Annotated in this window: 49 protein-coding genes and 1 tRNA gene (2 of these 50 cut by a window edge); 22 read left to right on the top strand and 28 right to left on the bottom strand. The window is 41.9% G+C overall.

The window, feature by feature from the left end; genetic code table 11:
* A protein-coding gene (locus C5745_RS09345; RefSeq protein ID WP_105716735.1) for a 2-C-methyl-D-erythritol 4-phosphate cytidylyltransferase crosses the window boundary here: on the top strand, nt 1-605 show its 3' portion. 88 nt of this gene lie to the left of the window's left edge; only the last 605 of its 693 coding nucleotides appear in the window; its start codon lies off the left edge, out of view; it ends in the stop codon at nt 603-605.
* 4 nt (nt 606-609) lie between these two features.
* Here C5745_RS09345 and C5745_RS09340 read toward each other — a convergent pair whose 3' ends face one another.
* The 9 genes from C5745_RS09340 to C5745_RS09300 form a co-directional block, all read right to left on the bottom strand.
* Complete coding sequence (locus tag C5745_RS09340) at nt 610-762, bottom strand: lmo0937 family membrane protein (protein ID WP_105716734.1); 153 nt, start codon at nt 760-762, stop codon at nt 610-612.
* Between the two features lie 82 nt (nt 763-844).
* Entirely contained in the window at nt 845-1615 is a 771-nt protein-coding gene (locus C5745_RS09335; RefSeq protein WP_105716733.1) for an MBL fold metallo-hydrolase, read from the bottom strand.
* Complete coding sequence (locus C5745_RS09330; RefSeq protein ID WP_105716732.1) at nt 1612-1884, bottom strand: hypothetical protein; 273 nt, start codon at nt 1882-1884, stop codon at nt 1612-1614. The genes C5745_RS09335 and C5745_RS09330 overlap by 4 nt, the downstream gene beginning before the upstream one ends.
* 59 nt (nt 1885-1943) lie before the next feature.
* Nucleotides 1944-2939, bottom strand: coding sequence for a glycosyltransferase (locus C5745_RS09325; RefSeq protein WP_105716731.1), 996 nt, complete (start codon nt 2937-2939; stop codon nt 1944-1946).
* A gap of 3 nt (nt 2940-2942) precedes the next feature.
* Entirely contained in the window at nt 2943-3893 is a 951-nt protein-coding gene (locus C5745_RS09320; protein ID WP_105716919.1) for a glycosyltransferase family 2 protein, read from the bottom strand.
* Nucleotide 3894: 1 nt separating this feature from the next.
* Nucleotides 3895-4533, bottom strand: a complete 639-nt coding sequence (locus tag C5745_RS09315; protein ID WP_105716730.1) for a DUF4199 domain-containing protein — start codon at nt 4531-4533, stop codon at nt 3895-3897.
* Between the two features lie 3 nt (nt 4534-4536).
* Complete coding sequence (locus tag C5745_RS09310) at nt 4537-5205, bottom strand: hypothetical protein (RefSeq protein WP_105716729.1); 669 nt, start codon at nt 5203-5205, stop codon at nt 4537-4539.
* Between the two features lie 3 nt (nt 5206-5208).
* The gene (locus C5745_RS09305; protein WP_105716728.1) at nt 5209-6477 is read right to left on the bottom strand and encodes a dihydroorotase; all 1269 of its coding nucleotides are present in this window, start codon (nt 6475-6477) and stop codon (nt 5209-5211) included.
* 201 nt (nt 6478-6678) lie between these two features.
* Nucleotides 6679-7251 carry a UbiX family flavin prenyltransferase gene (locus tag C5745_RS09300; protein ID WP_105716727.1) on the bottom strand — a complete coding sequence of 191 codons (573 nt, stop codon included), beginning with the start codon at nt 7249-7251 and terminating at the stop codon, nt 6679-6681.
* 303 nt (nt 7252-7554) lie between these two features.
* On the opposite strand from C5745_RS09300, the gene C5745_RS09295 reads away from it, so the two are divergent.
* From C5745_RS09295 to C5745_RS09255, 9 genes are all read left to right on the top strand, one after another.
* Nucleotides 7555-8049 (top strand): DNA-deoxyinosine glycosylase, encoded by a 495-nt coding sequence (locus C5745_RS09295; protein WP_105716726.1) that lies wholly within the window; start codon nt 7555-7557, stop codon nt 8047-8049.
* Nucleotides 8050-8192: 143 nt separating this feature from the next.
* Nucleotides 8193-9371 carry an AIR synthase related protein gene (locus C5745_RS09290; RefSeq protein ID WP_105716918.1) on the top strand — a complete coding sequence of 393 codons (1179 nt, stop codon included), beginning with the start codon at nt 8193-8195 and terminating at the stop codon, nt 9369-9371.
* Between the two features lie 38 nt (nt 9372-9409).
* Complete coding sequence (locus tag C5745_RS09285) at nt 9410-9820, top strand: ATP-dependent zinc protease family protein (protein ID WP_105716725.1); 411 nt, start codon at nt 9410-9412, stop codon at nt 9818-9820.
* 56 nt (nt 9821-9876) lie between these two features.
* A complete protein-coding gene (rimK, locus tag C5745_RS09280; RefSeq protein ID WP_105716724.1) occupies nt 9877-10812 on the top strand; it encodes a 30S ribosomal protein S6--L-glutamate ligase in 936 nt (311 codons plus the stop codon).
* Between the two features lie 94 nt (nt 10813-10906).
* Nucleotides 10907-12199 carry a (Fe-S)-binding protein gene (locus C5745_RS09275; RefSeq protein WP_105716723.1) on the top strand — a complete coding sequence of 431 codons (1293 nt, stop codon included), beginning with the start codon at nt 10907-10909 and terminating at the stop codon, nt 12197-12199.
* Nucleotides 12200-12209: 10 nt separating this feature from the next.
* Entirely contained in the window at nt 12210-13004 is a 795-nt protein-coding gene (locus C5745_RS09270) for a (Fe-S)-binding protein (RefSeq protein ID WP_105716722.1), read from the top strand.
* 152 nt (nt 13005-13156) lie between these two features.
* Nucleotides 13157-14116, top strand: a complete 960-nt coding sequence (locus C5745_RS09265; RefSeq protein WP_105716721.1) for a hypothetical protein — start codon at nt 13157-13159, stop codon at nt 14114-14116.
* A 50-nt stretch (nt 14117-14166) separates the two neighbouring features.
* Nucleotides 14167-15018, top strand: a complete 852-nt coding sequence (locus C5745_RS09260; RefSeq protein WP_105716720.1) for a universal stress protein — start codon at nt 14167-14169, stop codon at nt 15016-15018.
* A gap of 171 nt (nt 15019-15189) precedes the next feature.
* Nucleotides 15190-16602, top strand: coding sequence for an alkaline phosphatase (locus C5745_RS09255; RefSeq protein ID WP_105716719.1), 1413 nt, complete (start codon nt 15190-15192; stop codon nt 16600-16602).
* 57 nt (nt 16603-16659) lie between these two features.
* Here C5745_RS09255 and C5745_RS09250 read toward each other — a convergent pair.
* Together C5745_RS09250 and C5745_RS09245 are read right to left on the bottom strand one after the other, a co-directional pair.
* Nucleotides 16660-16743: transfer RNA gene (locus tag C5745_RS09250), tRNA-Leu, on the bottom strand.
* Nucleotides 16744-16807: 64 nt separating this feature from the next.
* Nucleotides 16808-17686, bottom strand: a complete 879-nt coding sequence (locus C5745_RS09245) for a Ppx/GppA phosphatase family protein (protein WP_105716718.1) — start codon at nt 17684-17686, stop codon at nt 16808-16810.
* A 181-nt stretch (nt 17687-17867) separates the two neighbouring features.
* Here C5745_RS09245 and C5745_RS09240 point away from each other — a divergent pair, with 181 nt between their 5' ends.
* The 4 genes from C5745_RS09240 (at nt 17868) to C5745_RS09225 (ending at nt 20606) form a co-directional block, all read left to right on the top strand.
* Nucleotides 17868-18947, top strand: coding sequence for an agmatinase family protein (locus tag C5745_RS09240; RefSeq protein ID WP_105716717.1), 1080 nt, complete (start codon nt 17868-17870; stop codon nt 18945-18947).
* A gap of 175 nt (nt 18948-19122) precedes the next feature.
* Nucleotides 19123-19563, top strand: a complete 441-nt coding sequence (locus tag C5745_RS09235; protein WP_105716716.1) for a VOC family protein — start codon at nt 19123-19125, stop codon at nt 19561-19563.
* A gap of 19 nt (nt 19564-19582) precedes the next feature.
* Nucleotides 19583-20035, top strand: coding sequence for an SRPBCC domain-containing protein (locus C5745_RS09230; protein WP_105716715.1), 453 nt, complete (start codon nt 19583-19585; stop codon nt 20033-20035).
* A gap of 274 nt (nt 20036-20309) precedes the next feature.
* Nucleotides 20310-20606, top strand: coding sequence for an HU family DNA-binding protein (locus C5745_RS09225; protein WP_105716714.1), 297 nt, complete (start codon nt 20310-20312; stop codon nt 20604-20606).
* A 255-nt stretch (nt 20607-20861) separates the two neighbouring features.
* On the opposite strand, the gene C5745_RS09220 is transcribed toward C5745_RS09225, so the two are convergent.
* Together C5745_RS09220 and C5745_RS09215 are read right to left on the bottom strand one after the other, a co-directional pair.
* Entirely contained in the window at nt 20862-22547 is a 1686-nt protein-coding gene (locus tag C5745_RS09220) for a RagB/SusD family nutrient uptake outer membrane protein (protein ID WP_165793057.1), read from the bottom strand.
* Between the two features lie 16 nt (nt 22548-22563).
* Nucleotides 22564-25650 (bottom strand): SusC/RagA family TonB-linked outer membrane protein, encoded by a 3087-nt coding sequence (locus C5745_RS09215; RefSeq protein WP_105716712.1) that lies wholly within the window; start codon nt 25648-25650, stop codon nt 22564-22566.
* 492 nt (nt 25651-26142) lie between these two features.
* Between C5745_RS09215 and C5745_RS09210 the strand changes: the two genes are divergently transcribed.
* On the top strand, nt 26143-29256 hold the full coding sequence (locus C5745_RS09210; protein WP_105716711.1) for a SusC/RagA family TonB-linked outer membrane protein: 3114 nt from the start codon (nt 26143-26145) through the stop codon (nt 29254-29256).
* 30 nt (nt 29257-29286) lie between these two features.
* Nucleotides 29287-30777: a RagB/SusD family nutrient uptake outer membrane protein gene (locus C5745_RS09205; protein ID WP_105716710.1), complete on the top strand. Its 1491-nt coding sequence runs from the start codon at nt 29287-29289 to the stop codon at nt 30775-30777.
* A 50-nt stretch (nt 30778-30827) separates the two neighbouring features.
* Here the strand turns inward: C5745_RS09205 and C5745_RS09200 are convergent, their stop codons facing one another.
* Nucleotides 30828-31499, bottom strand: coding sequence for a tetratricopeptide repeat protein (locus tag C5745_RS09200; RefSeq protein WP_105716709.1), 672 nt, complete (start codon nt 31497-31499; stop codon nt 30828-30830).
* A 293-nt stretch (nt 31500-31792) separates the two neighbouring features.
* On the opposite strand from C5745_RS09200, the gene lon reads away from it, so the two are divergent.
* Entirely contained in the window at nt 31793-34252 is a 2460-nt protein-coding gene (gene lon, locus C5745_RS09195; RefSeq protein ID WP_105716708.1) for an endopeptidase La, read from the top strand.
* Between the two features lie 67 nt (nt 34253-34319).
* Nucleotides 34320-34820, top strand: a complete 501-nt coding sequence (gene rnhA, locus C5745_RS09190; protein ID WP_105716707.1) for a ribonuclease HI — start codon at nt 34320-34322, stop codon at nt 34818-34820.
* A gap of 20 nt (nt 34821-34840) precedes the next feature.
* On the opposite strand, the gene C5745_RS09185 is transcribed toward rnhA, so the two are convergent.
* Entirely contained in the window at nt 34841-35575 is a 735-nt protein-coding gene (locus C5745_RS09185; RefSeq protein WP_105716706.1) for an SIMPL domain-containing protein, read from the bottom strand.
* 179 nt (nt 35576-35754) lie between these two features.
* Here C5745_RS09185 and C5745_RS09180 point away from each other — a divergent pair, with 179 nt between their 5' ends.
* Both C5745_RS09180 and C5745_RS09175 read left to right on the top strand, forming a co-directional pair.
* Nucleotides 35755-38493, top strand: coding sequence for a S9 family peptidase (locus C5745_RS09180; protein ID WP_105716705.1), 2739 nt, complete (start codon nt 35755-35757; stop codon nt 38491-38493).
* Nucleotides 38494-38664: 171 nt separating this feature from the next.
* Nucleotides 38665-40854, top strand: a complete 2190-nt coding sequence (locus C5745_RS09175) for a glutamine synthetase III family protein (RefSeq protein WP_105716917.1) — start codon at nt 38665-38667, stop codon at nt 40852-40854.
* Nucleotides 40855-40873: 19 nt separating this feature from the next.
* Here the strand turns inward: C5745_RS09175 and C5745_RS09170 are convergent, their stop codons facing one another.
* The gene (locus C5745_RS09170; RefSeq protein ID WP_105716704.1) at nt 40874-41932 is read right to left on the bottom strand and encodes a DUF6807 domain-containing protein; all 1059 of its coding nucleotides are present in this window, start codon (nt 41930-41932) and stop codon (nt 40874-40876) included.
* 131 nt (nt 41933-42063) lie between these two features.
* Between C5745_RS09170 and C5745_RS09165 the strand changes: the two genes are divergently transcribed.
* A complete protein-coding gene (locus C5745_RS09165) occupies nt 42064-42624 on the top strand; it encodes an NADPH-dependent FMN reductase (RefSeq protein ID WP_105716703.1) in 561 nt (186 codons plus the stop codon).
* 26 nt (nt 42625-42650) lie between these two features.
* Nucleotides 42651-43031 carry a hypothetical protein gene (locus tag C5745_RS09160; protein ID WP_105716702.1) on the top strand — a complete coding sequence of 127 codons (381 nt, stop codon included), beginning with the start codon at nt 42651-42653 and terminating at the stop codon, nt 43029-43031.
* 4 nt (nt 43032-43035) lie between these two features.
* On the opposite strand, the gene C5745_RS09155 is transcribed toward C5745_RS09160, so the two are convergent.
* The 12 genes from C5745_RS09155 to pheT all read right to left on the bottom strand — a co-directional run.
* On the bottom strand, nt 43036-43926 hold the full coding sequence (locus C5745_RS09155; protein WP_105716701.1) for a helix-turn-helix domain-containing protein: 891 nt from the start codon (nt 43924-43926) through the stop codon (nt 43036-43038).
* A gap of 41 nt (nt 43927-43967) precedes the next feature.
* Nucleotides 43968-45596 carry an L-glutamate gamma-semialdehyde dehydrogenase gene (gene pruA / locus C5745_RS09150; RefSeq protein ID WP_105716700.1) on the bottom strand — a complete coding sequence of 543 codons (1629 nt, stop codon included), beginning with the start codon at nt 45594-45596 and terminating at the stop codon, nt 43968-43970.
* Between the two features lie 133 nt (nt 45597-45729).
* Nucleotides 45730-46260, bottom strand: a complete 531-nt coding sequence (locus tag C5745_RS09145) for a DUF962 domain-containing protein (RefSeq protein WP_105716699.1) — start codon at nt 46258-46260, stop codon at nt 45730-45732.
* A gap of 24 nt (nt 46261-46284) precedes the next feature.
* Nucleotides 46285-49386, bottom strand: coding sequence for an efflux RND transporter permease subunit (locus tag C5745_RS09140; protein WP_105716698.1), 3102 nt, complete (start codon nt 49384-49386; stop codon nt 46285-46287).
* A gap of 10 nt (nt 49387-49396) precedes the next feature.
* A complete protein-coding gene (locus C5745_RS09135) occupies nt 49397-50488 on the bottom strand; it encodes an efflux RND transporter periplasmic adaptor subunit (RefSeq protein ID WP_105716697.1) in 1092 nt (363 codons plus the stop codon).
* Nucleotides 50489-50495: 7 nt separating this feature from the next.
* Nucleotides 50496-51740: a TolC family protein gene (locus tag C5745_RS09130; protein ID WP_105716696.1), complete on the bottom strand. Its 1245-nt coding sequence runs from the start codon at nt 51738-51740 to the stop codon at nt 50496-50498.
* A gap of 69 nt (nt 51741-51809) precedes the next feature.
* On the bottom strand, nt 51810-53144 hold the full coding sequence (locus C5745_RS09125; RefSeq protein WP_207795760.1) for a sensor histidine kinase: 1335 nt from the start codon (nt 53142-53144) through the stop codon (nt 51810-51812).
* Nucleotides 53145-53147: 3 nt separating this feature from the next.
* On the bottom strand, nt 53148-53825 hold the full coding sequence (locus tag C5745_RS09120) for a response regulator transcription factor (RefSeq protein WP_105716695.1): 678 nt from the start codon (nt 53823-53825) through the stop codon (nt 53148-53150).
* Nucleotides 53826-54127: 302 nt separating this feature from the next.
* On the bottom strand, nt 54128-55687 hold the full coding sequence (gene rny / locus C5745_RS09115) for a ribonuclease Y (RefSeq protein ID WP_105716694.1): 1560 nt from the start codon (nt 55685-55687) through the stop codon (nt 54128-54130).
* A gap of 246 nt (nt 55688-55933) precedes the next feature.
* Nucleotides 55934-56224, bottom strand: coding sequence for a cell division protein ZapA (locus C5745_RS09110; RefSeq protein ID WP_105716693.1), 291 nt, complete (start codon nt 56222-56224; stop codon nt 55934-55936).
* A 49-nt stretch (nt 56225-56273) separates the two neighbouring features.
* Nucleotides 56274-56582 carry a hypothetical protein gene (locus tag C5745_RS09105; RefSeq protein ID WP_105716692.1) on the bottom strand — a complete coding sequence of 103 codons (309 nt, stop codon included), beginning with the start codon at nt 56580-56582 and terminating at the stop codon, nt 56274-56276.
* Between the two features lie 35 nt (nt 56583-56617).
* Nucleotides 56618-57671 carry the 3' portion of a phenylalanine--tRNA ligase subunit beta gene (gene pheT, locus C5745_RS09100; RefSeq protein ID WP_105716691.1) on the bottom strand. It continues 1340 nt past the right edge of the window, so the window shows 1054 of its 2394 coding nt (coding positions 1341-2394); the start codon falls outside the window, past its right edge; the stop codon is at nt 56618-56620.

The raw sequence follows: 57671 nt of genomic DNA, 5'->3' as shown, positions 1-57671 counted from the left end.
ACAAACCAATAGCTATGCATACGCTGAAAAGGTTTGCCAATACCAAAAATGAACTTCGATTAATATTGGTCTTGCACGCAGATATGTTCTCGTTTTGGGATGAGTTGTGCGAAAAATATGATTTCCAGATACCTCATACTGTCATTGCCGGTGGGGACACACGTTTCCAAAGTGTCAGGAATGGTATACATTATATTGCAGAACAACAACATCAGTTTCTTGACAATACACTCATAGCCATTCATGATGCCGCCCGTCCGGTAATTACATCGGAAACGATAGATAACTGTTTTGAACAAACCGTCGTCCACGCCGCTACCATATTGGCGGTACCGAGTACAAATTCTATCCGACAGGGAAATGTGGAAGAAAATAAGGCATTGGATAGAGAGAATATATGGATCGTACAAACACCGCAAACGTTTCAGGGGCACATTCTACATAAGGCATTTCAGCAAGACGAATTATCCTCTTTTACAGATGACGCTTCCGTGGTAGAAAAATTGGGCTATAAAATACATCTCATTCCGGGTGATCATCGAAATATAAAAATCACTTTTCCGGAAGACATTTCCATAGCCCAATTTTATCTAAAAAATCATTAAACTATTAGGCCGCTCCTCGTATGACACGTAGTAGAATAGCAACAACTGCGATCACCAAGAGGATGTGGATGATACCTCCTGAAACGTATCCGCCAAAAAAGCTAATGGCCCAAATAATAACCAAAATAACTGCGATTAAATAAAGAATATTTCCCATGACTTATAGAAATTAAATTAACACTATTTCAATAATAGAACAGGGAATGAGCTGAAAAGTTTTGCCCTTAGTAACGTTTGCTTTATTGAACATCAATAACGAGCCTATCGTATGCCACCCGGATACCTTCAGGAAGTGTCCGCTCTATGTGCTCGTGCTTTCCAAATCGATGGCTGATATGGGTTAAGTAGGTGGACTTAGTTTGAATTTCTTCAGCAAAGGCAATCGCCTCTTCTTTGGTAAAATGGGAAATGTGTGGCTCTTCCTGCAGCGCATTCACTACTAACGTGTCGATACCTTTCAATAATGCTTTTGATTCTTCAGAAATAGTTTTAGCATCGGTGATATACGCAAAATTCCCAATACGAAATCCCATCACCGGCATCTTATAATGCATCACTTCAATAGGCATAATACTTTGGGTACCCACGCGAAAAGCGTCTCCTGTGGTAATTGGTCGAAGTTCCAATCGAGGCACGCCCGGATATTTTTGTTCGCCAAAAGCATAATAAAACTCTCGCTTGAGGGATTCATGGGTAATAGCCGTTCCGTATATAGGAATAGATTGTTGCTGTTGATAATTAAAAGCACGAAGATCGTCCATACCTGCAATATGGTCCTTATGAGCGTGCGTTACCAATACCGCATCGAGTTTACGCACGTCCTCTCGCAACATTTGATAACGAAAGTCGGGCCCGGTGTCGATAACAACGTTCGTATCATTGTCAAATTGTATCATGACAGATGTACGTAAGCGCTTATCACGTGTATCGGTAGATTGGCATACCGCGCATTGGCATGCGATAACGGGCACACCCTGTGAAGTTCCTGTACCTAAAAAAGTTACTCTCAAAGTGTCGCCTCTTCTTTCTTGATCACTTTGTAAAGTGCCACTTTCTTTTCATCTAGTAGCGATGTATCTACGTCCATATCACGTAATAACTGTATTAATGATTGAATTCTGATTTCTAGGTTAGAAAATCTATTAACAACAATAACCCGTGTATTTTGAAGCACACACGCCGCCGTACGAAAAGAGCCCTTTTCGTAACGAACCCGATAACCTAAAGCAGCAAAAAGATCTTCTAGTTTTCCTAAATTATGTTGAGTGAATGCTAGCACGATTTTAAATTTTCGAGGAAATTATAAAACTTTATCTTATTATGGAATAACTACACAGTCTATTTTTTCCACATTACCTGTTCCATAAAGCTACCTAGGAACCCTAACCCATAGGCTATCAACTGTATATACGCAGCAACAACCCCCAATATCACAACTTGTATGCGTTTCGTACTGAACCATGCATGTAAAGCCAATAAAAGCGTGTATATTAGAAGTACTATATTACCGATATCGCAGAGTATTGGCAATATCTGAATTTGTCCCTCACTCCCCCAGTTAAGTAGGTTTAATAACATCAAGCCAGCAAACCCGACGACAAAAAGCGCGGGCAGGGCATGTATGAGCTTCAATTCATCGGGAAAAAGCTTATAAATAGCAATACGTCCCTTTCCGAAACCATAGGTTTGCTTGAAAAATTGTCCAAATGTGGTCCGACGTTTATGATATACAAATGCTTCAGGAATTAGGCCCACACGATATCCTTGTCGAATCATACGGATACTAAATTCAATATCTTCTGAACGACGAGACAGTTTGAATCCTCCTGTCTGTTCATAAGCCTTTCTAGATAGCCCCATATTAAAGCTCCGTGGATGAAACTGCCCTACATGTTGCTTATTTCCTCGGATTCCCCCCGTTGTAAACGGACTGGTCATCGAATAAGATATAGCTTTTTGAATATTCGTAAAAGATGGATGAGCAGCATCAGGTCCGCCAAAAGCGTCCCAACGGTAACGCTGTATGCCAGCAGCTACATGATACAAATAGTCTTCCGGCACAATAATATCCGAATCAAAAACAATAAAATAATCTCCTTTTGCTCTTGCAAAACCAAAATTACGTGCATACCCCTGCCCTTCGTTTTTCTTCTGATAGTAACGAATGTCCAATCTATTATGGTAGCTTTCCACAACATGTTTGGCAGGTTTAGATGAGCCATCCTCCACCACAATAACTTCAAAAGAGGTATATTTTTGTTGCGTTAATGATTTCAAAAGTTCATTAATCTCTAACGGTCGGTTATACAAAGGAATCACAATCGAAAAAAACATATGTTAAATTATTTTTTCGATATGATATTGGTTGCGTTCGGAGGAATTACGGGAAACGAGTTCTGCTATAAACCCTGTCAGAAACAATTGTGTTCCGATAAGGATAGCAACTAGCGAGAGATAAAACAACGGCTGGTCTGTTATATTTCGATACACTGTACCTTCCGCAATGCTCCTCAGTTTTTCAAATACTAAGTAACAAGTAATAAAAAAACCAACCACGAAGCTCAACACGCCGATAGTCCCGAAAAAATGCATCGGGCGTTTACCAAACTTTCCAACAAAAAAAATCGAAAGTAAGTCCAGAAAACCCTTCACAAAGCGTCCCGGGCCAAATTTTGTCGTTCCGTATTTCCGAGGGTAATGTTGGACAATCTGTTCCTGTATATTCGTAAATCCCGCCCACTTCGCTAAGACCGGAATATAACGATGCATTTCTCCGTATACCTCGATACTCTTCACTACATCTTTGCGATAAGCTTTTAAGCCACAATTAAAATCATGTAAATTATGGATTCCGGACATATTCCGCGTTACGGAATTAAAAAGTTTTGTAGGGATCGTTTTGGTCAACGGATCATAGCGTTTTTGCTTCCAGCCCGACACCAGGTCAGCATTGCTATTCATTATCCGGTTGTATAATTCCGGTATCTCGTCCGGGCTATCCTGCAAATCCGCATCCATCGTTATTACCACATCTCCTTGGGCTGCATTGAAACCCACATTTAACGCTGCAGATTTACCATAATTTCGACGAAACCTAATACCCGAAATTTGTTCGTGCGTTGATTTAAGCTCTTCGATTACTTTCCAGGAAGTGTCTTTGCTCCCGTCATCCACCAAAATAATTTCATAGGAAAAATCATGCCCAGTCATTACCCGACGTATCCATTCGGTTAATTCAGGCAAAGATTCTTCTTCATTATATAAGGGGATAACAACCGATATATCCATATTAGTTTTCCTCCGGCTTATATCGCCCTTCATCATCCATTTGGCTTGAGTTGTCCTGTACCGGCAGAAAACTAGGCCTTTCGCGTTTTAGGATAGCAGCAAGAATCAAAGCAAAAACGAAATACATAATTAGCGCTATACCTAAACCTTTAAGGTTTTGTCCTATGGAAAACTCCCGTAACTCATCTCGTTGTTTTTCTAGATCAGCCACCTGTTTGTCGATAAGATCGTCATCAGCACCGATGCTCTCCATTGTTTCGATAGTCAAATTGATCGTTTTATCGAAAACAATTTGTTGCGGCTCGGGATTAATCAGATTGAACACCGCCCCTCCTACAGTGGAAATGATTACTGCAATCGCTAACATGACAAAAATACCTTTCAGTGCCTGGCTAAAATTCCAAAAACCTCCCGCTACTCTGCGCAACAATACGGCGAAGTATGCCGACAAAGCTATCATGAGCAAAAAGGAAATCCCTCCTGTCACCATAGAACTTATCTTAAAATCAGCGCTATTTACCAGTACATACATAGAAACGATGCTTATCACCAAAGAGATAATGCCTACATAAATCCCGTATTTAATGCCTTCCTTTTTTACCTCTTCCGCAGGAAAAGGTGAATTAAAATCTTGGTTCATAATTTATTTATTAAAGTTTACAATAATCTGGTAAATAGCCCCATCCAACGGCTTATTGACAGAGGCGTCTAGATATTCCACCATCTGCTCCTCTTCGGGATATGGTTCGTTAAAGAAAGACACTAACGGATAAAATAGCTCTTTTAATTCGTCCTGAGGGGATAGCGATGAAGCTACTTTATTGATTTCAGCGAAGGTACTATCTACCAAAATCTGATTAGCTATTATTTTCTCATAAATAGCATATTCATCCTGAAACTCATCTTCCTCGACCAATAGGAATTCTTTTAGATAATCGTCCAGAGAAGGATCAATATCCTCATCTTCACACTCCTGCAGATAGAGAAACATGTTTAGTAATTCAGTACCCCTATCGATAGTTTCTTCTTCAATAGCTTCCCATTCTGGCGAATCCAAATAATCTTCTTCCAGCTTCTTCACATCCGCTGCAAAGAAGTTGACCATCAATAAATCGAAGCAAATCTCCCGAAGCTCTTCAAAACGTTGATGATTATCAAAAGCTTCGTCCAAGGCTTGCACCTTTTCTATAAAAGGTGCTTCTTTATCAAAAGCTTGTTGCAATGCAGTCTCAAAAGTTCCTGCATCAATTCCTTCGGTCTGTGCGTACGTGCGAATCCCAGCGTGAAACGCTTTTTTTACTTTTGCATCCATATCTTATTTAATTTCAACCAATTGACCATGGTTAATTACTACTTTCACTTTACCTCTTAATTCTTGACCAAACACAGGACTATTTTCCGATTTTGATTTATTTGTGTTGGTATCCAACATCCATCTTTCGTTCATATCAAACAGCACCAAATTGGCTTCGCTCCCTACTTCAACCGTCGGGATATCTTTTCCCACCACCTGTCTGGGCTGTACGGCCAAATATCGAACAATATCGTCAGCGGTAAATCCCGCCTCAATTAAAAAAGGTAACGTTGTCTGTAAACCCAAAATGCCTTCTTTTGCAATTTGAAACTCTACATTCTTATACTCCACTTCGTGTGGTGTATGTTGTGAAACCACCGCATCTATCGTACCTTCTTTCAATCCTTTTAAAAGCGCTTTTATATCCTTCTTGGTCCGTAAAGGCGGATTCACCTTAAAATTACTGTCAAAACCTACCACTTCTTCATCGGTGTATACCAAGTTATGGGCGGCGACATCGCAGGTCACGTTCAACCCTTTCGCTTTCGCCTTTTTTATCAAATCTACTGATTCTGCCGTAGAAATACTCGTAAAATGAATACGGGCATCGTTATACTCGGCTAGGAACAAGTCGCGAGATACCATGAGCGATTCTGCTAGGTTCGGCTTTCCCTTCATGCCCAGGTAGGTGCTCATTTGCCCTTCATTCATCTGGTGCCCGCCGGCGACAGACTCGTCTTCTGGAAAAGAGATAACTAACCCCTCAAATCCTTTCGCATACAACAACGCCCGTCCCATTAAACCGGCCTGTTGAACGGCATGGTCTCCGTCACTGAAAGCAATCGCTCCCGCTAGCCGCATATCATATAATTCTGCGAGTTCTTTTCCTTCACGTCTTTTGCTTATGGTGCCAACAGGGTATACATCAACTATATTTCCTTTAGCGGAATTAACGACTAACGCTACTTCTGAACGACTATGGATGGGCGGGTTCGTGTTGGGATAAACAGCGACTCCAGTATATCCTCCTGCTGCTGCGGCCGCCGTACCGGTTATGATGTCTTCTTTAGTTTCCAGACCTGGTTCGCCAAAATTAGCATGCAAATCAAAAAAACCGGCTGACACGATCCTGCCTTTTCCGTCTATAACATGTATTTGTTTATTCGTCGGCTTTATACGCGGTGCTATACGGCTAATATTTCCTGCCTCAATAAGTATATCAACGATATTACCGTTTTGCGGATGACCGGGCACTATAAGCTGAGCGGAAGAAATCAATATATTATCCATGAATAATATTTAAACAAAGTAATGAGAAAAGTGTAATTTAAAATGGTAGGTAAATAAAACATATAAAGGAACAAACCAATGCTGCTTTGCCTGAGATAAACCAATGAAATATGGAATACGATTATCCAATTTTATACGTTGTTTCATTGAAAAACAAATGTACAAAATATATCGAAACACCGATATTGAAAATATGGGTTTTTATTGCTGATCGCCCCAAGCGTAGCTAGCCACGTCAATATCACTGAGGGAAAGCACCCTGTCTATCACTGTGGCAGCTAGTTCTTCGAATGTTTTGGGAAGGCTGTAGAATGATGGACTTGCTGGACAAATAATCCCTCCTGCTTGCGTTACCAGATTCATGTTTTGTATATGGATGGTGCTCAATGGTGTCTCACGTGTAACTAGCACTAACTTCCTACGTTCTTTTAATATCACATCGGCCGCCCGTGTCGTCAAATCAGAGGATATCCCTTGGGCAATGCGTCCTAATGTCCCCATAGAACAAGGACAAACGATCATGGTATCGAAACGCGCAGAACCAGACGCAAACGGCGCCATAAAATCGTTTTTGTTATAAAATGTAAAAGGATAATGTTGATAATTATCGGCTCCTAATTCAAACGTCCACACATCTTTCGCATTGTCAGACATCACCACGCCCACCTCTGCCACTTGATCATCCAGTTTGCTTAATTTATCCAACAACACCTTTGCATAGATTGAACCGCTAGCGCCGGTAATAGCAACGATTATCTTCTTTTTCTTTTTCATAACGTTCTAGACAAAGCTAATAAAAAACAAGGGTTTCTTTATATGTTTTTTGTGTCGCTCAAGCCGCGACTGGCTTTTCCTTTTTTTCTCTCAAAAAAAGGAAACAAAAAAAGCCGCCACTTAAAAATTTTTGATAAGATGGGTACTGCAAAAATGATATTTCTACAGTTATCAAAATTTTACATGTGGCAATAATGGGTTAAGGATGGGACAATACAATTGCACGAACCCTCTCTTAACATTAAAATTTGATTAAAGAACACCTTCGATATAAAAATCGAAGATTTTCTCTAAATTCGAACCATGTTCAAGAAATCATTCGCCCCCATTATTCCCGAAAAAAGTAAACTTCTCATTTTAGGCTCCTTGCCGGGAGACAAATCATTGCAGGAAAACCAATATTATGCTCATCCCCAAAATCGCTTTTGGAAAACCTTGGCGTTGCTCCTATCCGTCCCTGTTCCAATTGATTATTCTAGTCGAGTTGATCTGTTACACCAACACGGCATTGCACTATGGGATGTCTGCGAAGCGGCTATTCGAAAGGGTAGTATGGATACCGACATCTTGGAGGAAAGTCCCAACAAAATAAACCAATTGCTTCAAGATAATCCCGATGTCAAGACCGTTTGCTTTAACGGCCAAAAAGCGCAAAAACTATTCGACAAATATTTTAAACGAACCGCCGGCATCCAATATATCACACTTCCGAGTACTAGCCCCGCAAACGCCAGTTTTAATCAAGAAAGATTATTGGGTGCTTGGGAGATCGTTCGTGAAATGGTCTGCACACCTTAGTATATTGCAAGACAACCGTCGTTTCCCTTTCTCAGCTTGCACTTAAAATACAACTGTGCATATACTATATGTTTTCTCTGTATAGCGAATTTTTATCTTTCCGTTATAGGAATATCATTGGGTTTGTTATTTTTGCACATACGATGTCAGACTTAAAATACAACCAAAGGGGTGTGTCCGCAGGCAAAGAGGATGTACACAACGCGATCAAGAACATTGACAAGGGACTGTTCCCGAAAGCTTTCTGTAAAGTCATACCCGACATACTGGGAGGTGACGAGGCGTGGTGCAACATCATGCACGCCGATGGGGCCGGCACAAAATCTTCGCTGGCGTATGTCTATTGGAAAGAAACTGGAGACAGCTCTGTTTGGCGTGGAATTGCCCAAGATGCCATTATAATGAACGTGGATGATCTTCTTTGTGTGGGTGCGGTCGACAATATTTTACTTTCTTCTACTATCGGGCGCAATAAAAACGTCATCCCAGGCGACGTAATAGCCGAAATTATCAACGGTACAGAAGATATTCTCGCCGAGTTACGACAACTAGGTATTGGCATCTACTCTACAGGAGGGGAAACAGCCGACTTAGGCGATTTGGTACGGACTATTATTGTGGACAGCACTGTAACGTGCCGCATGAAACGACAGGATATTATTTCCAATCACCGTATCAAGGCAGGAAACGTGATTGTAGGACTGGCATCTTACGGTCAGGCAAACTATGAAAGCGAATATAATGGGGGTATGGGTTCCAATGGTTTGACCTCAGCGCGCCATGATGTTTTTCATAAATATGTTGCTGAAAAGTATCCGGAAAGCTATGACCCTGCGGTGCCTTATGAATTGGTATTTTCGGGCAACTGTAAATTGACAGAACCGATAAGAATAAATGAAAACGAAGAGATCACGGCCGGCAAGCTCGTCCTATCTCCTACACGTACCTATGCGCCTGTCATCAAGACGGTTCTTGACAAATATCGTCAACAGATTGATGGGATGATTCACTGTTCGGGAGGCGCACAAACCAAAGTGTTACATTTTATTGAAGATGTACATGTCATCAAGGATAATTTATTTCCTATTCCGCCACTGTTTGACCTCATTCAAAGACAATCAAGTACCTCGTGGGAAGAAATGTACAAAGTCTTTAATATGGGCCATCGTATGGAGCTATATATTCCGCAGGAAATTGCAAAGGATATCATCAATATATCCGAATCGTATGGTATTGAAGCGCAAATTATCGGCCGTGTAGAGGAGAGCACCTCAAAAAAAGTAACTATTCGTTCGCCACACGGATCCTTTATTTACGAATAAAGAATAGCGCGATAAAAAACAGGAAATCGTGATAAGTAATGCAAGAAAAGCGTATCATAGGCCGCATAGAAACAGTAGATCTCCCCGAGTTGGGGCTCTATAACATTTGTGCAAAAGTGGATACGGGTGCAGACACCTCTGTATTACATTGCAACCGGTTTGAAATATTTGAAAAGGATGGGCATCGCTATATTCGATGTACTATCCAAGGACACCCAGATTTTACCTTTCTTATCCATCGGGAACGCGTGGTGAAAAGCTCTTTCGGACAATCCGAAACAAGACATATTTTTATAACAAAGATAAAATTATTCAACAAGCTATTTGATATCAAATTATCCGTTCGGGACCGTTCCGCAATGTCTTACCCTATGCTACTTGGAAGAAACTTCGTTAGTGGCAAATTTTTGGTCGATGTGTCACAAGACCATCTGGCAAAGAATATATAGTGGTACTCCAAAACTTATCTTAGACTCATCTGTTTTAACCATAAAAAATACTTTCAGTGAATATTGCTGTATTATCAACAAACAAAAACCTTTATTCGACTAAACGTCTGGTCGAAGCCGTTCAACTCCGCGGGCACCATTGCGTAGTCATAGATCACAGCAAATGCTACGTGGGCATCCAACAGGGGAAACCTACTATTCATTACAAAGGGCAAGATTTATCCCATATTGACGCCATTATCCCACGGATCGGTTCGTCTTTGACATTCTACGGCTCTGCGATTGTGCGCCAGTTTGAGGTAATGAACGTTGTGTCTGCAAATCCAAGCCAGGCAATCACACGTTCTCGGGATAAACTACGTTGCATGCAAATTCTGTCGGGCGCAGGTCTCGGCCTTCCGATTACCGGGTTCGCACGTTCCGTTTCCGATGTGGACGACTTGATCAGCATGGTTGGTGGTGCTCCATTAGTCATCAAACTATTGGAAGGCACACAGGGTATCGGCGTGGTATTAGCGGAAACAAAAAAAGCGGCCTCGTCGGTTATTGAAGCATTTTATGGACTAGGCAACAACATTCTAATACAGGAGTATATTAAAGAAGCAAAAGGAACAGATATCCGAGCTTTTGTTGTAGATGGCAAGGTAGTAGGTGCTATGAAACGAACGGCTAAGGAAGGTGAATTCCGTTCGAATTTGCACCGTGGCGGAAGTGCGGAAATCGTTAAACTAACGCGTGCGGAAAAGCAGACCGCTGTTTCTGCGGCAAAAGCTATGGGACTCACGGTAGCTGGTGTTGATATGCTCCCCTCCGCCCGTGGACCGCTCATTCTCGAAGTCAATTCATCACCGGGATTAGAAGGTATTGAAACGGCCACGGGAAAAGATATCGCCAGCGAGATCGTGAAGTACCTGGAGGGTCAATTTGCTATTACACAAGCTGCTAAAATCGTAAACACCAAGCGTAAAGTAAAAAAAGAGAGCAAACTATAAAATCCGCTATTTTTAATCTTTCCAAATATGTATTATGCTAACATAGTATAAGCCGTATCGTTATATTTGTGTAGAAACCAACTAAAAAATAGTTATGATGGGTCAAATCATCTTCTTTTGTTTGTTCACACTCGCCGTGGTGATTTTCGCTAGAAACGCTCGCCGCATCTATAAAAACATTAAGCTCGGCAAAGCTGTAGATCGGAGCGACAGACCAATTGAACGCCTGAAACTGATGCTTCTGGTTGCCTTCGGACAAAAAAAGATGTTCAAGAAACCGATTCCAGCCCTGTTGCACCTATTTGTATATGTGGGTTTCTGCATTATCAATATTGAGATGCTTGAAATCATTATCGATGGTTTATTCGGTACACATCGGGTCTTTTATTCTTTAGGAACGTTTTATAGCGGTCTTATATATACCTTTGAATGGTTAGCTTTCGCTGTGCTGTTTAGCTGTATTATCTTTCTCGTTAGACGGAGCGCGTTGCGGATCTACCGTTTTGGTGGCAGGGAGCTTAAAAACTGGCCAAGAACGGATGCTAATCTTATCTTAATTGCGGAAATTTTACTTATGACGGCATTTCTGTTCATGAACGCTGCCGACCTTAAACTTCAACAACTTGATCATCCGGTGTATCACCATGCAGGCGCGTTTCCAGTAAGTCAGTTTTTACTTCCTCTATTGCCTGAATCTGCTCCGGCATTGGTGGCGCTAGAGCGGTTTTGTTGGTGGTTTCACATTATCGGCGTGTTGGCTTTCTTAAACTACCTCCCGGTATCGAAGCATTTGCATATTATTCTAGCGTTCCCAAATACTTATTTTTCAAAATTGGAGCCCAAAGGTAAATTTGACAATATGCCTACTGTAACCCACGAAGTAAAGGCGATGCTAGATCCTTCACTCCCGCCACCGACAAATGAAGTTGGCCGGTTTGGCGTCAAGGACGTACAAGATCTTACTTGGAAGAACTTATTAGACGCATATGCCTGCACCGAGTGTGGCCGTTGCACTGCAGCGTGTCCGGCCAATATCACAGGTAAGCTGTTGTCACCCCGCAAAATTATGATGGATACACGAGATCGATTAGCAGAAGTGGGACAAAATATTGCAAAAAACGGACGTTTTCAAGAAGATAACAAGTCATTAATCGACTCTTATATCATGAGAGAGGAAATATGGGCCTGTACAACGTGCAATGCCTGTGTGGAAGCGTGTCCCGTTAATATAGATCCTTTGGAGATTATTCTTGGATTACGCCAGTACGCCGTGATGGAAGAATCACAAGCTCCTACAAGTATCAACGCGATGTTTGGTAACTTGGAAAATAACGGGGCTCCTTGGAAATATGCGCAAGCGGATCGCGCTAACTGGATAAATCAATAATAAAACACTCATGGAAAAAACTTTTCATATTCCTACGGTAGCAGAAATGGCAGCAAAAGGCGAACGTCCAGATCTTTTGTTTTGGGTCGGGTGTGCAGGAAGTTTTGATGAACGTGCCCAACGTATTACTAAATCCGTCTGTAAAATTTTACAGCACGTAGGTGTTAAATACGCTGTTTTGGGTACAGAAGAAAATTGTACGGGCGATCCGGCAAAAAGAGCCGGAAACGAGTTTCTTTTTCAAATGCAGGCATTAATGAATATCGAGGTGTTAAATGGATACGAAATAACGAAAATCGTCACAGCCTGCCCACACTGTTTCAATACAATTAAGAATGAATATCCTAATTTAGGTGGGAATTTCGAAGTTATTCATCACACCCAACTCATCCAGTCGCTGATAACCGAAGGAAAACTTAAACCCGCCGATGGAAACGAATTTAGAGGAAAGCGCATCACCTACCACGATCCATGTTATTTAGGTCGTGCCAACGAAGTCTACGAAGCGCCCCGGCAGGTATTGGAAGTGCTCGACGCAGATTTAGTCGAATTAAAACGCTGTAGGAGCAATGGATTGTGCTGTGGAGCAGGTGGAGCGCAAATGTTCAAAGAACCGGAACCGGGAAAAAAAGAGGTAAACGTAGAACGTATGGAAGATGTCATCGAATCGCAGGCAACCATCGTTGCTGCCGCTTGTCCGTTCTGTATGACAATGCTGCGGGATGGAGTCAAAGCAAAAGATAAAGAAAAACAAATCGAGATTCTTGACATTGCCGAGATCACGGTCAGGGCGAATAACATGTGATGCCACTGGTTAGTAGGCACCTTTATGTATATACTAGCTATACTCGCCTGCTACCCACCATTTACATATAGGACACAAAAAAACAACATTAAGTTAACAATAAGTTAACATAAATTGTGTCACTTGCCACCCGTAATATAAATACAAGCAAGATGGATATTTCTGCAATTGTGATGTACTTGGGTTTCGTATTGGCCGCCTATTCCGTCGTCGGTAACGATACTATACAGACGTTAGGTACGTTTTTAAGTTCTAATGAACGAAAAAAATGGTGGGTATTATGGTTGTTCGCTGGTGGTATATTGTCAGTTACCCTCATCATTGGATATATAAACTACGATGGAGACGTTTCCTACGGCAGACTCGAAAAATATCCTTTGCCAGATCCCTTCGCTTGGTATTTCTTGCTGCCGCCAGTCATTCTGATGCTACTCACCCGTACGGGTATTCCGGTAAGTACCTCCTTTCTTATACTTACTTTTTTTAATCCCGAAAATCTAAACGAAATGGTGCTCAAGTCAGTTTCCGGCTATGCTGTAGCCTTTGGAGCTGCCATCGTCTTGTACCTAGCCATTTCAAAGGTATTGGAGCGAAAATTTATCGAAAATCCAATTACTCGCCGGCAAACCGAGGTTTGGACAGCACTACAATGGGGATCTACCGGTTTCCTTTGGTCTCAATGGCTAATTCAGGATTTCGCAAATATTTACGTATATCTGCCGAGAGACCTCAATGGCTGGCAACTCGGCTTGTCCCTTGCCGTACTGCTAGGCTTACTGGCTTACATTATCGCAACAAGAGGTGGCGCCATTCAAAATATTGTACGTTCCAAGACCAACACGGTCGATATCCGTTCGGCAACCATCATCGATTTCGCTTACGGTATTATACTGTTCTTTTTTAAAGAGCTGAACAACGTTCCGATGAGTACAACCTGGGTATTTATAGGTATTTTGGCCGGACGGGAAATCGCGATCAACTTCATGTTGCGAAAAAAAGAAAATCGTAAAGCCATGTTCAGAAACCTTGGCATGGATTTAGTAAAAGTGATGATTGGTTTGATCGTCAGTATTGTTCTCGTTTATATGGTTCGTTACCTCGCAGCGGGGTAGCGAAAAACACGGTTTTAAAACGAACTTATAAATCTTTATCTAACAGCATTATGAAAAGCATACTCTTTCCAACTGATTTTTCTAAAGCATCTCTCAATGCATTCGATTACGCCCTTAAATATGCAGAAAAAATCCAGGTGAAGCTAATCGTTTATCACTGCTTTATGCCTGGCGCAGAAATCGACGAGGAAACCCAAGCGATATATGAAAAAGTCGATATCGAGAACTTCCGATCTAAAAAAGATAAGTTCCCCCCCTTTGAGAAATTAATCGACAAGTTGTATTCCGATCGGGAAGGTGTAAAAGTTAAATATGTCGTAGAAGAAGGTCAGTTTATAGAAACTCTCAAAGCCTATGTCCAGCGAAAGGAAGACAAGATAGAGCTAGTGATGATGGGGACACAAGCCATTAAAATGGGAATGTTTGACGTTTTTATGAAGACAAACACTTCTGTTATCCTCGAACAAATCAACAAGCCGGTCATTGCTATTCCCGAACGGGCGTCTTTCGATGGCGACATCAATAATATCGTTTTTTTGGTAGACTACAAAGAAGATGAAAAAGGTCCCCTCGCTCAAATCGTAAAAATATGTGAAGAATTTGAAGCGAAATTGCACGTATTGCACTTTGATTTGGCGCACGGCGAATCCATTGTACCACTAATGGACCGGTTTAAAGAGTCGTTGCATTTTAACGGCACCGAAGATAATGTACATTTCCAGTCTATTGACACTATCAATTTAAAGGCGTCTCTTGCTGACTATTGCAAAACCAATAATATCGATATGGTGTGCCTAGTCAATCACAAGCGAAATTTCTACCAACGTCTTTTTTCATTCAGTCTCACGCAAGATTTGCTACGTAGCATAGACGTCCCTATTATGGCGATATACAACGAATAGCCGCGCTTGAAGGGGACTTGCTCTCGATGATTGTAACACAAAATAAACAGTCTACAAATTATTAATAATAAATTAAACTAAAGAGCACATCTACTTTCCTCAAATCACCTAGCTTTGTGTCTTGATTTTGTCCATCTCTCGAAGGGCACCGAATAAAGTACATAAAAATACATGAGACGTAGAGATTTTTTTAAGAAAACCGCATTAGGCGCGATAGGCGCTTCGGTTTTATCCCCTTTTTCTTCTTTCGCCGGTCGTTTCGTTGATGAAACGTTAGGAAACGCTGGTAAGGCTAAAAATATTATATTTATGGTGAGCGACGGTATGAGTATCGGCACATTGAACATGGCCGATATGATGCGCCAACGCAAAGAAGGCCGTGAAAGCAACTGGCTATCGCTTTATTCGCATGATAAAGTGCGTCGCGCATTGATGGATACTGCTTCCGCGAATTCGCTAATTACGGATTCGGCGGCGGCAAGCTCCTCTTGGGGCGGTGGCATTCGAGTGCCAAATGGCTCCCTCAATGTCAACGCCGATGGGTCCTTCAACAAGCCTATTTTACAGAAATTTAAAGCGGCCGGCAAATCCGTTGGATGTGTAACAAGTGTGACGATTACCCACGCTACGCCAGCAGGCTTTTGCGTGAATAGTGTAAAGCGATCGGCCGAACCCGCTATTGCTCTCCAATATATGGATTTAGGTTTTGACATCATGATGGGCGGCGGAGAGGAATTCTTTAGTGCTAACAAGCGACCTGACAAACAAGATCTTTTTACAAAATATCAGCAGGCTGGCTTCACCGTTTTGAAGAACCGTGATGACATGAATAAGCTTGCTACTAACGAAAACAAGCCAATTCTGGGCGTCTTTCATGACGGCGGCTTGCCTTATGCACTGGACCGAGAAAATGATGCTGCACTAGCGACAAAAACACCGAGTTTGGCAGAAATGACTAAAGCTGCTATCAAGCAATTAAAAAACAACAATAACGGTTTTGTACTGCAGGTTGAAGGTGGTAAAGTCGACTGGGCAGCGCATGCAAATGATCCGGGTGGACTTATTTACGATCAATTAGCGTTTGATGACGCCGTAGGCGAAGCAATGGCATTTGCGGAAGCCGATAAAGAAACGCTAGTGATCATCACCACCGATCATGGTAATGCCAACCCAGGGTTATTCTCGGGGGCTGAAGCCAATAAAAACTTTGATCGCATACAAACATTTAAGCATACGAACGATTGGATATTGAACGGTGTCGACAAAAGTTACTCCGTAGCTCGTCTGATAGAGCGTATCGAATTTGCACAAGGATATGCGATTGCGACGGATGAAGCGAAAGTGTTACTAAAGCATTATGAACAGTTAGACAGTGAAGGGATTTACAACCCAAGACGGTTGCCGTTCCAGCAACTTGCCCAGTATCAACGAAAACATTTATCTATCGGTTGGGCTTCCATGGATCACTCAGCCGATTATGTAGAGTTGGCGATGTACGGCCCTGGTAGTGAAGATTTGAAACCTTTCATCAAGAATACTGCGTTACACAACTTTATGCTGCAAACCGCGGGAATACAGGTATAAAAACGAAGTATAAAAAGAAAGAGAGGCTTATAATCTAAGCCCCTCTTGTAGATATAGTGCCCAGGAGCAGATTCGAACTGCCACGCCCTTGCGAGCGCCACCCCCTCAAGATGGTGCGTCTACCAATTTCGCCACCTGGGCATTGCGTGAACAAAAGTAATGCTTTTTAGCTCATTAGCGAAAGGTTTTTAGCAAATTTTACACTTTATTTCGCTAAGTTATTGTCTATCAAAGTCTGGATAATACCATCAACCAAACCGACCCTCGGCGCCACAATATTCTTTAATCGCGCTACCTTCATGATGGTCAGAAAAATCTCTGCAGCCGGAATAATAACATCTGCCCTATCTTGCTTTAATCCCAGCACATGAATTCGGTCTTTTAGAGAATACGCATTCAAATGCTGATAAATAGCCCTAAGCTTTGCATAGGACATCGGCTTGTCAGCTTTATCATTCGCAATCCTGGAAAGTTTATTGATATTCCCTCCCGTTCCGATGCCATATATATGTTTATATTTTTTTGTGTGCTCTTTTATCCATAGTTTCATATTTTCCCAAGTCTCTGGGCTATCTTGGTTATCCAATATACGAATAGTTCCCAGGTTAAAAGACTGTGAAGCGACCAGCTTCCCATCTGCGAAAAGCGAAATCTCCGTGCTCCCTCCCCCAACGTCTATATAGAGATACACCCTACCGGTATCCATCTTCTCCTGGAGGTGGCTGTTATAAATTATTTTGGCCTCTTGGCTACCGCCTATAATTTGAATGTCAACCCCTACTTTTTTACATGCCGCCGCGATATCTGCCCCGTTGTCCGCATCCCGCATGGCAGAAGTCGCACAAGCCATATAGTCAGAAACACGGTAGACATCCATGAGATTACGAAAAGCTTGCATAGTTTTGACCATATTATCAAATTTGGGCTTTGATATGTGATGGTCTATAAACGCGTCATCGCCCAGACGTAGGGGCACCCGTATAAGCGCTTCTTTTTTAAATTGAACTGGCTTGGTTTCCGTATTAACTTCCGCAATTAATAATCTAACGGCGTTAGATCCTATATCTATAGCTCCGTATCTCACAGATAAAATTTTGATAGTTCGATTATAATTTTAATAATGTACAATATTACTGAATCAAATATTAATATAGTGTTAAGTTAACGTATCTATTTTGTTTTTTCCACACGTCAATAAAAAAATCGTTTCCGGAATCAGAGAAAAAACTTTCTATTATCTTTACACGAAAAATCAAAACATTACTATGTCTACAAAAGAACAGAAAATAGCAAATTTTGATCCGTCGCAGCCAGGGTTAGCTGATGCCAGCATTTATGGCCTACCATTTACTGCCGACGAAAGTGAGATTATCGTTATACCAGTGCCTTGGGAAGTAACTGTAAGCTACGGCGCAGGAGCGTCATTAGGTCCAGAAGCTATTATGGAAGCATCTTTCCAAGTAGATTTACATCATCAAGAATTTCCCGGTTTATGGAAACTCGGCATCTACATGGACCAAGCGCCCGAACAATGGACAGCCAACAGCAAACGATATAAAAAGTTAGCGCAGCCTATTATTAAAGCATTGGAAGCGGGGAAAGATATTCAACAAAGTCCGGAGTTACAGGCAGATTTGGCTATTGTCAACGAAGCTTGTGAGACCCTGAACAGCGCTTTACATGAGCGGGTATCAAATTGGCTAGCAAAGGGAAAAAGGGTTGTCCTACTCGGAGGCGATCATTCTACCCCTTTGGGTTATTACCGTGCTTTGGCAGATAAATACGAGGATTTCGGGATTCTTCATTTTGATGCGCACATGGACCTACGTGTTGCCTATGAAGGATTCACCTATTCACACGCTTCTATTATGTACAATGCTATTCAATTGCCTCAGGTCAGCAAATTGATTCAAGTGGGAATACGTGATTTTTGTGAAGAAGAGGTTTCTATCGCTAAATCCTCTGCCAAAATACATGTTTTTACAGACGCAGATCTCAAAGCAAGACAATTTGAAGGCCAACCATGGCAACAACAAGTAAATGAAATAATCGATTTGTTACCTAACCATGTTGCCGTCAGTTTCGATATTGATGCATTATATCGTTGGTATTGTCCAAACACCGGAACACCCGTACCTGGAGGGCTATCATACGAGCAGGTGACTTATATGCTGAATGCGCTAGCGAGTTCGGGCAAACATATCGTCGGGGTTGACCTGGTCGAAGTAGCACCGGGCGAAACCGATGAGTGGGATGGAAACGTGGGAGCGCGTCTACTTTTTCATTTGTGTGGTGTATTAGCGAAAAATAACGGGTTGGATACCGGTACGCCCATCACATTTTAAAAACAGATCCAGGCAGGCACATATGGCCTGCCTCAGATCCCACAACTATATCAGATTCTTTTCTTGCCTTATGACAAGACATTTTTTCTTTAAGCCTTTTATATTTGACTATATTGACACAAGCAATTAAAGCAAAAAGATAATTTATAATATTATACCTGTTGATAATAGCATCATGACAAAACTACACGCTTACCTTAACTTTAACGGAAACTGTGAAGAAGCTTTTCAGTTTTACCAGACTGTTTTTGGTGGTCCATTCTTAGGGGTTCACCGATTTGGAGATATGCCGGCCGACCCTAATTTTACAATCCCCGAAACAGATAAAAACAAAATCATGCATACGGCTTTACGAATTAATGAACATGCCATGATTATGGGTTCAGACTGCATCGAGAGTTTTGGTCAAAAAGCGGTATTTGGCACCTCCAACTACGTTATGTTGGACACTGACTCACCAGAACAAGCGCAGGCGTTGCACAATAAACTCAGCGTAAATGCACAAACAATGGAAATGGATTTAGGTGAAACATTCTTCGCAGAGCTGTTCTCTTCTTTCGTGGATCAGTTTGGTATCGCGTGGATGATACACTATGAAGGCAACAAAGCAATGTAGCAGTCAATAAAACGCTCCTATGAAACTTACTGCCACAGCCAAAATTCAAATACAAAAACCTATTGCCGAGGTTTTCGATACGATCATTAAACCAGAAAAAATGAGCGGCTACTTTATAGCGAATGCCTCAGGAAAACTGGAAAACGGTGTCACGGTTGAGTGGATGTTTCCCGAGTTTCCTGAACGTTTCCCCGTAACAGGCAAAGAAATCAGACCCTTCAACTATATCTCCTTTGATTGGAGCGGTGGACTCGAGAATCAACTTGTAGAGATATTTTTGACAGAAAGTGATAATCAATCTACTATTGTAAAGATTATTGAACACGAAATGGATAATACCATCGAAGGAATTGAACGTGCAAAAGGCCAAACAGAAGGATGGGCGAATTTTTTAGCTTGTCTGAAAGCTTATCTAGAATACGGAATAAATCTACGGCAGGGAGCATTTGATTTTATGCGACCGACGACGTAATCCCTCTTTAAAGCCTCTAATTTTAAGGAAAAAGAAAAAAAATTATTATTCTTTAGGTATTAATTTTGGTTTATTCGATATTATATTTATATTCGAATCGAAAGTAGGGATACGCCAAATATGCAACTATAGAAGGACCGGATATAAACCGTTAAAAAAGCATGTCCAGCATATACTTCAAACGAGAATATAAAAAAGTTAATGTTGTTATCTAAAATTTATATTTGTGGCATAGAATTAGTATATACACTATAAATCTTAAACTTGAATAATAATGAACAAAACAGACTTGATTAAGCATATTGCCAGCGAGGCTGGAATTACGCAGTCACAAGCAGAGAAAGCCGTCAACAGTTTTACAGGGGCGGTGTCTTCATCCTTATCAAAAGGCGAAAACGTTACTTTAATTGGTTTTGGAACTTTTGGTATATCCGACCGTGCTGCTCGAAACGGTAGAAACCCACAAACTGGGGCTACTATCAAAATAGCTGCGAAGAAACTTCCTAAATTCACCGCTGGCAAAGCCCTTAAAGAAGCCGTAGATGCTCCTAAAAAAGGAAAGAAAAAATAGTATAAATAGTATAAAATAAAAAAATAGGGAGCGATGCTCCCTATTTTTTTTAACAACTTTCGACAGCCTCGTTTGACGTGTATACGTAGCGGATTTTTGTAACATGGCAAATATTTTTTTTAGTTATTTGTCGCGCCCTAAAAAAATACAACCCAAAGCTATTTTTGCGAATGATATTGATTTAACAAAGAAATAAGTCTCTTTACTTTTCAGCAAAGAGACTTAAAACAGCATAATATTCTTTCGGGTCAACCGTTAATTGTACCCAGGATTTTGCGAAACTTGGGCTTCATTAATATCAATCGCGGCTTGCGGGATAGGACGATAGATTTTATCCTGTCCATCCGCTCCACGGAACGCCTCTTCAGCACCGACCCTACGTATGTCAAAATTATAGCGTCCACACAGTTCTTTCAGTTTCCCAGTACGCCTCAGTTCAGCCCAACGTAAATACTCCCCAGCAAACTCTTTGGCACTTTCTATCAACAGTCCATCTAAAGCTTCACTTTGGCTAGACGCATTAGCAATACTTTGAGAAGGTCTAAGTGTTCCGCCACCTTTAGCATTTTCAGGACGATCCAAAACGCGCTGAACGTATTGCTCTGCTGTACCAAAGTCGTTTAATCCGATGCTGGCTTCTGCATAAAGGAAATAGGTTTCGGCTTTACGTGCTAATACTATGTCCCGTACGCTCACATGTGTACCAAATATCTGACGGGTGCTCGGACTATCAAACTTCTTGATCACAGGTGTGACAAAATCCAGTTGATAATTGGTCCGATATTCTTGTTCGTCATATTTAAAGGGATAATACCGAAAATTGGAAGCAATCTGATGTTCCTTTCCTTGTACCCAAGCCAATGAATCAGCAGATGTGTACTCTCTTCCCCAAACCCGCGGATAATACGCACGGATTAGCATTTCATTTTTATCCTTATTACCATCATAATAGTCAAAATACTGATCATAAATTGTCAACATAAATGTTGCATCATAACGAGCGTCGTTCTCTTCATAAAAATTGTGCAAACTCCAAGACGGAATCATCGGCGAGGTCATATATTTATGGTTCAGCTCCGCCCCCCCCAGATATGGACCGAACAAAGACTGTTGATTGTTTCCCTCACTTACATCTCCTATGGATTCTCCGTCGTACTGTACCGCGAACAGCACTTCGTCATTCATCTCATTCGATGGGGACCATAACTCTTCGTACGGAATGCTGATGCTATACCCACCAATTGCTGCTTCTGCATATTGTCGCGCTTCTTCAAAATCAGCACGTTGTTCTAAGTCCCATCCTCTTGTTAAATACGCTTTGGCTAGGTAATGATTTGCGGCTGCCTGATTCACTCTGGCGCGATCATTTTCCAAATCCGGTAATGCTGCTTCCATTTCACTGATTACAAAGTCGAAGGATTCAGCCAACGAAGCGCGAGGAAGATTCAGCCGCGGCTCCTCCAAGGTGGGTTCGTCATTAATAACGATGCCACCGAACTGCTCTATCAACATGAAATGGTAAAATGCACGCAAGAACCTCAATTCAGCCAACCAGGTTTTCCGCTGCACTTCATCTACTTCGGTGATATCGTTATAAAATATCGCTACGTTGATATTCTGTATGGCTTCATAGCAGTTTCTATAAAAGGTCAATACATCGCCGTTATCCGCAAAGAGCTGCGTATACTCCATCAAAGCGCGGTTATCAAATCCTCTGTTCATTTGGTAAACATCCGTACCGCCCAACAAAAGCCAGGGTGCCTGCCGACCGAATGTTGTACGTAAGGTAGCATAGGATGAGCTAACAATAGATCTATATCCCGCTTCCGTCCTATAAAACTCTTCATTGGTAATTCCTCCACGGTTATCTTCTTCGAGAAACTTTTCACATCCCGACAAAGCGAACACGCCAACCAATAATGCATATATTGTTTTTTTCATTACGTTCTCTTTTAATTTAAAATCTGACATTAACCCCCAATTGATACGTTACGTTACTTGGCCCATTCCCCTCGCTCAAAGCCGTTGTTGCATACTCCGGATCCCAACCTTCGTATTTTGTAAACACAAAAGGGTTCAAAATATTGGCATATACACGCATCGACGACATTTTCCATTTCGAAACCATTTCGCTGGGCAAAGTATATCCCATTACAATGTTTCTGATTTTGACAAAAGATGCATCCGTATAACGTCCATTATTACCATAGTAAGGACCGACATTCTGTGGATGCGGATACTTGGCGTTTTCATTTCCTTCTCCACTATCCCCCCATACCGCTTTCGGACTTCCATCAGCATGCGTACCCCAATTATTCCAGTCATAACGTGGAAGACCTGGTGGAATATAATAATCATATCTAATTTTTGGCCGCCCGCGCTGGGTATTTTGTGGTCCAAACTCTTCCAAGAACCTATCGGCCACGAAAACGCCTTGACGCGTATATAGGTTAACAGAAAGATCCCAGTTTTTATAGCGCAGGTTTGAAGTCACACTACCGATCCAGTCCGGATAAGGTGATCCCAATATGACGCGATCAGCCGGTGTAATCCGACCGTTACCGTCCGTATCGGCCGCAATAGCCTGTCCTGGCTGTTGCCCGTACCGGGCCGCTTCCTCAAGTTGGTCCATGCGCCAGAGCCCTGTAATCCGATAATCATAGATGACCTCTATAGGCTGTCCTATAAAGCGGGTTTCCCCCACTACGTCTTCTTTTTTCCCATATAGGCTTTGGATCTTGTTTTTGTTATGGGAGAACATAAAAGAGCTGGTCCATTCCCAGTCGTTACGGCTGATATTTGTCGTGTGCAACCCTACCTCCACACCACGGTTGCTGACCGAACCGATGTTGTCCATCATCCAGGGCACACCCGATTCAATCGTCAATGTACGCTGCATCAATAAACCGTCGGAAAGCTTATCATAAAACTCAACATTACCCCGTACCCGATGATTAAACAAACTAAAATCTACCCCGACATTTAACTCCCTCGTTTTCTCCCAGGTAATAGCCGGGTTAATCGGAGGGCCTGACATAAATCCTCTCACCGGGGTACCGTTGAAATCATACCAAATAACCGTATTGGTTTGTGGAGTCAATTGTGAGCCAAAGGCGTCAATCCCATTGTGGTTGCCCGAATACCCAAAGCTAGTCCTTAGTTTCAAATCGTTGACAAATGAGATGTCTTGCATGAAATTCTCTTCCGAGATGCGCCAAGCGGCCGCCATTGACGGGAATGCAGCCCATTTATTACGTAGCCTGGAACTACCATCATAACGAATAGTACCCGTCAACAGGTAACGTCCCTTGAAATCATAGTTTGCCCGAGCTGCAAAAGAAAGTAAGCTCGTTTCAATATAAGATGTTCCCGATTGATTTGCGGCAAACGCACCACTGAACAGATTGTACCACTGCGATGGATAAGGTAAATCATTTGCTCCAGCCCAGATACCTTCAGCTCTCGTTTTGTAAGCACTTTGAATTAACGAAACGTCCAATTTATGATCATTTCCCATAACCGTATTATAGTTGATGACATTATCCCAGGTCCACTCCAGATTTTCGATATTATCCTGATACGACACATCCTGATTTCGCGTCCCAGGGACGATACCATAATACCGGCCTGTCCGCATCCGACTGAATCTCGGCATGAATGTACTGCGAATAGATAAGTTTTCCATCGGGCGCAATTCCGCAAAAATGTTCGACAGTAAATCGTATTGACGGATTTCTTCCGTACCACTATTGATTTCGTTCAACGGATTGGGTGAGCTCGTGAAATTTCCAGTACCTTGAATAGACGTCGCAATACCAGGCTGCGCGATCAGATTGCCATTTTCATCGTGTGCATACAAGATAGGAGGCATGCGTAGAATATCACGGTAGCCGTGTTCACTCCCCGAATTATTAATGCCGTGCACAAAATTGATGCTCGCCCCGGTACTAAAATATTCAGACGTTTTATGTTCCACGGAAAGTTTTAACGTGTACCGGTTCAGATCTTCCTTCAAAAAGTTACCAACTTCCTGTTGATAGCCCACGCCGAGATTATACGTCAGTTTATCAGCGGCGCCGGCAATTCCCAAATAGTGGTTCTGTTGTCTCCCAGTCCTCGTCCCCAGCCCCAACCAATCCTCGTACTGTTCATTATAAAGACGTGACTCCAATAAAGGACTATTTTGCAGGATAGTATTCAGATTGTCTAGCGAATACCGGTCATTGGCATAGGTGTAGTACGCGGATGTACGAAAATCTACCCACTCCCGTCCATCCATAAAATCTGGGATTCTAGCCAACTCCCTCACACCGTAATAACCATCATAAGTTACTGTTGTCCGCGTATCACCCGGTCTACCCGCATTCTTGGTAGTCACGATGACAACACCGTTCGATCCCCTTGATCCATATATCGCCGTGGACGAAGCATCTTTTAGCACATCAATATTCTCAATATCCGCTGGGTTTAGAAAATCAATGTTACCGGTTGCAATACCGTCGACGATATATAAAGGTTCTCCCCCCTGCATAGAATTTTGTCCTCTGATCTGGATATTGAATGTTCTGCCAGGGCGTGTAGAAGTACTACTGATGTCAACTCCTGGAACAGTACCCTGCAGCGCTTCCATGGCAGAGGTCGTTCCTCGTTCCTGGAGCTCTTTGCCTCCAACAGAACCAACGGCGCCAGTAAGATCTCTTTTGCGGACACTTCCGTATCCCACCGCCACCACTTCGTCCAAAGCCAAGGCTTCGTCAACGATTAAGACAATATCAAGGCTGGCAGTTCCTCCAATAGATATGGTCTTCGATTTATATCCCATAAGGTCGACAACAAGCGAGTGTGTCCCTTCTTCGGGAATTGTCAGTTTAAACGTGCCATCGGCATCTGTACTGGCACCTATCGTTGATTGTGCTAGCCGAACACTTGCACCGGCCAGCGGCATTCCGACTTCGTCCTTTACAATTCCCGTAAGCTCCCGATTCTGTCCGACCGCATAAAAGCTGGAAAGAAAGGTAAAAAATAAAAATATGAATTTCCTCATAAACGATTTGTTTAAATAAAGTGAGATGATGTGATTCGTTGATTGTGTTTTAAATAGCAGCGTTGGCTAATCATCGAAAAAATGACATGAAGAGAAATACCGAATAGATACCATAATACAATTTATATGTTCATTTAACTTGGCCAGCTATTTTCCCTCTCCGAAAGCAAAGAAAGATAAACAACTAGATTTATATATTAGCTTGATGAAGATAACTATCTTGTTAACAATTCACGAATTAATCAAGCATTAAAAAAGCGCAATCGTTGCCGGCAACGTTTCCGTTACAATTGATAAAAATTTCAGAATGAGGATGCGTTGCTCAGAATGGAAAAATACTTGCATAACAAACTTTAATTAAAGACTACTAAATCTATATATATTATTTATATTTGCACCGCAAACTAAAAAGGAGCGGAAAAGACCTGACGATCTATGATACCAGCACGCTTTCGCTCTGAACAAACAATTTTAATTTTAAATGCCGTACTTATGTCTAGAATTACAACATGTTCTTATGCTTATCTGACACTTTTGCTGCTTTTAAGCTCCTCTCTGTCTCTCCGCGCCCAAACGCGCACTATACAAGGGGTCGTAACAGATGCGTTTACCGGAGAGCCGCTGGTCGGTGTAAGCGTTCAGGTTTCTGATCAACTAAACAGCACGTCTACCGAAGGAGGTGGACATTACAACCTAGCAGTTGACGATTCTGCTGTCGAACTGATATTTTCATATCTGGGCTACGACACTAAGCGTCTCCCGCTCACCTCTTCCACAATTAACGTATCCCTGGAAGTGTCAAGTAAAGATCTGGACGAGGTCGTGGTTGTAGCATATGGAACCTCACGAAGAGGAAATATAACGGGGTCCGTAAGCACAATTAACAACAAACAGCTTGAAAACCGGCAGGTTTCCGATATCTCCAAAGCCTTTGAAGGACAGGTTCCTGGCCTACAGTCCGTAGCCTCATCCGGACAGCCTGGCACGGGGGCGGCCATTCGTATTCGTGGGATAGGTTCCATTAATGCTTCAGCTGACCCGCTTTATGTAGTCGATGGCAGTCCGTATATGGGCGATATCAATGCCATCAATCCGAATGATATTCAATCCGTCAGCGTATTAAAGGATGCAGCCTCCAGTGCACTTTATGGTTCACGAGGTGCAAATGGTGTCATTATCATCACGACGAAAAGCGGACAAGCGGGCGAAAAAGCAGCTATTAACGTCAACTTTACCCAAGGAGCAACAAATCGAGCAGTAAATGACTACGAACAGGTAACAACTGACGAGTATTTTATGTTGTATTGGGAAGCACTTCGCAATAAAAACCTCTCCAGCAACCTCAATCCGGAACAGGCTGCCAGAAATGCCAGTAGTACCTTGCTTACCGATTTAAACATTAATCCGTATGGACCAGATTATCCCCAACCCATCGGGCTAGATGGGCAGTTAGTCGCTGGGGCAAGACCCTTATGGAACGACAACTGGGCTGATGTATTACAACGCACAGGCAGCCGCACACAAGCTGACCTTAATTTGAGCGGTGGCGGCGAAAACCACACCTATTTTATATCGGGCGGTTATCTAAATGAAAATGGAATCGCGATTGAATCCGGCTATCGGCGTTATAATGTACGGTCAAACATTGACGCGAAGCTACGCCCTTGGCTGAATGCTGGGATTAACTTTGCCGGAAGTAGCTCACTTCAACAGTATCCGCAGTCGGAAGACAGTAACACAGCCAACATTATCAATTTCTCCCGGCTTGTGCCTTCTTTTTATCCTTACTACAAACGCAACCCGGACGGCAGTTACCAGACAGATGCATATAACAACAAAGTCTGGGATTTCGGGGATTACCGTCCCAGTGGAGCTACCCCAAGAAACAATTTGGCTGCATCCCTCCCACTGGATAAAAATGATATTCTACGAGAAAACGTTTCAACCCGGGCATACCTAGAGGCAATACTGCACCCAACTCTAAAATTTAGATCTACTTATAGTGTGGATTATATCAATTCCAATACGCACGATTATACCAACCCAATCTATGGCAATTCAGCCGAGCGTGGAGGAACTGTATATAAATCCAATGTACGTACCGTAGCGCAAACCTGGAACAACATCTTGACTTTTGACAAGGAATTTGATGACCACCACCTCAACTTACTAGCGGGGCACGAATATTATGATTTCCATTCAGCAAATATTAGCGGAGATCGTGAACGTTTCGTTTTACCGGGGTTTTATGAACCTATCGCTGCATCCCAATTAAATTCATTTATCGGGTCGTCCTCCGATTATAGGTTATTGAGTTTTTTGGGCCGAGCGGAGTATAGCTATCTAAACCGTTATCATCTTTCAGCTTCTTTACGGACCGATGGTTCATCTCGATTTGCACCAGAAAGTCGATGGGGTACGTTTTGGTCCGTGGGTGGTTCGTGGAAAATAGCAGAAGAAAGCTTCTTCCAGGACCAGACACTCATCAACCAGCTGACATTGCGCGCGAGCTATGGTGGCCAGGGAAATGATAATCTCGGAACATACTATGCACATCAAGGATTATATACGATAGCCAATAATTTAGGTCGAGGGGGTACGGTAACTGACCGCCTTCCTACACCAGATTTAAAATGGGAAACAAATCTCAATTTAAATCTCGGTTTGGATATTGCCATACTCCAGAATCGGATCTCCTTGTCTGCGGAGTATTTTAACAGACAAAGTAAGGACCTCCTATTTACAATGCCGCTTCCACCGTCGTCTGGCTATATCGGATATGATGCAAATATTGGTTCCATGAAAAATACAGGTTTCGATATAGATTTACGCACGATACCCGTTCGAACTTCGGATTTTCGGTGGAACCTAGACGTAAATTTCTCTCATTATCGCAACCAGATAACGGAGCTCCCCACCGAAAACAACGAACCGTTAGACGCGGGAAATAAACTTTTGCGCATCGGAGGTTCCATTTACGATTTTTATATTCCCGAATGGGCTGGTGTAGATCCAGAGAACGGGAATCCATTATGGTATCTAGCCGATGAGGATGGCAACAGAAGTACCAAGACGACTTCGATTCATGGGGATGCAGGGCGATTCATACAAGGGAGTTCGCTACCCAAGCTTGTAGGTGGTATAAATAATAGTTTTTCCTATAAAGGCGTAGATTTTTCCGCATTGCTAAGCTTTAGTATCGGCGGACAGGTCTTAGACAATGATTATCTCATGATTATGCATAATGGGAATACGCCCGGTCGCGCTTGGAGCAAGGAGATCTTAAACCGCTGGACACCTGAAAATACGGAAACCGATGTGCCGCGTTTGACCACCGACAACTTGAGTTGGACGTCTACTTCTACCCGCTTCCTCTATAGTGGAACATATGCTCGCTTGAAGAACGTTAGTATCGGATACACAATCCCCCAGTCCGTCCTATCGCGTATAGGAATAGGCAACTTACGGATCTTTGCGGTAGCAGAAAACATACTCACTTTTTATGGACATAAGGGGATGGATCCCGAGCAAACTGTAAACGGAGCAACCTACTATCGGTATCCTGCTATACGCACTATTTCTGGCGGATTACAATTGGGGCTATAAACGATATAGAAATATTAAAAACACTGAAAAATGAAACTAACATATATATATATTGCAATCTTGACGCTGTTGGTCTCGACGTCTTGCAGCGACATACTCGATACCGCTCCCACTGATGCGGTTGTGGATACCGAAATTTACAAATCAACGGAGAATATAGAAACCGTCATAGAGGGTACATGGAGATACCTGAACGACACCTATTTTACCTACGCTAATCCTGGTTATACCGCATTCATGCGAACGAGTGACGCAATGGGGAACGATGTAGCTGTTACCACCAAATACGGCTACCGAGATGCGTACACCTTTAACGAGATGATCAATTCGACAGCATATCGTGTCAGGTCACTCTGGACTTTATTATATAAGGTAATTGACAACACAAACAATGTAATCCATAGAGTCGATGCAGCCGAAGGCAGTGACACGGACAAGGAGCGTTTAAAGGGACAGGCAAAAGCGCTGCGCGCATTCTGTTATCTCAATCTAGCGTCCTTCTATCAGTTCAGTTACCAAAAAGATAAAAATGCGTTAACAGTACCTATATACACCGAACCAACGACCCGAGAAACGAAAGGAAAGCCCAAAGCAAGCCTGGAAGACATCTACCGTCTAATCTTGAATGATCTTAATGGTGCATCTACGCTATTGGAAGATTACGAACGTCACAACAAATACCGAATTGATAAGCATGTCGTACAAGGATTATTGGCTAGGACTTATTTGAATATGGGACTATGGGAAGATGCGGCCGAAGCAGCAGAGAACGCAAAAGAGGGGTATGACCTTATGACAGCCGAGGCCTACGAGCAAGGGTTTAATGATGTCGGAAATGCCGAATGGATCTGGGGACACGTGCAAACTAGTGAGCAAAACACCGCAAGCTACACATTCCATTATTTGGATGTTTCCTCCTCTGGCTCTTATTATTTCAGTTACATGGCAGACCCTTATTTTAAAGATTTATTTGATCCAGGCGATATCCGTTATAAGCTTTTTGAATGGGACGGCGAACCGGGAAGAGAAGGTTTTTTACGGTACAAAAAGTTTAAATTCAAGTCTAACCTAATTGGCGACATCGTCTATATGAGGTCTGCAGAAATGTGGTTAATTGCCGCTGAAGGTTATGCGCGTGCCGGGCAAACAGCTAAAGCTATAGAAGCGCTCAATACCTTGAGGGCCGCCCGGAAAACACCTCTTTATTCAACTGCCTCTGGCGCATTGCTCGAGGAAATACTTATAGAGCGTCGGAAAGAACTTTGGGGAGAAGGCTTTGCTCTTTCAGACATAATCCGTACCCAAAGGTCCGTTGTACGAAAAGCCTTTTTAAATAGCGACGGCACGCCCATCCAAGTCGAAATCACTACGCCGGACGGTGAGGTAAAAAACGTGAACGGACAGGGGCATCGTGTCGTTAACTTCCCAGATGGTAAAGAATTCACGGCTAACAGCCCTTATTATATTTTTGCCATTCCAGACGAGGAGATACGTCGAAATCCTAATTTAGATAAAAACTAAACCATCAAAAAAGGCTGTCCTAGGACAGCCTTTATATTATTCGATTTTCACTACTTTAAATTATCTCGATAAACTTTCGCTTTTTTTACTTCCGTTTGGATATCCTTACGAGAAGCATCATAGCTAAGTACCTTTTCGTAATCAGCTACCGCTTTATTATAGGCGTCCGTCGCTTTCGCTTTGTCATAGTTTGCCGCGCCGGTAGTACCCGTCAAAATCCCAAGGTCACGATAGGCTATTGCCCTATTTTGATACAATTTTGCATCATTCGGCGTGATCGAAACGGCCCTACTGTAATCCTCTATGGCGGTTTTTAACAGCTGCTCTTTCGCGCCATTGTCTAACTTACTACCGCTCGCAATAGCCAGATTACTGCTAGCTTTACCTTTATAATAATATGCGGACGTATGTTTAGGATCCAATGATATAACCTTTTTAAACGTCTCGATAGCTTTATTATAATCTCCATTATGGAATTGAGAATACCCCAATAAGTACTGTACATCCGGATCGCCTGCTTCTGCGGGAAGTGCTTTTTGCAGATGGGAAGCGGCTGATTTAAAATCACCATCCAATAATGCTTTTTGTCCTAAGCGAACATTTGGATTGCTGTGCTGAGCTTGTTCTTGCGCTTGAACCGTTAGTGTAAATAAAGCAATCGTAGCCGAAGCCAAACCTAACTTCACCACTCTCCATGAGTTACTCAAAAATCTCCGTTTCATATAGTTTTTTTTTATTCTGCTAATTTTTAATCAAACACTATTTTATTGGAATAAATCTCCGTTAAATAGTTTAACAAGACAAAGCGAAGTTATGAACATTTCCACATTTATTGTACATGAAATATCTTTTATCATCCGTCTTGTTCTGCCGATTTAACAGGTTTCTTTGTTTATTAACATAAATAATACCAAATTTTAAACTTGGCATTTCTCTTGCACATAGTGGTTTCGTAATTACTTTCTCATAAATCAGTTAAAATTCTGACATATTGTCGGAAGAACGCGCATATATAATGAATAAAAACGACACATTTGATATCAAACAAGTATTTTCTGTCATAAACGAAGACACGGAATTTTTTCCGTTGCTAAGTTCGCAGGATGAAGAAGAGATGACCAAAGCCGATATACCTGAAGTATTACCTATACTCCCATTACGTAACACGGTGCTTTTCCCGGGTGTCGTGATTCCTATTACAGTGGGACGCGATAAGTCTATCAAATTGGTAAAAGAAGCCTACAAAGGAGATCGTACCATTGGAGTAGTTTCCCAAAAAGACATGAATATTGAGGAGCCTACCCTAGATCAACTTCATAAAATCGGTACCGCTGCCAGTATCATTAAAATTTTGCAAATGCCCGATGGCAACACCACGGTGATCATCCAAGGAAAACAGCGGTTTAAGATAACGGAAATGGTGACCGCTGATCCCTACCTAAAAGCAAAAGTAGAACGTGTTATAGAAGATAAACCCAAGGTATCGAGCAGGGAATTTAAGGCGTTGATTTCTTCTGTAAAGGAGCTAGCACTGCAAATCATCCAGCTTTCCCCAAACCTTCCTAGCGAGGCCGGCCTAGCAATCAAAAACATCGAGAGTCCCACTTTCCTCGTGAACTTCATTTCGTCAAACATGGCGTTGGAAATCCAACAAAAACAGGAGCTTTTAGAGACGAAAGATTTTGTAAAGCGGGCAAAGATTCTCTTGGAACACCTTACGACCGAAATCCAGATGTTGGAGTTAAAAAACCAAATTCAGAACAAAGTTAGGGTAGACTTAGACAAACAACAACGGGATTATTTTCTGAATCAACAACTCAAGACTATACAAGAGGAACTAGGAGGAAACACACCAGATTTGGAAATGCACGAACTAGAAAATCGAGCTAAAGCCAAGAAATGGTCGGTAGAAGTACGAAAGCATTTCAATAAAGAATTGGAAAAGCTTGGGCGTATTAATCCAGCCGCTGCCGATTATTCTGTCCAGATCAATTATTTGGAGTTAATGCTTGATTTACCGTGGGGAGAATATACGAAAGACAACTTCGATTTAGGTAGGGCGATAAAAGTTCTTGACAAAGACCATTATGGATTGGAGAAGGTCAAGCAACGCATTATCGAATATCTGGCGGTGTTGAAACTCAAAAACGACATGAAAGCGCCCATTCTTTGTTTAGTTGGCCCTCCTGGCGTGGGAAAGACGTCGCTAGGAAAATCTATAGCAAAAGCACTGGGCCGTAAATATACCCGTATGGCACTGGGCGGTATCCGCGATGAGGCCGAAATCCGCGGACACCGAAAAACCTATATTGGTGCTATGCCTGGACGTATTATTCAGTCGCTGAATAAGGCGGGAACATCCAACCCTGTTTTTGTTTTGGACGAGATTGATAAGTTAGGTGCCGATTTCAAAGGAGATCCATCGTCCGCCTTGTTGGAAGTATTGGATCCGGAACAAAACACAAATTTTTATGACCATTACGTCGAGATGGAATACGATCTTTCCAAAGTCATGTTTATCGCTACCGCAAATTCATTGAACGGCATTCAACCAGCTTTGCTGGACCGTATGGAAATCATTGAGGTGAATGGTTATACAATTGAAGAAAAGATAGAAATTGCTAAAAAGCATCTTCTGCCTAAACAACTTCAACAACACGGACTCGCAAAAAAAGATGTTTCGTTAAATAACAAAGTGATTGAGAAAATCATTGACGAATATACCCGAGAATCAGGCGTACGTGGTTTAGAAAAGAAAATCGGCTCCATCGTGCGTGGCGTGGCTACACGTATCGTTATGGAAAAGGAATACAATCCGAAAATAAGCTCACAGATGACCGAGGAAATACTTGGCGCTCCATTATTTGAGAAGGATTTGTACGAAGACAACGAGATAGCGGGCGTTGTTACAGGGCTTGCTTGGACCGCCGTAGGAGGTGATATCCTATTTATTGAATCGAGCTTGAGTCCCGGCAAAGGAAAGTTAAGCTTAACTGGCAATCTCGGCGATGTAATGAAAGAATCTGCCTCCATTGCGATGGCCTACCTAAGATCCCACGCGGAAGAGTTTGACATCGACTATAACGTATTTGATAAATGGGACGTCAACGTTCACGTTCCAGCGGGTGCTACGCCGAAAGATGGCCCCTCTGCCGGTGTAACGATGTTAACGGCTTTAACATCTCTTTTTACCCAGCGAAAAGTGAAAGAAAAACTCGCCATGACGGGTGAAATCACATTACGCGGGCGCGTACTTCCAGTCGGAGGTATACAGGAAAAAATCTTAGCAGCAAAACGTGCCAATATTAAGGAAATCATCTTATGCCGCGCCAATGAAAAGGATGTTTTGGAGATTAAGGAAGATTATGTGAAAGATCTAAAATTCCACTATGTAACCAAAATGTCTGAAGTCATTGGCATCGCACTTTTGAACCAGAAAGTTAAGCATCCAAAAGATTTGAATCGTGTAAACTAGTACCATAAGCCCGCTAATCGTATGCGGGCTTTTTTAGATAAGAAGATATTGTTTACTTTTGGATCTCATGATTGAACTTTATACAGATGGCGCATCAAGCGGCAATCCGGGTCCTGGTGGTTACGGCACAATTTTAAGAACAATTTATCAAGGTAATAATCCGGTATTTCAAGGCAAACTTATCGAAAAGGAATTTTCGGGTGGCTTTCGGAAAACGACCAATAATCGTATGGAGCTTTTAGCGGTGATAGTCGGCCTAGAGGCCCTCAAAAACGCCAATCAAAAAGTTACAATATATTCCGATTCCAAATACGTTATCGATGCTATCGATAAAAAATGGGTGTATGGTTGGATGCAAAAAGAGTTTCAAGGTAAAAAGAATAAGGATCTTTGGTTGAGACTGATGAGCTTATACAGACAACATCAGATTAAATTAGTTTGGGTAAAAGGTCACGCCGGACATCCACTGAATGAACGCTGCGATCAATTAGCGGTAAAAGCCTCAAAAGACAAGGCCAATTGGCAAATCGATGCAGTGTTCGAGGCAACATGTAGTGACGCCTTTTGAAGGAAGTTCTACAATCTAGGTCATTTGGCTGTGTAACTCGTCTTTACGGTGATATTTGCTGTCTTATTTCGAGCAGTTGTATTAAACGCTCCTCCATAAGAATATTCTTCATTGTCGTTCTGCCCCGTTATCTGAAAAATCCCTAAATCTGCTTTGATTAAATCCCCCAACGAGGAACCTGCCTCGATAGCAATGTTCGAAGCTCGCTGTTTCGCGTTCTCAGAGGCTTGGGAGATCAATTCTAATTTGAGATCTTCTAATTTGGAATAATAATAGTTTGGCGAATTTGAGCTGAGCTCAATGCCTTGTGAAATCAACGTGGAGATTTCTCGCGAAGCATTGTCTACTTTATCTAAATCTTTCGATTCGACACTTACATTCTGTGACAAATTATAACCCGTGAACGTATTATAGCTATTTCCCTGTCCGTCTGAATGATAGGAAAATTCGCGATTTATGTTTACCGCATTAAAGATAATCTCTTTCGGTTTGACACCCTGTTGTTCCAAAAATTGACGTACCAGATCCCTGTCTTTTTTTAGCTGTTCTGAAGCAGCACTCAAATCCATGGATTTACGATTGAAGGATGCCGACCATTTTACGATATCCGATTCAAAATCCTTTTTTGCATTTCCCGTAACGTTTATTGTATTATTGATTCTATATTTATATTTATACGCATTTGCCAATATCACAGCAAAAATTACGATAGCCAACGCCCCGATCACGGCTGCCAGTATACTATTTGATTTCATATTTATCTCTCTAATAAATGATACGCTTGTAATTTACCAATTTCCGTGCCTAATGTTATTGACTTTTTACTTTTTAATCCTTACTTTCAGCGCGAATTAGTTAGTTTACCCTCGCGAGAGCTGCGGAGTCATTACCGTTCACGTAAGCTTCATCGTCCTAAAAAAGGAGTCTGTTTATAATGAAAATTCGTATAACCTTTACATTAAGCATTTTAGTCTTATTTACCGGACTATTTGCGCAGAAACGTCCACTAGATCATAACGTTTATGATAATTGGAAAAGCATTAGCAATCCTGAAGTCAGCAAAACTGGGCAACTCATCCAATATCAGATCACACCGCAAGAGGGTGATGCAATATTCGAGATCAAAAGTAAGGATAACGAACTCCTTATTTCTTTACCTCGCGCTGCGGACGCAAAACTTACGCAGGATGAGTCATTCCTCATTGCTAAAATAAAGCCTACTTTCGAAGAAACAAGGCAAGCGAAAATCAAAAAGAAAAAAAATGCAGATATGCCGAAGGATTCCCTGATTATCATAGACATCCAACATAAAGATCAATGGAAATTTCCAGCGGTAAGTACGTACAAGCTTGCGCAAAATAAAAATGAGTATGTCGCATTTCTTGGAGCCGATTCCACTGCTATCCTCCACCTTAGAAATCTGATCACCGGCGATACATTGAATTTCTACAACGTAGACCAATACGCATGGAGCCCAAATGAAAATTTCCTCCTGTTTTCAAAGAAAAGCGAAGCAAAAGATTCCCTGTCCACTGATGCCGGTCTCTATATTTTCGATATAACCGGCAAGAACTTAAAAAAGATCAGCAACGGTCAAGGTGATTATAAAGAACTACTTTTTGATGATGCTGGTACACAACTCGCTTTTCTTGCAGATAAAACACCCGAAAAATCACTTCTTAAAGATTTCAAACTTTACTACTATACAGCTCAGCTCGACACCGCTCGTGTACTTGTTAGCCAACAAAGTGTGGGAATGCCGTCTCAATGGCGGGTAAGTGGCGATGGGAAACTAAAATTCAGTATGAACGGCCAAAAGTTATTTTTTGGAACAGCTCCCGTTCCGAAAGTAAAAGACACCACCTTAATCGATTTTGAACACGCACAGGTAGATATCTGGCATTGGAAAGATGATTATATACAACCGCAACAGCTCGCCAATTTAAAACGGGATAAAAGCCAAAATTTCCTTGCTGTAATATACCCTAGTGCCAATCGATTGGTACAACTCGCAGATGACAAGTTTAATCGGACCAATATCACGGATGAGGCAGATAACGAATGGATATTGGCTACGTCTGATTTTGGCAAGCGCATCGCTGCACAATGGGAAGGTTTCGCATTATCTGATATTTACATCATATCGACTATATCCGGCCAAAAAAAGATCGTAAAAGAAAACCTAAATGGCTATGCATCTATATCTCCAAAAGGGGATTTCGTCCTTTATTTTGATCGTGAAACCGGCAACTGGTATAGCTACCAAATTTCTTCGGGAAAAACAGTCTTGCTAAACGATGGTTTGCCCGTTAATTTTGTTGATGAGGAAAACGACTCCCCCTCTTTGCCAAGTCCCTATGGTATAGCCGGCTGGTCCGCAAACGGAAAAGATGTTTACATTTATGACCGGTATGATATCTGGAAATTTGATTTAGCTGGAAAAAGAAAGGGACTGTTCACCAATGGTGAAGGGCGTGCAACGCAAACCATTTTTCGCTATATCGATTTAAATCCAAACGACAATCCAAGATACAAGACCACTATTATACCCGAAAAAGAAAATATTTTTATTACAGGATTTAACGAAGGCACCAAATACAACGGTATTTACACCATAGGCACTTCCAAAAGCAGAAAACCAGATGAAATCTTTTCTGGTGGATATACCTTTCGGAACTTTAAACGTGGGCCGGGCGGCGAAACGGTCATTTATACCAAAGAGAACTACTTGAATTCACCTGATCTATATGTAAGCAAAGAGTTTAAAAATGAATTACGTCTTACAGACATTAATCCCCAACAGGCAACCTATAATTGGGGAACCGCAGAACACGTACAATGGACGACGCCGTCTGGGTTCGCCGCTGAGGGTATCCTGTATAAACCCGAGAACTTTGATCCAAACAAAAGATACCCCATCATCGCTTATTTCTATGAAAAGCTCAGTAAGGGGCTATATAGTTACCAAGCACCCGCCCCCACTCCCTCCCGATTAAATATACCTTATTATGTAAGCAACGAATATTTGGTATTTGCACCAGATATACGTTATGAAATCGGGTATCCTGGAAAGTCCGCGGAAGAATATGTAAATTCCGGCATGCGTTATTTGGCACAGAATCCTTGGGTAGACTCTACCAAGATGGCTATTCAAGGACAAAGCTGGGGCGGCTACCAGGTAGCGCATTTGATTACACGGACGAATATGTATGCAGCAGCGTGGAGTGGTGCGCCCGTCGTCAATATGACATCAGCCTACGGCGGTATCCGTTGGCAGAGTGGTATGTCCAGACAATTCCAGTACGAACAAACACAATCACGTATCGGAAAAACGCTGTGGGAAGACCGTGAACGCTATATCGAAAATTCGCCGCTCTTCTTTTTGGACCGCGTGACAACACCTGTTGCTATTATGCACAATGATAACGATGGTGCAGTGCCCTGGTACCAAGGGATCGAGATGTTCACAGCGTTAAGGCGTTTACAGAAGCCAGTTTGGCTATTAAATTATAATGGAGACGAGCATAACCTGATGAAAAGACAGAACCGGAAAGACATACAGATTCGGCAGGCACAGTTCTTTGACCACTTTCTAAAAGGCAAGCCAGCTCCAGGATGGCTGGAACACGGGGTTCCCGCAAAAGAAAAGGGAATTAACTGGGGATTTGACTAAAAAACAAAAACAAAGATGTGACTTACCAAAAAAAGGCTTGTTTTTGTCGCCACCAACAAACAAAATAAACAAAAAATGCTGTTTTTATTCATTTTTTTATTGTATTTCCCAAAATAAATGTACTTTTACAACGAAAAAACAACCGAAACTATAAAAAATATCATAAAAAAAATGTCAAGCCCTAGATTTAAAGCAACAGAGTTAGCCATATCTCGTCCGGTAGAAGATATGGAAAAAGTAGAATCGTTAAAGGCAACTAGTATCTACGGAAAAAATGTATTTACTATTGCGAAGATGAAAGACTATCTTTCCAAAAGCACGTACAAAGAACTTATTCAAATTATTGACGCAGGTACAAAGATATCGCGTGAACTCGCCGACCAGATTGCACAAGCAATGAAAACATGGGCCATCAGTAATGAGGCTTCACATTACACCCACTGGTTTCAACCTTTAACCGGCAGTACTGCAGAAAAACATGATGCTTTCTTCGAGCCTGATGAAAACGGCGATGCTATTGAGAAGTTTTCAGGTGATTCGTTGGTGCAACAAGAGCCAGATGCTTCTTCCTTTCCGAGCGGCGGTATTCGCAATACATTTGAGGCCCGCGGTTATACTGCATGGGATCCCTCTTCTCCAGCTTTTATCTTCGAAACTGCTGCAGGCAAAACACTATGTATTCCCACGGTATTTGTTTCTTATACCGGTGAATCTCTGGATTACAAAGCACCTTTATTAAAAGCAATAGAAGCAATCGATAACGCCGCGACTGACGTCGTTCAATATTTTGACAAGTCCGTATCAAAAGTTAATGCTTCCCTCGGTATCGAACAAGAATATTTTCTAGTCGACCTTTCATTATTCCATGCGCGCCCAGATCTTCAATTTACGGGCCGTACCCTTTTTGGACATATGTCTGCAAAGGGGCAACAATTGGAAGATCACTATTTTGGTGCTATCCCAGAGCGTGTTCTAGCGTATATGGTAGATTTGGAAAACGAAGCGTTGAAATTGGGTATTCCACTGAAAACTAGGCACAACGAGGTTGCTCCTTCTCAGTTCGAATGTGCACCGATGTATGAAGAAATCAACTTAGCAATCGACCACAATCAATTGTTGATGAATTTAATGGAGCAAGTAGCTGTTCGTCATCACTTCAAAGTATTGTTGCACGAAAAACCGTTTAGTGGGATTAACGGATCAGGAAAACACAACAACTGGTCATTAATTACCAATACAGGTGTCAATCTACTTTCGCCAGGCAAGACTCCAAAAAACAATTTGATGTTCTTAACCTTTTTCGTAAATACGATTAAAGCCGTATATGAACATGCTGATTTACTTCGTGCATCTATCGCAAGCCATAGTAATGATCACCGTCTAGGGGCAAACGAAGCACCTCCGGCAATCATCTCTATTTTCTTAGGTTCTCAATTGGATGAAATTCTAGAAGAAGTAGAATCTGCCCGTGTAGCGAAAAAAGTGAAAAACGATGCTAGCTTGTGGCACGGAATTCCTAAAATTCCAGATCTGCAACTAGACAACACCGACCGTAACCGTACTTCGCCTTTTGCCTTTACCGGAAATAAATTTGAATTCCGGGCTGTTGGATCGTCTGCAAACTCCGCATTGCCAATGATTGTACTCAATGCTATCGTTGCCAACCAACTTATCGAGTTTAAAACAGAGGTCGACAAACAAATCAAAAAAGGCACGAAAAAAGACCTCGCCTTGCTTAACGTTATCCGCAAGTACATCAAAGAATCGAAAGCGATCCGTTTTGAAGGTAATGGATATAGCGATGAGTGGGCTGTTGAGGCCGAGGCTCGTGGACTTTCTAACATTAAATCAACGCCTAAGGCATTAGATGTATATGTTAAAGACGAAAACCTCGCTTTGTTTGAAAAATTAGGCATATACACTAAGCGCGAATCAGAGGCACGTCACGAGATTTTGTTGGAAAACTTCTTTAAGAAACTACAAATTGAAGCTCGTGTAATTGGCGAAGTAGTAACCAGCCAAATCGCACCGGCGTGCTTTATTTATCAAAACGAGCTTATCGAGAACGTTAAAGGTTTGAAAGACTTAGGTTTAGCAAAAGAAGCTTATAGCTCTCAGATTAACTTGGTAGAACGTATTTCAAAACACACCAATCTGATTTTGGAAAAAGCGGAAGAAATGCGTCAATCACGTAAACAAGCGAACAACATCGAAGACCTTCGTGAACGCGCAATTGCTTATGACGAAGTCGTCAAACCTTATTTTGACGAAATTCGTTATCACGTGAACAAATTGGAAAAAATCATCGACGACAACAAATGGCCTCTTCCAAAATTAAGAGAGTTATTATTCTTACGATAAGAAAACAACGCTACTAACCTCAATTCATAGCGTCAGCACTCAACTTTCCGTTGAGTGCTTTTTTATGGCACTTCTCATTTGCAAAATGCCGCCACTCATGCTCGATATCTGCGGCGAGCCGTTGGCCGTCAAAAACCACCAATCTATACATAAGCGTATAAGTCTGGTCAGGCGCTAAGAGCCAATCCCGATCTTTTGTTGGAGAAAAATTGATGAATACATTCTCTTTTCCGCCATTGGCCCTGCCATCCCAGATACGTAAGGGTTCAGGATGATTAAAATTCCGAGGATGTGACAATATCGCCATACCACCATATCCGCTTGATGAGAACTCCCCCTGCACCATACACCAACGTGCTCTGCTGCCATCCGTCTCTTCCCGCGTTTTGCCTTCGGAAGTCAGTACGCTACTGTTATCAGCGTTCCAAGATGCCAACGCCCGCCATCCTAGACCACCATATCGGTAAGTAAGAAGCCGTAGTGGCTTGGAGGTAGCACAGCGCATTTCAATAATTATATCAATCCAGTAATGGTTATCCTGCCCCTTCGGTAAGTGAACCTTAACCGTTTGCCACTCATGAAGTGCTACCTCTTCCTGCCCATCCCCTTTAAAGACAACATGCTCATGGAGCGCTGTGTATGTTGCGTCCCGCTCGTTGACTTTGTGATCGAGCAACTGAACAAAGCGAACTGTCCCTGATTTTTTATAAAGATTCCAAAAGTCGACAGTATCGGCCTTAAATAACGTATGCGTCCAAGAATTCCAAACGCCATAGTGATGGTAATGATCACGCGGCTGTATCCGCGTAAGTCTGTGTCCTTTTAAGGTATAAATCGGATGAATAAAACCGTTGCGCCTGTAACTACTATCCTGTCCTTTTGGCGGATAGACGGTATTGAAATGATAGGTAAGTAACGGTTGGTCGTTCTTGAAAACGGTAAGCACACTATCTATCACCAACTGAAGGCTATCCGTCCGCATTCCGTTTTGACCATAAGTAAAATGTACAGATGGCCCAGATACGAGCATCATCATTGTACTTGCTATATATAACAATAAGGTATTTCTATCGGTCATCAGTATCTGCTTTTCTATTAAACTACTTCGGAAACTACACTTACAAACATAACTTTTTATATGAAATCAGCATGAGCTAAGATTCAAAAAAAATAATCCTTAAATTTATACCATAAAACAACCCTACATTGATGAACATCTTAGCATTCGCCGCAAGTAATAGCGCTCAATCCATAAACAAGCAACTGGTAACGAGTGTTAGCAAATACTACAAAGCATCCGACGACATTATAGAAATATTGGACTTGAACGATTTTGACATGGTACTTTTCTCGAAGGAACGAGAAAAAGCATCGGGTATCCCATCGTTGGCCTATGCCTTCGCCGAAAAAATTGATCGAGCAGACTTTATCCTTATATCTTTTGCAGAGAACAATGGTAACTATAATGCCGCGTATAAAAATATAATAGACTGGGTATCCAGAATACCAAAAAGAAAAATTTTCAATGGCAAACCAGTTTTTTTAATGGCCACCTCACCCGGAAAACGAGGCGGACAATCTGTGTTGGAAATTGCCGTAAACAGATTACCTTTTGATGGTGCAGAAGTATTGGAGAATTTCAGCCTTCCCGAATTTTCTCAAAACTTCGAAGAAGGTAAAGGCGTTACAAACGTATTGTTCAGAAGCCAATTGGAGGCTAAAGTCCGAAAAACAAAAAAGATACTAAAACAAAAATTTGAACAAAGATAACTTCGTTAATAAAACACACCATACAGATGCAAGGAAAAAGAAAAATTTGGATAATTGCGGTCGGTTTAATTCTCCTGTTAGGATACGGAATCTGGGAAGCTTACAACCAACCGTCCATCAAAGATTTAGAAGGCGGTTTTGAAGAGGTAGCGTTTGTTCGAAATGAACAGAATAAGGGGGGAATTATGCGTGTGTATGCCGTGACCGTAGACGACATGGAAAACGCACAATATGATGCCTGCGCAGATATGTTTCCTACCAACGATTATGGGAGTACAACGAAAATATATTTTTTCGATAAGTCAAAACCCTACCCGACCAGTTTGACAATTGAGCCGCCTCATTACGATACAGACCAATATGAAGCGGTTATGATTCTTAAACGGACAGGATCTGACACGAAATAAAAAGCTATCTTTTTCGAGTACGTGCGGCAATAAATTCCTTAGGAGACACTTTCATCACATGGAGAAACACCCTGTTGAAATGCACAGCCGTGTTAAACCCGCATTGATAAGCTGTTTCGGCGATACTTTCTACTTTATTGTTAACTAATAATTGACATGCACTTTCAATACGTATTTCGTTGAGGAAAGAGATAAATGTTTTTTGCGTATGTTTTTTAAAGAATTTACAAAAAGCGGTCGGCGTTAGATGGATCAGCGCCGAAACTTCTTCAATCGAGATCGTTCGTCTATAATTTTCGATCGCATATTTAATCACGGTATGGATACGAAGCCCATCGGCCTCTTGGAAATGAACCTTATTTAAACCAGAATACAAGGATATAAATTTGTCTTCCCTAGCTACCAGTTCCTTAAAGATATACAACAGATTAATCAATTTAGATGCGCCTTCTTTACGATATAGGGATACGAATAACTCCTTCAATGGTATCGCGAATTGCTCTGGCAGCAACTTACTAGCGTCCAATGAATAAAACAACGATTTAACCACCCTCATTTCGTTCATATCAAAGAACGGACGTAGCTTTTCCAACGAGAAGAAGAGGTGTATAATGCGTATCCGCGGTTCTTCCGCAATGTGCTCGTCTTTAAAGAACAGATGCGGATCATTAGGCTTAATAAGGAATAACTGATTTTCCAAACAAGGCCGTATGAGGTTGCCCAGCATAAGCGCCCCCCTTCCCTCTACAATGTAGGTAATTTGGAATTCCCGATGCCGATGATAATATTCGTAAAAATTCGTTCCCGTATTATCCATGACGTAAAATGCCTCGTCGCCCCGCACGGGTACGGTAAATTCGATTGGCTTTCTATGTTCCGAAGACTTCATCATCATGATATAGCCCACGGCTTAAGCCATGGGCTAAAAATTATCAATTAACCTAAAAATGGATAACGGTAATCCGTTTCGGGATTAAAAGTCTCCTTGATGGTACGTGGAGACACCCAACGCAGCAAGTTGATCATCGCACCGGCTTTGTCGTTCGTACCCGAACCTCTAGCGCCACCAAAAGGTTGTTGGCCGACGACAGCTCCCGTACATTTATCATTAATGTAGAAATTACCGGCTGCATTACGCAACTTATATGTAGCCTCATCTATGGCATAACGACATTGGGAAATAACCGCGCCTGTCAAGGCATAAGGAGATGTTTTGTCCACCAGTTCCAACGTTTCTTCCCATTTGTCATCTTCGTAAAGATAAACCGTCAGTACAGGACCAAATAATTCTTCTGTCATGGTTTCATAATCCCCTACCTTAGCTTGAATAACCGTCGGGTGAATAAAATAGCCTTTTGATTTGTCGTATTCGCCGCCAATAATAACTTCTGCATCTGTTGCGGCTTTCGCCCGGTCTATGTAGCTGGTGATTTTGTCGAATGCTTTTTCGTCAATAACAGCATTGATAAAATTACCGAAATCTTCCGTACCGCCAATCTTGAAGGAGCTTATGTCACGTTCCATGCGCGGACGAAGATCATCCCACAATGATTTAGGGATATATGCACGGGACGCCGCCGAACATTTTTGGCCTTGGAATTCGAAAGCTCCACGGACCAACGCGGTGTTAAGGACATCAATATCGGCCGATGGATGTGCCAAGATAAAATCTTTTCCACCTGTCTCGCCTACAATGCGAGGATACGTCTTATAGCGGTGAATATTTTCACCTATGGTGTTCCATATATTTTGGAATACAGCCGTAGAACCAGTAAAATGAATACCTGCAAAATCTGGATGTTTAAAGATTACATCTCCTGCATCTGGCCCAGAAACATAAACTAAGTTAATCACGCCATCCGGAACACCTGCTTCCTTAAATACTTCCATGATGATATTCGCCGAATAGATCTGCGTGTTGGAAGGTTTCCATACAACTACATTTCCCATCATCGCAACACTAGATGGTAAATTTCCGGCAATAGCCGTAAAATTAAATGGCGTCAACGCGAAAACAAATCCTTCTAGCGGACGTTGCTCAACTCTATTCCAAAAACCTTTTGGACTCACAGGTGGTTGTTGACTGTAAATTTCGGTCATATACGCTACGTTGAAACGTAAGAAATCAGCGAGCTCACAAGCGGAGTCAATCTCGGCTTGATAAGCATTTTTCGATTGGCCTAGCATCGTTGCTGCATTGATGACGTAGCGGTACTTTGTTGCTATTAATTCAGCCGCCTTTAAAAAGATAGCTGCGCGTTGCTCCCATGGAAGTTTCTCCCAATTTTCCTTTGCTGCCAAAGCAGCGTTGATCGCATCTTCAACGTGACTCTTTGTCCCTTCATGGTAGTAGCCCAAGATATGCTGATGGTCATGTGGAGGGGTCATCTTCGCTTTGTTTCCTGTACGCACTTCTTTTCCTCCGATGTACATGGGAACATCTACTTCCTGTGCTCTCGCCTCTTTTATAGCCGCTTCTAATAGCTCCCTTTCCTTTGTACCAGGAGCATATGAATTAACCGGCTCATTAACTGGTGTAGGAACATTAAAAAATCCTTTTAACATAACTGTGCTCTTTTTTTAATTTGAGATAAAATTACCTATTCTATAGTACGTTATATATACGGATTATGTTTTTATATAAACATATATTGCCACATACCAAGATATAACAGGAAATACCGGCAAAGATAAGTTGCTAGTACTTTATTTTAAGGGCAATGAATACCTTAGACCAAAGCCAAATTGGACCGATCGTCACCAGCCGCCAGACGTCTATCCATGCGGTATGACGAGGCGTTTTTTTAGTTTGTAAAAGAGTCGTTGATAACCCTATAATAGTTAATACGGTACAAACTAACCATACTGCAGGCCCACCATCGCGTTCGAGATATTCCAGCTGGACGATAAAAAAGCTCATTACAGCGATGGTGAAAAGCATGGCATACGATAGTGTTGGAGCCAGCCGTAAATACAAATAGATGATGACGGCAATGTAGAAAGAACCCCAGTTTAGAAAGGTATCCATATGCATGCGAACCAGAAAATCAAGTTTAGGAAACGGAATCATCCAAATCAATCCCAAAACACCAAAAAATACAAATGCCAGACTGATAGCATACAGCCCCATATTGCCCATGGAAAAACGTTGATCCATTTCGTAAAAATAGCGGTCGACAACCCTATCAAAGTCTGGCGTTTTACGTCCCTTATTGTATCGCTTACTCATATACGCAAAGGTACATATTATCTTTTAAGCTCTTGTCCCATGTTGTTTTCGGTTTGCCCAGTAAAATACGACAGGGATAACGGTAAAACTCAAGAATAAACATATAATCAATCCCCCCACAATCATGATCGCAAGCGGTTTTTGGATCTCCGATCCCATGCCTGTAGACAACGCTGCAGGAAGCAAACCAACCGATCCCATTAAAGCGATCATGACCACCGGACGTATTCTACTTTTAACACCGGAATATATAGCGGGTAATAATTCCATACGATGACGGATGTTATCGCGAATAACTCCAATCAGCACAATACCGTCGATCGTCGCCACACCAAACAAAATAATAAAGCCTATCCCAGCCGAAATGCCAAAGATGGTACCGGTCGCCCACAAAGAGATAAATCCACCGATAAAGGCAAACGCTAAAGTTAACGAAGACACGAGCGTATCTTTTATATTTCCAAAGTTGAAATACAATAATATTAAGATGAGCGTCAAGCTAACTGGAACGACGAGGGCCAATTGTTTTGCCGCCCGTTCCTTACTTTCAAATTCACCCGCCCATTCCATATAGTTCTCCTGCGGCAGCGAGACTTCGTTAGCAACGATTTCTTTTGCCTCGTCTATTGTGCTACCCAGATCACGTCCCTCTATGCTAAATCCAACACCGATGTATCGGCTACTCCCTTCCCGATAGATGAACGCCGGTCCCGTTTGATAACTCACCGTTGCGATCTCCTGCAAGGGAATATTCTGTCCGCTACTGGTTGGAATCAAAATATTCTTGATTTTTTCGGGTGTGTCCCGGTAAGGTTCGTCAAAGCGTAATACGACATCAAATTGCCGATCGCCCTCGTAAAATTTTGTCGCCGCCTGACCACCGATTGTCATTTCTACCACCGCTTGGACATCCGCCGTAAACACACCGTATTTTGCCATTTCCGAATCATGCAGCTGAATGCGCAATTCAGGTAGACCGATATTTTTGTAGACGTTAATATCCGTAATACCACGCACTTTCTCGATAGCCGATGCTACTTGATTGGCATAATCTTCTAGGTTGTATAAGTCGTCCCCAAAAATCTTGATGACTAGCGAGCTCTTCACCCCCGCCACAAACTCCTCGACATTATCCTGTATCGGCTGACTGAACCCGAAAGTTACACCTGGGTAATGATCTAATTTTTCCCGTATATTTTGGATTATATCCTCCTTCGTGATTTTACGCGTCCAAGTTTCAGCATCCTTCAACTGTACGTGAAATTCGATATTAAAGAAACCAGTTGGATCGGTCCCGTCATTCGGTCGTCCCGTTTGTGTTAAGACGAAATCTATCTCTTCCGCACTATCTTCCATTAAAACTTTCATCTCTTTTGCCAAGCGCGTGGACTCGCTCAAATTTACACTATTCGGTAAGGTCGCACGAATATAAATAGCTCCTTCGTTCAGTTTTGGCAAAAATTCGGAACCATAATGCATAAACTTGAATAAACACAACATTAAAATACCCAGAAAAATACCGATCGTTGTTTTTTTATACCGAAAACTTATTGCAAACAATCCAAAAATAGAACGTTGAAAAAACCGCGTTACCATGTTCTCCCGCTCCTCTATGTTTTTTGTAAACAAAAGTTTACACATTGCAGGTACATATGTAAGGCTTAGAATCAAAGATCCTAACAGTGCGTAAGCCAATGTAAAGGCCAAAGGGCTGAACATTTTTCCTTCTACTTTCTGAAAAGAGAAAATTGGCAACAAGGCGACGATCAGGATAATTAAGGCGAAGAAAATATAAGAAGCAACACTTCCGGCACTTCTCTTAATGACCCCCAGCTTGCTCATCTTCGCAAAACGTTCTGGCCCAACGCGGTGTGACAAGCCGGCTAATGCTACAAATACAGTTTCTACGATAACCAGTGTACCTTCCAGCAACAAGCCGAAGTCCAGCGACCCCATGGATATGAGGTTCGCGGGCAATCCTTGTATCTTTAGCATCACAATAGCGAACAAAAAAGACAAAGGGATAACTGACGCAACGATAAAAGTAGACTTCCAATTGTACAAAAAGATAAACACAATCAAGGAAACCAATAGGATACCCTCTATCAGGTTGTGAGACACGGTCCGTACGGTATTGTCCACTAAGTGTGTACGGTCGAGAACCGGCTCAATACGTACGCCTTCCGGCAAAGCACGTTCATTCAACTCGTCTATTTTCGCCTTCAAATGGGTGATCACCTCCGAAGGATTCTCGCCACGAAGCATGATTACAATTCCTTGCACTAAATCATCCTCATCGTTAAATCCAACTTGTCCCAATCTGGGCTTATGTGAAATTTCAACCTCTGCAACATGTTTTATTAAAATCGGAGTCGATCCATTCAGTTTAACGGTAATATTCCCGATATCTGCCAGTTTATCCAACAATCCCACGCCCCGTACCACATACGCTTGATCACCTCGTTCGATAACATCTCCTCCGACATTAATATTCGATTTCGATACGGCTTCATAAACATCTAGCGGCGAGAGGTCATAATTCTTGAGTTCAGCCGGGTGAATCTTGATTTCATAAATTTTCTCTTCACCGCCAAAACTAACAATATCAGCAACACCCGGAACACCTAAAAGCTCCCGTTCGATAACCCAATCTTGCAAAGCCGTCAATTCCTTAATTGGTAGATCGCCTCTTATTACATATCGAAAAATTTCACCTGTCGCTCCAGACGGCGGTTCCACCTCCGTGTCCGTACCATCTGGTAAGTCGACGCCCGCTAATTTATTGGAAACATACTGTTGCGCATAAAAGTCTTCTACACCATCCTCAAATTGAACCGTTACCACGGAAAGTCCAAATAAGGAGATGGAGCGCACGTTCGATTTCCGTGGAATGCTATTCACTTCTTTGGATATGGGTAAAGTTACTAACTTCTCCACTTCCTCAGCGCTTCGACCAGGCCATTGCGTAATAATACGCGCTCGCGTGTTGGTGACGTCTGGAAATGCTTCCACTGCGGTATGGCGCAAAGCATAAATTCCAGCAAATACTAAAATCATCACCGCAAACAGTACAATGGTTGTATTTTGCAATGAAAACGTAACGATATTTTGTACAAACTTCTTCATTCCCCCTAGTTTATTGGTTCAGCTGTTCGAAAATCAACAGCGCATTCGTTCCTACAATCATCTCGTTTGCATGTAATTTTTCTTTGACATATGTATACTCTTCATTGTCTCCGAGTATAGTTATCGGACGGACGTCCATGTCACAGCTGTCTCTATACACCACCATATACTCTTTGTTATTACTGAACACCTTTGCACGGTTTGGAATAGCCAAAGCCATTTCCGCGTCTTTACGATTAAGATCAATAACGATATCAGCGCTTAGACCGGGCATTAAGTCCATATTCGGGTTCGGCAGTACCACACGTGCTTTTAACACATGTTCGTTATCATCAAAGGTATTATAGATCTTGTCAATTTTGCCTTCGTAGAACTTATCTGGATAAGCGATCGTACGCACCTTCACCTTATTTCCCACCTGTACGTGACGCAAATTAGTCGCGTAAATGTTTACCATTACCCACACCTCTTTCAGGTTTGATATAGAAAAAAGTGGTTCGCTATCGCCCGTTACACTTTGTCCGGGGCTAATAGACTTTTGAATAATATACCCGTTTTTGGGTGCCAGCAGATGAAAGGCATCTTTTCCCGCCGCCCGGTATAAGGACAAGCTTTCGTTGATCCGCTCTAGCTCTAATATAGCGCTTTCCAGTTCATGCTCTACAGCTAACACATCCTGAGTCGTCGCTAAGCCATCGGCTGCCAGCTCCCGCGTACTTTGCGTTTGCTTTTTTAACAAGACAATCTGATTCTCCTGAAACCGCTTTTGTTGGTATAGTTCCTGTATCTGCGCAGATTTTATCGTCGCCAGCACTTGCCCTTGCTTCACTTGGTCCCCTAACTCAAAAGATACGCTTTCTACAACACCTTCCAATAAGCTGCGGAAAGCAACCATATTGTTTTCGTCGTAATCTATCTTACCAGATAGTGTCAGCTGCTCTGTGATTGGTTGTTCCTTTACCTCGATAATTTCCGTTGCTTTCTTCAGCTGATGGTTTAGGCAGAACGCTTCCCGCTCTGATGATTTCTCTTCGACTTCTGGCGTACAAGCGCTAAGACTCCAGAGTAACGCCGCAGTACCCCAATAAATTTTCCTTGTCATATTCTTTTTAAAAGTCTTTACCTAATAAATATTGTAGTTCTTCGAACGTGAGGTTATAATCTTCCCATATTGCTACATAGGATTCTTGTGCTTCCCTATGGGATTGTACGTAGTCAATAAACTCCATTAACGTCACCTGCTTTTCCAGCAGGTGTTTATGGTAGTTTTCCATCATTTTCTCCTGCGGTTCGGCATTTTCCCATCCATTCAGCATATTTTCGTACCCCAGTAACTGTTTTTTATATTGGTTTACTTCTTCTTCGAGTTCAGACTGTAACCCTTCATAAATCACCTTCTCCTGGTCAAGCTGATAGCGGGCTTTTTGTATGTTTCCTTTATTGCGATTGAAGATGGGTAAATCTATCGACAGGTTTAGCCCGATAAAGTCTTGCATAATATTCCCGCCGCGGTCATATTCCATCCCTACGGTCATATCCGGTTTACGGTTGGCGCGTTCAAGCGTTAGTTCGCCCTCCGCTTTTTTTATGGAAACAGCTTGCTTCTGAATAGCGATGTTTTGTTCGGCCAGCAAGGTCTTTATATCTGCCGGAAGCAAAATTGTCCGACTCGTAAATCTTTGGTTAACCTGTAACTGATCGAGTTCCAAATCAGATAGCCGTGTCAACATGCGGAGTTTAGAAAGATTCGTTTCCATATCAGCTTCGAGGTCGATTAAATCCTTCCGCAAACTCGCTAATTCGTTGTTTACTCGGAAATAGTCTGCCTTCGTTATGTTTTGCTGACTGGCCTGACGGTCATATTGATTTTTCATTTGCTCGAAAAGCTGCACAATATGCATCAATTGCGAACGGTTATATTTTACCGACGAGAGTTGATAAAACGTCTGCCGCAGTTCCTTTTTTAGTTCACGAACGAGCTCCTCAAATTCGTAGACAGCCATCCGATGTTCCAAACGTTTTATAGCTACTCGCTTTTTCCGCTTTCCAGCAGTTTCGATCAATTGTTCCAAACCTACGGAAATTTGTTGTGTCTCTCCCCAGCTCCCAAACATAGGCGTCATTCGCTCCCCCCCGGGATTTGTCCACAGGTTAACTTCACTTATGGCCAAAGTGGGATTCTCCCATACTTTTTCCTGTACAATTTCTGCTTCAGCTTTGCTTATCTCAAACTTCTCGGCAATGACTAAATAATTACGTTGCAAAAAGCTGGCTTCAAGCTGATCTAAACTATAGGGTTGTGCATAGCCTATAAAAACAGCACAAAGTGTTAAAACAGTTAAATAATATCTCACCTTCTATACATTTTTAACAAATGTACGTCAGCAAGGTTAAGCTAAATTTCGTGATAGATTAGAATTTGATTAGAAATGCAAGTGGACAGTCGTTCCCTGCGTGCTCGAAGAGATCTCCATCTCTACTTGGTGGAGGGAAAAAATAATATTCGCCATCGATAACCCGATACCTTTCCCCTGATATTTTTGTGTGTTATGGCCTCGATAAAAATTTTGTCGGATATGTTGCAGATCCTGTTGCAGAATGCCAATCCCTTGATCGATAATAGAGACGACCAATTTATTTCCCTGCTCACGAAACCTGACCTTAACTATTTTATTATTCGAATATTTAATCGCGTTTTCTAGAACGTTTCCGATAGCCAATTCAAGTAATTTGTCGTTACCCTCGACGGTCAATAAAGCATTATCTTCGACTTGAAGATCAACATCAATATGTGCTCGGTGGTAAAGCACCATATTTTCCACAAGCTGCCAAAGCACTTCATCGACCCTTGTCGGCTGTAGTTCAAAATTCGTCTTTGCGCCCGAGAGGAGCATCATTTGGTCCAATGTTGTTTGCAGGTCAAGTGTGTACTGCCTTAATTGTGTAATCGCCCGTTCGTACTCCTCAACAGATCGAGGTTTACTTTTGGTTACCTCCAACGTCCCCAACAACGCCGTTATCGGTGTGCGCAGTTCATGGGACACGTAATCGATAAAATTCTTTTGCACGTTGAAGGTCTTTTCTATACGCTTTACAAAGTGATTATAAGTATTCACTAAGTCTCCGATCTCCGTATAAGTCTTGGCCAAGGAAAGGGGCTCGTTAAAGTTTTTACTATCACGGTCTTTAATTTGACTAATAATCTTGATGATAGGCTGATAAGCTATATAGCTTAAATACTGCGAGAAGAGGAAGATAAACACTATACCGAATAAAAAAACAGCCATCAATATTTGAAAGAGGGAAGACATCTGCGCACTAAACTCAGTCTTAGACTCCCGCGTAATCACGACGAAATCGCCTTCATTATCTGGATAGAAGATACCATTGTAGAAGAATAAATCAGTCTTAAAAAAAGCATTTCCCATGCGTCTTACATCCGCTATAAATGAAGAAGGAATTTCGTCAGGTGTCTGCATATCTCCGTTGTACACGTTATCCAGGCTATCAAACACGACAATATGTTGTCGAGAAATCGTACGGTACAACTGATTTTTAACATTGGTGTGTTCTAAAAAAGAAAGCTCGTCCTTCTCTAGATAATAAATGGCGGCAAGTAACGACTTACTTTCCAGTGATTGCTGTTCTTTTCGTTCCAGTTGTGCATAATAGGAAAGATAAATCACGATCGAGAATACCAGCATGATGACCCCAAACATCACGACAGAATATAGCGATAACCTATGTTTTAACCTCATATGCTATACTTTGAACATATATCCTACACCCTTGACGGTAAAAATATACTTGTCATTTTCCTTCTCGATTTTACTTCGGAGATAGGATATATAGACGTCCACTACATTCGTATGGTTGTCAAACGTAATACCCCAGACTGCGTTTAGAATTTGCATCCTAGTGACTGTTTTTCCTTCGTTTTCTACCAGATAGATAAGTAGCTTGTACTCTCTGGGAGACAAATCAACCGGCTCCTCTCCCAACGTAACTTTATATTGTTCAAAATTGATGTGTAGGCGTCCAAGCTGTAGCTCAGCCTTCGGTATTTCCAGGTGGTCATATCTTCGTCTGCGTGTAAGCGCTCGGATGCGTGAAAGTAGCTCATCAAAATGAAAGGGTTTCGTAAGATAATCGTCCGCACCGTAATCTAATGCCGATATCTTATCCTGAACACTATTCAACGCGCTTAACATAAGGATAGGAGTAAACACTTTTTTGTAGCGCAGTGTCTGCAAGAGCTGCACACCATCCATATCCTCCAACATGATATCCAAAATAATAAGATCCCATTCGATGTTGATATATTGTTTTAATACATCTTCCGCGTTTTTACATAACGTTACCATATAGCCACGCTCCTCCAGTCCTTTAATTAAAAAGTTACTGATCCGGTTATCGTCTTCTACTACAAGAATTTGCATACGCTGGTATTTATTCAAAAATAAGGAATTTGGGGTAAAGAAGCCAAAGGGGACTTCTTTTCTGTTCTATGTGGCATCAAGATGTTAAAAAGGGGACAATGCAACACTGCACAATCCCCTCATTAATCTAGAATGTCGCATACAAATATTTGAGGTCTGTATAAACTCATCCTTAGTACTACCCCTCTTCTCAAAGATTTGAAGCGACGATTTTTATGAACTAGTGTTTACTTTAGTGTTCATGAACTCACTTCGTTCAGTTTACGCTACTTTTCTCTAAAAAAGTAGCAAAAAGGTTATTACTACTTCGCGTATGAAACGGATCTTGTCTCACGAATAACCGTGACCTTGATCTGACCTGGATAGGTCATCTCCGTTTGGATACGGTTGGATATATCTGCTGCCAAGATCTCCGCCTGCGCGTCGGAAACCTTCTCTGATTCAACTACGACCCGTAATTCGCGACCGGCTTGAATAGCGAATGTTTTTTCAACCCCTGGGTAAGAAAGAGCCAGCTCCTCCAATTCCTTCAAACGTTTGATATAGCTCTCAACGACCTCGCGACGGGCACCTGGACGCGCACCGGAGATAGCATCACATGCCTGGACGACTGGCGAAATCAACGAGGTCATTTCTATTTCATCGTGGTGTGCCCCGATAGCATTGCAGACATCAGGATGTTCTTTATATTTCTCCGCCAATTGCATACCCAAAATCGCGTGTGGCAATTCCGGATTGTCGTCAGGTACTTTTCCGATATCGTGCAAAAGACCTGCCCGCTTCGCATGTTTTACATTCAGACCAAGCTCTGCCGCCATCGTTGCTGCAAAGTTGGCAACTTCGCGAGAGTGCTGTAATAAATTCTGTCCGTAGGAAGAACGGTAACGCATACGACCAACCATACGTATCAGTTCCGGATGAAGGCCATGTATACCTAAATCAATTGCCGTACGCTCGCCAATTTCAACGATTTCATCTTCGATCTGCGTCCGCGTCTTCGCCACGACCTCTTCAATACGGGCGGGGTGAATCCGTCCATCAGTCACCAATCTATGTAGCGACAAACGGGCTATCTCACGGCGTACGGGATCGAATCCAGATAATATAATCGCCTCTGGGGTATCGTCTACAATGATTTCAACGCCCGTGGCAGCTTCCAAAGCACGAATGTTACGTCCTTCGCGACCAATAATTCGGCCTTTAATTTCATCGTTTTCAATATTAAAAATAGATACGGTATTTTCGATAGCTGATTCGGTTGCTGTTCGTTGAATCGTTTGGATTACAACTTTTTTGGCTTCTTTTGACGCAGTCAATTTTGCTTCGTCCACGATATCTTTGATTTGCATGATGGCTTGCGAACGCGCTTCCTCACGAAGCGAGCTAACCAATTGTTCTCTAGCTTCCTGAGCAGACAAACCAGCGATAGTTTCCAGTTGTTTGATGTGCTGGTTCTTTAATTGATTTACCTCTTCCGATTTTCTCTCGTTGAGTTCAATTAAATGATCAAGTTTCTTGCTTTTGCTATCTAAATCTTGCTTTTCCCTATTGAGGCTTTCCAATTTTTGATTCAGCGACTGCTCCTTCTGCCGAATCGTATTTTCTTTTTGTGCCACCGCACTATTGCGTTGGCTAACTTCCTTTTCATGCTCTGCCTTCAATTGCAGAAACTTTTCTTTTGCCTCTAAATTACGTTGTTTTTTGTGATGCTCAGCTTGTTGTTCAGCTTCCTTAATGATGCGTCCCGCCTTCTCTTGTGCCGCTTGTTCCTGTTTCTTGAAGACTGTCTGCAACAAAAAACGACCAATAACGATACCTATAATAAGCGAAATTATAATTGAAATAATTGTAATTAAATCCATTGTTTATATATATGTTATTTCTGTTTATTCAAAAAAAAACCGCAATTAAATGTAACAGGTCCCATGTATTATTAAACTTCGATTACACATGATTTGAGCAATTGATCATGACCTAGATGGCTTTCGCAAAATGGCCTACATCTTGTTTCGCTCGTGATATTGAAGCGTTAAGTTTAAAATAGTGACAACCCGAATTTAATTGCGGCAAATTCGTCGTTATAAGCTCTGAAATAAAGAACGATATCGTTATTTTCTAAAGAAATCCGTTAAAATAACATCCAATTCATGAACTTTCTCCTCCAATCCATTCTCCTGTTGCTGTGCACTACGCTCGGCTTTTATCATACCTGTGGCATACTGCAAGACACACATAGACAACAAATCTTGTTTATCACGAACTGCATAATTTTCTTGCAATTCCTTTATTTTTTCATTAATTAATTTCGCAGCGTATCTAATCACTTCCTCCTCTTCCGTCGCCACCCTCAATGGATAAACACGGTCTGCGATATTTATTTTTATGGAAATTTCTCCCATGTTTTTTTGAGCTTAAATAACGTAACAGGCTTATGCCTTTACCCTTTCCCTACTTCAACAAGCCTATACATCTGTCTATTTCTCGCACAAAATCGTTAATTTTTTGCTTTGTGTCAAGTATTTTTTCATTTATAGCTTCTTTATCTACCTCCGAATCATCCAATGTTTTTGCAACTGCCAAAGCCTTAACCTTTTCCTCCAACTGCTGTACTTTATTTGTACTTGTTTGAAATGCTACCTGTAAAGATTGTACTTCCAGCTTTAATAAATCATTTTCTTCCTGCAAGGCCTCGCACAACTGAATTAGATTCTTCGTCTTCTCGACAATGACATTCATTTGTGTAGATAGTCCAGCCATATAATTTTTTCGCAATTAATCGTTAAACGTACCCATTAGCGCGCTACCGCACCAATTTCTTGCTCAAAGTTAAGCAATAATTTTTTAATTATGGCCTCAATTTGTTTGTCATTTAACGTTTTTTCTTCGTCTTGCAGTGTAAAACTCAATGCGTAGGATTTCTTGCCTTCGGCAAGTCCGGCGCCTTTGTAAACATCAAAGATATTAACCTCTTTAAGTAATTTACGTTCGGTTTTCGTCGCTATTCGCAAGAGCTCGTCGAACGTCACCACATCATCGATTAGTAATGATAAATCTCGGCGTACTGCTGGAAATTTGGACACCTCTCTATATTTTATCTTATTTTTACGTATTATCTTAATGACAAGATCCCAATCAAATTGAGCAAAATAAACTTTGTTATCTACATCGGCTTTTTTCAGATTACCGGCAGAGACAGAGCCTAAGGTCACCAGGACCTTTTGCCCCTTCATGTAATTCAGCCCATAATCAAAATAAGTTTCATCCGTTTCCTGCAACTGCAGTCCTGCGATATTCAAACGTTTGATTACAGCGTCAACAGCCGCTTTCAAATGATAAAAGTTCGTCTTTTTACTCTTTAAATCCCAATGCTCCTCTATTTGATCGCCCGCTATGCATAATGCTAATTTTTGCTGCTCCTTATAGCCTTCTTCTGTCTTAAAATAGGTTTTACCGTACTCGAAATATTTAGCATTTGGCTGTTTTCGTTTTTGGTTGTAAGCTACCGTCGTCAATGCGGAAAACAACAGGTTTTGACGCATTGTATCTAAATCCGAGCTCAGCGGATTAACCAAACGAACAGCCGTTTGCTCGTCTTCTATAAACGACAATTTCGTAAGGGAATTGTTTAATATCTCGCGGTAGCCATTTCCTATCAATAAATCTGCAACCTGGTTTAACACCACTTCTTTATCCGGCTTTTCTGTTGTATTCAAAGAAGATTTAATCTGCGACTTTAGTTCGATATTGTTATAACCGTAGATACGTAACACCTCCTCGATAACATCTACCTCTCGGGTAACGTCGACTTTATAAGCAGGCACACGCACTGTAATTTCTTCGCCGTTC

The sequence above is a fragment of the Sphingobacterium haloxyli genome (assembly GCF_002980525.1).
GTDB lineage: Bacteria > Bacteroidota > Bacteroidia > Sphingobacteriales > Sphingobacteriaceae > Sphingobacterium > Sphingobacterium haloxyli.
Note: the sequence above shows the minus strand (reverse complement) of the source record. Positions and strands in the feature narration are given on the sequence as shown.

What these genes read in the sequence shown, in the direction of transcription:
- lon (WP_105716708.1), top strand. Translation starts at nt 31,793, where the DNA reads ATGAATAAAAACGACACATTTGATATCAAACAAGTATTTTCTGTCATA.
- rnhA (WP_105716707.1), top strand. Translation starts at nt 34,320, where the DNA reads ATGATTGAACTTTATACAGATGGCGCATCAAGCGGCAATCCGGGTCCT.
- C5745_RS09225 (WP_105716714.1), top strand. Translation starts at nt 20,310, where the DNA reads ATGAACAAAACAGACTTGATTAAGCATATTGCCAGCGAGGCTGGAATT.
- pruA (WP_105716700.1), bottom strand. Translation starts at nt 45,596, where the DNA reads ATGTTAAAAGGATTTTTTAATGTTCCTACACCAGTTAATGAGCCGGTT.
- C5745_RS09125 (WP_207795760.1), bottom strand. Translation starts at nt 53,144, where the DNA reads ATGAGGTTAAAACATAGGTTATCGCTATATTCTGTCGTGATGTTTGGG.
- C5745_RS09325 (WP_105716731.1), bottom strand. Translation starts at nt 2,939, where the DNA reads ATGTTTTTTTCGATTGTGATTCCTTTGTATAACCGACCGTTAGAGATT.
- C5745_RS09180 (WP_105716705.1), top strand. Translation starts at nt 35,755, where the DNA reads ATGAAAATTCGTATAACCTTTACATTAAGCATTTTAGTCTTATTTACC.
- C5745_RS09320 (WP_105716919.1), bottom strand. Translation starts at nt 3,893, where the DNA reads ATGGATATATCGGTTGTTATCCCCTTATATAATGAAGAAGAATCTTTG.
- C5745_RS09155 (WP_105716701.1), bottom strand. Translation starts at nt 43,926, where the DNA reads ATGATGATGAAGTCTTCGGAACATAGAAAGCCAATCGAATTTACCGTA.
- C5745_RS09305 (WP_105716728.1), bottom strand. Translation starts at nt 6,477, where the DNA reads ATGGATAATATATTGATTTCTTCCGCTCAGCTTATAGTGCCCGGTCAT.
- C5745_RS09140 (WP_105716698.1), bottom strand. Translation starts at nt 49,386, where the DNA reads ATGAAGAAGTTTGTACAAAATATCGTTACGTTTTCATTGCAAAATACA.
- C5745_RS09110 (WP_105716693.1), bottom strand. Translation starts at nt 56,224, where the DNA reads ATGGGAGAAATTTCCATAAAAATAAATATCGCAGACCGTGTTTATCCA.
- C5745_RS09205 (WP_105716710.1), top strand. Translation starts at nt 29,287, where the DNA reads ATGAAACTAACATATATATATATTGCAATCTTGACGCTGTTGGTCTCG.
- C5745_RS09200 (WP_105716709.1), bottom strand. Translation starts at nt 31,499, where the DNA reads ATGAAACGGAGATTTTTGAGTAACTCATGGAGAGTGGTGAAGTTAGGT.
- C5745_RS09310 (WP_105716729.1), bottom strand. Translation starts at nt 5,205, where the DNA reads ATGGATGCAAAAGTAAAAAAAGCGTTTCACGCTGGGATTCGCACGTAC.
- C5745_RS09285 (WP_105716725.1), top strand. Translation starts at nt 9,410, where the DNA reads ATGCAAGAAAAGCGTATCATAGGCCGCATAGAAACAGTAGATCTCCCC.
- C5745_RS09170 (WP_105716704.1), bottom strand. Translation starts at nt 41,932, where the DNA reads ATGACCGATAGAAATACCTTATTGTTATATATAGCAAGTACAATGATG.
- C5745_RS09260 (WP_105716720.1), top strand. Translation starts at nt 14,167, where the DNA reads ATGAAAAGCATACTCTTTCCAACTGATTTTTCTAAAGCATCTCTCAAT.
- C5745_RS09315 (WP_105716730.1), bottom strand. Translation starts at nt 4,533, where the DNA reads ATGAACCAAGATTTTAATTCACCTTTTCCTGCGGAAGAGGTAAAAAAG.
- C5745_RS09220 (WP_165793057.1), bottom strand. Translation starts at nt 22,547, where the DNA reads ATGAAAAAAACAATATATGCATTATTGGTTGGCGTGTTCGCTTTGTCG.
- C5745_RS09275 (WP_105716723.1), top strand. Translation starts at nt 10,907, where the DNA reads ATGATGGGTCAAATCATCTTCTTTTGTTTGTTCACACTCGCCGTGGTG.
- C5745_RS09295 (WP_105716726.1), top strand. Translation starts at nt 7,555, where the DNA reads ATGTTCAAGAAATCATTCGCCCCCATTATTCCCGAAAAAAGTAAACTT.
- C5745_RS09160 (WP_105716702.1), top strand. Translation starts at nt 42,651, where the DNA reads ATGCAAGGAAAAAGAAAAATTTGGATAATTGCGGTCGGTTTAATTCTC.
- C5745_RS09215 (WP_105716712.1), bottom strand. Translation starts at nt 25,650, where the DNA reads ATGAGGAAATTCATATTTTTATTTTTTACCTTTCTTTCCAGCTTTTAT.
- C5745_RS09175 (WP_105716917.1), top strand. Translation starts at nt 38,665, where the DNA reads ATGTCAAGCCCTAGATTTAAAGCAACAGAGTTAGCCATATCTCGTCCG.
- C5745_RS09290 (WP_105716918.1), top strand. Translation starts at nt 8,193, where the DNA reads ATGTCAGACTTAAAATACAACCAAAGGGGTGTGTCCGCAGGCAAAGAG.
- C5745_RS09145 (WP_105716699.1), bottom strand. Translation starts at nt 46,260, where the DNA reads ATGAGTAAGCGATACAATAAGGGACGTAAAACGCCAGACTTTGATAGG.
- C5745_RS09240 (WP_105716717.1), top strand. Translation starts at nt 17,868, where the DNA reads ATGTCTACAAAAGAACAGAAAATAGCAAATTTTGATCCGTCGCAGCCA.
- C5745_RS09120 (WP_105716695.1), bottom strand. Translation starts at nt 53,825, where the DNA reads ATGCAAATTCTTGTAGTAGAAGACGATAACCGGATCAGTAACTTTTTA.
- C5745_RS09165 (WP_105716703.1), top strand. Translation starts at nt 42,064, where the DNA reads ATGAACATCTTAGCATTCGCCGCAAGTAATAGCGCTCAATCCATAAAC.
- C5745_RS09105 (WP_105716692.1), bottom strand. Translation starts at nt 56,582, where the DNA reads ATGGCTGGACTATCTACACAAATGAATGTCATTGTCGAGAAGACGAAG.
- C5745_RS09235 (WP_105716716.1), top strand. Translation starts at nt 19,123, where the DNA reads ATGACAAAACTACACGCTTACCTTAACTTTAACGGAAACTGTGAAGAA.
- C5745_RS09270 (WP_105716722.1), top strand. Translation starts at nt 12,210, where the DNA reads ATGGAAAAAACTTTTCATATTCCTACGGTAGCAGAAATGGCAGCAAAA.
- C5745_RS09265 (WP_105716721.1), top strand. Translation starts at nt 13,157, where the DNA reads ATGGATATTTCTGCAATTGTGATGTACTTGGGTTTCGTATTGGCCGCC.
- C5745_RS09340 (WP_105716734.1), bottom strand. Translation starts at nt 762, where the DNA reads ATGGGAAATATTCTTTATTTAATCGCAGTTATTTTGGTTATTATTTGG.
- rny (WP_105716694.1), bottom strand. Translation starts at nt 55,687, where the DNA reads ATGGATTTAATTACAATTATTTCAATTATAATTTCGCTTATTATAGGT.
- C5745_RS09135 (WP_105716697.1), bottom strand. Translation starts at nt 50,488, where the DNA reads ATGACAAGGAAAATTTATTGGGGTACTGCGGCGTTACTCTGGAGTCTT.
- C5745_RS09185 (WP_105716706.1), bottom strand. Translation starts at nt 35,575, where the DNA reads ATGAAATCAAATAGTATACTGGCAGCCGTGATCGGGGCGTTGGCTATC.
- C5745_RS09300 (WP_105716727.1), bottom strand. Translation starts at nt 7,251, where the DNA reads ATGAAAAAGAAAAAGAAGATAATCGTTGCTATTACCGGCGCTAGCGGT.
- C5745_RS09230 (WP_105716715.1), top strand. Translation starts at nt 19,583, where the DNA reads ATGAAACTTACTGCCACAGCCAAAATTCAAATACAAAAACCTATTGCC.
- C5745_RS09210 (WP_105716711.1), top strand. Translation starts at nt 26,143, where the DNA reads ATGTCTAGAATTACAACATGTTCTTATGCTTATCTGACACTTTTGCTG.
- C5745_RS09255 (WP_105716719.1), top strand. Translation starts at nt 15,190, where the DNA reads ATGAGACGTAGAGATTTTTTTAAGAAAACCGCATTAGGCGCGATAGGC.